General features: G+C 63.7%; 55 protein-coding genes, 1 tRNA gene and 2 riboswitches (2 of these 58 running past the window's edge). Of the genes, 34 read left to right on the forward strand and 22 right to left on the reverse strand.

Features of this window, described 5'->3' with window-relative positions:
• The 3 genes from HHL25_RS15580 to acnA all read right to left on the reverse strand — a co-directional run.
• On the reverse strand, positions 1–1,290 hold the 5' portion of the coding sequence (locus HHL25_RS15580) for an ATP-dependent helicase (RefSeq protein ID WP_169593227.1). Its footprint begins 780 nt before the window's first position; 1,290 of the gene's 2,070 nt are visible here — the first part of the coding sequence; its start codon is at positions 1,288–1,290; the stop codon falls past the left edge of the window.
• Positions 1,291–1,607: 317 nt separating this feature from the next.
• On the reverse strand, positions 1,608–2,357 hold the full coding sequence (locus HHL25_RS15585; protein WP_169593229.1) for a DUF1223 domain-containing protein: 750 nt from the start codon (positions 2,355–2,357) through the stop codon (positions 1,608–1,610).
• Positions 2,358–2,567: 210 nt separating this feature from the next.
• Positions 2,568–5,261 (reverse strand): aconitate hydratase AcnA, encoded by a 2,694-nt coding sequence (acnA, locus tag HHL25_RS15590; protein ID WP_169593231.1) that lies wholly within the window; start codon positions 5,259–5,261, stop codon positions 2,568–2,570.
• 276 nt (positions 5,262–5,537) lie between these two features.
• Between acnA and ccmA the strand changes: the two genes are divergently transcribed.
• The 5 genes from ccmA to HHL25_RS15615 are packed head-to-tail and all read left to right on the forward strand — an operon-like array spanning position 5,538 to position 8,423.
• The gene (ccmA, locus tag HHL25_RS15595) at positions 5,538–6,185 is read left to right on the forward strand and encodes a heme ABC exporter ATP-binding protein CcmA (protein WP_169593233.1); all 648 of its coding nucleotides are present in this window, start codon (positions 5,538–5,540) and stop codon (positions 6,183–6,185) included.
• On the forward strand, positions 6,182–6,841 hold the full coding sequence (gene ccmB, locus HHL25_RS15600; RefSeq protein ID WP_169593235.1) for a heme exporter protein CcmB: 660 nt from the start codon (positions 6,182–6,184) through the stop codon (positions 6,839–6,841). Before ccmA ends, ccmB begins: the two co-directional genes overlap by 4 nt.
• Positions 6,842–6,886: 45 nt before the next feature.
• On the forward strand, positions 6,887–7,648 hold the full coding sequence (locus HHL25_RS15605; RefSeq protein ID WP_169593237.1) for a heme ABC transporter permease: 762 nt from the start codon (positions 6,887–6,889) through the stop codon (positions 7,646–7,648).
• Between the two features lie 2 nt (positions 7,649–7,650).
• On the forward strand, positions 7,651–7,827 hold the full coding sequence (ccmD, locus tag HHL25_RS15610; protein WP_169593240.1) for a heme exporter protein CcmD: 177 nt from the start codon (positions 7,651–7,653) through the stop codon (positions 7,825–7,827).
• Entirely contained in the window at positions 7,824–8,423 is a 600-nt protein-coding gene (locus HHL25_RS15615) for a DsbE family thiol:disulfide interchange protein (protein WP_169593243.1), read from the forward strand. The genes ccmD and HHL25_RS15615 overlap by 4 nt, the downstream gene beginning before the upstream one ends.
• Before the next feature lie 14 nt (positions 8,424–8,437).
• Here HHL25_RS15615 and HHL25_RS15620 read toward each other — a convergent pair whose 3' ends face one another.
• From HHL25_RS15620 to HHL25_RS15645, 6 genes are all read right to left on the reverse strand, one after another.
• Positions 8,438–9,031 (reverse strand): DUF2585 domain-containing protein, encoded by a 594-nt coding sequence (locus HHL25_RS15620; RefSeq protein WP_169593245.1) that lies wholly within the window; start codon positions 9,029–9,031, stop codon positions 8,438–8,440.
• The gene (locus HHL25_RS15625) at positions 9,028–9,678 is read right to left on the reverse strand and encodes a septation protein A (RefSeq protein ID WP_169593247.1); all 651 of its coding nucleotides are present in this window, start codon (positions 9,676–9,678) and stop codon (positions 9,028–9,030) included. Before HHL25_RS15625 ends, HHL25_RS15620 begins: the two co-directional genes overlap by 4 nt.
• Positions 9,679–9,721: 43 nt before the next feature.
• Positions 9,722–11,077: a signal recognition particle-docking protein FtsY gene (gene ftsY / locus HHL25_RS15630; RefSeq protein WP_169593249.1), complete on the reverse strand. Its 1,356-nt coding sequence runs from the start codon at positions 11,075–11,077 to the stop codon at positions 9,722–9,724.
• A 17-nt stretch (positions 11,078–11,094) separates the two neighbouring features.
• Positions 11,095–12,369, reverse strand: coding sequence for a tRNA (N(6)-L-threonylcarbamoyladenosine(37)-C(2))-methylthiotransferase MtaB (gene mtaB, locus HHL25_RS15635; RefSeq protein WP_169593251.1), 1,275 nt, complete (start codon positions 12,367–12,369; stop codon positions 11,095–11,097).
• Entirely contained in the window at positions 12,366–13,286 is a 921-nt protein-coding gene (gene dapF, locus HHL25_RS15640) for a diaminopimelate epimerase (RefSeq protein WP_169593253.1), read from the reverse strand. Before dapF ends, mtaB begins: the two co-directional genes overlap by 4 nt.
• A gap of 637 nt (positions 13,287–13,923) precedes the next feature.
• Entirely contained in the window at positions 13,924–14,928 is a 1,005-nt protein-coding gene (locus HHL25_RS15645; RefSeq protein WP_169593255.1) for an MBL fold metallo-hydrolase, read from the reverse strand.
• A 323-nt stretch (positions 14,929–15,251) separates the two neighbouring features.
• Here HHL25_RS15645 and ffh point away from each other — a divergent pair, with 323 nt between their 5' ends.
• The 5 genes from ffh (at position 15,252) to trmD (ending at position 19,059) form a co-directional block, all read left to right on the forward strand.
• Positions 15,252–16,826 (forward strand): signal recognition particle protein, encoded by a 1,575-nt coding sequence (gene ffh, locus HHL25_RS15650; protein WP_169593257.1) that lies wholly within the window; start codon positions 15,252–15,254, stop codon positions 16,824–16,826.
• Positions 16,827–16,839: 13 nt separating this feature from the next.
• Positions 16,840–17,160 carry a chorismate mutase gene (locus HHL25_RS15655; protein ID WP_169593259.1) on the forward strand — a complete coding sequence of 107 codons (321 nt, stop codon included), beginning with the start codon at positions 16,840–16,842 and terminating at the stop codon, positions 17,158–17,160.
• 129 nt (positions 17,161–17,289) lie between these two features.
• Entirely contained in the window at positions 17,290–17,664 is a 375-nt protein-coding gene (gene rpsP, locus HHL25_RS15660; RefSeq protein WP_169593261.1) for a 30S ribosomal protein S16, read from the forward strand.
• A gap of 130 nt (positions 17,665–17,794) precedes the next feature.
• Positions 17,795–18,373 (forward strand): ribosome maturation factor RimM, encoded by a 579-nt coding sequence (gene rimM, locus HHL25_RS15665; RefSeq protein ID WP_169593263.1) that lies wholly within the window; start codon positions 17,795–17,797, stop codon positions 18,371–18,373.
• An 11-nt stretch (positions 18,374–18,384) separates the two neighbouring features.
• Positions 18,385–19,059, forward strand: a complete 675-nt coding sequence (gene trmD, locus HHL25_RS15670) for a tRNA (guanosine(37)-N1)-methyltransferase TrmD (protein WP_169594011.1) — start codon at positions 18,385–18,387, stop codon at positions 19,057–19,059.
• A gap of 100 nt (positions 19,060–19,159) precedes the next feature.
• Here trmD and HHL25_RS15675 read toward each other — a convergent pair whose 3' ends face one another.
• On the reverse strand, positions 19,160–19,906 hold the full coding sequence (locus tag HHL25_RS15675) for a sulfite exporter TauE/SafE family protein (protein ID WP_169593265.1): 747 nt from the start codon (positions 19,904–19,906) through the stop codon (positions 19,160–19,162).
• Positions 19,907–20,162: 256 nt separating this feature from the next.
• On the opposite strand from HHL25_RS15675, the gene rplS reads away from it, so the two are divergent.
• The 6 genes from rplS to HHL25_RS15705 all read left to right on the forward strand — a co-directional run bounded on the left by rplS (position 20,163) and on the right by HHL25_RS15705 (position 25,245).
• Positions 20,163–20,699 (forward strand): 50S ribosomal protein L19, encoded by a 537-nt coding sequence (gene rplS, locus HHL25_RS15680; RefSeq protein ID WP_169593267.1) that lies wholly within the window; start codon positions 20,163–20,165, stop codon positions 20,697–20,699.
• Positions 20,700–20,830: 131 nt separating this feature from the next.
• On the forward strand, positions 20,831–21,229 hold the full coding sequence (locus HHL25_RS15685; RefSeq protein WP_169593269.1) for a DUF2946 family protein: 399 nt from the start codon (positions 20,831–20,833) through the stop codon (positions 21,227–21,229).
• 102 nt (positions 21,230–21,331) lie between these two features.
• A complete protein-coding gene (locus HHL25_RS15690) occupies positions 21,332–22,021 on the forward strand; it encodes a Crp/Fnr family transcriptional regulator (protein ID WP_169593271.1) in 690 nt (229 codons plus the stop codon).
• An 11-nt stretch (positions 22,022–22,032) separates the two neighbouring features.
• A complete protein-coding gene (locus HHL25_RS15695; protein ID WP_169593273.1) occupies positions 22,033–23,442 on the forward strand; it encodes a PepSY-associated TM helix domain-containing protein in 1,410 nt (469 codons plus the stop codon).
• Positions 23,443–23,588: 146 nt separating this feature from the next.
• The gene (locus HHL25_RS15700) at positions 23,589–24,389 is read left to right on the forward strand and encodes a transporter substrate-binding domain-containing protein (protein WP_169593275.1); all 801 of its coding nucleotides are present in this window, start codon (positions 23,589–23,591) and stop codon (positions 24,387–24,389) included.
• Positions 24,390–24,420: 31 nt separating this feature from the next.
• Positions 24,421–25,245, forward strand: a complete 825-nt coding sequence (locus HHL25_RS15705; protein ID WP_169593278.1) for an amino acid ABC transporter permease — start codon at positions 24,421–24,423, stop codon at positions 25,243–25,245.
• Positions 25,246–25,266: 21 nt separating this feature from the next.
• Here the strand turns inward: HHL25_RS15705 and ppk2 are convergent, their stop codons facing one another.
• Positions 25,267–26,172, reverse strand: coding sequence for a polyphosphate kinase 2 (ppk2, locus tag HHL25_RS15710; protein ID WP_169593280.1), 906 nt, complete (start codon positions 26,170–26,172; stop codon positions 25,267–25,269).
• Positions 26,173–26,491: 319 nt separating this feature from the next.
• On the opposite strand from ppk2, the gene leuC reads away from it, so the two are divergent.
• The 3 genes from leuC (at position 26,492) to HHL25_RS15725 (ending at position 29,945) form a co-directional block, all read left to right on the forward strand.
• Positions 26,492–27,901, forward strand: a complete 1,410-nt coding sequence (gene leuC / locus HHL25_RS15715; protein ID WP_169593282.1) for a 3-isopropylmalate dehydratase large subunit — start codon at positions 26,492–26,494, stop codon at positions 27,899–27,901.
• A 621-nt stretch (positions 27,902–28,522) separates the two neighbouring features.
• Positions 28,523–29,353 (forward strand): DMT family transporter, encoded by an 831-nt coding sequence (locus HHL25_RS15720; protein ID WP_169593284.1) that lies wholly within the window; start codon positions 28,523–28,525, stop codon positions 29,351–29,353.
• Between the two features lie 37 nt (positions 29,354–29,390).
• Positions 29,391–29,945, forward strand: coding sequence for a SixA phosphatase family protein (locus HHL25_RS15725; RefSeq protein WP_169593286.1), 555 nt, complete (start codon positions 29,391–29,393; stop codon positions 29,943–29,945).
• Here the strand turns inward: HHL25_RS15725 and HHL25_RS15730 are convergent.
• Together HHL25_RS15730 and HHL25_RS15735 are read right to left on the reverse strand one after the other, a co-directional pair.
• The gene (locus HHL25_RS15730; protein ID WP_169593288.1) at positions 29,938–30,327 is read right to left on the reverse strand and encodes an inorganic pyrophosphatase; all 390 of its coding nucleotides are present in this window, start codon (positions 30,325–30,327) and stop codon (positions 29,938–29,940) included. The two genes, HHL25_RS15725 and HHL25_RS15730, sit on opposite strands and share 8 nt — an antisense overlap.
• Positions 30,324–30,881 carry a L,D-transpeptidase family protein gene (locus HHL25_RS15735; RefSeq protein WP_315853082.1) on the reverse strand — a complete coding sequence of 186 codons (558 nt, stop codon included), beginning with the start codon at positions 30,879–30,881 and terminating at the stop codon, positions 30,324–30,326. The genes HHL25_RS15730 and HHL25_RS15735 overlap by 4 nt, the downstream gene beginning before the upstream one ends.
• 150 nt (positions 30,882–31,031) lie before the next feature.
• On the opposite strand from HHL25_RS15735, the gene HHL25_RS15740 reads away from it, so the two are divergent.
• Entirely contained in the window at positions 31,032–31,715 is a 684-nt protein-coding gene (locus tag HHL25_RS15740) for a response regulator transcription factor (protein WP_169593290.1), read from the forward strand.
• 16 nt (positions 31,716–31,731) lie between these two features.
• The gene (locus HHL25_RS15745; RefSeq protein ID WP_169593292.1) at positions 31,732–32,187 is read left to right on the forward strand and encodes a cyclic nucleotide-binding domain-containing protein; all 456 of its coding nucleotides are present in this window, start codon (positions 31,732–31,734) and stop codon (positions 32,185–32,187) included.
• A 15-nt stretch (positions 32,188–32,202) separates the two neighbouring features.
• Here the strand turns inward: HHL25_RS15745 and HHL25_RS15750 are convergent, their stop codons facing one another.
• The 6 genes from HHL25_RS15750 to tesB form a co-directional block, all read right to left on the reverse strand.
• Positions 32,203–33,006 (reverse strand): exodeoxyribonuclease III, encoded by an 804-nt coding sequence (locus HHL25_RS15750; protein ID WP_169593294.1) that lies wholly within the window; start codon positions 33,004–33,006, stop codon positions 32,203–32,205.
• 122 nt (positions 33,007–33,128) lie between these two features.
• Entirely contained in the window at positions 33,129–33,803 is a 675-nt protein-coding gene (locus tag HHL25_RS15755; protein WP_169593296.1) for an outer membrane lipoprotein carrier protein LolA, read from the reverse strand.
• 123 nt (positions 33,804–33,926) lie between these two features.
• Entirely contained in the window at positions 33,927–36,602 is a 2,676-nt protein-coding gene (locus tag HHL25_RS15760; RefSeq protein WP_169593298.1) for a DNA translocase FtsK, read from the reverse strand.
• Between the two features lie 246 nt (positions 36,603–36,848).
• Complete coding sequence (locus HHL25_RS15765; protein ID WP_169593300.1) at positions 36,849–38,279, reverse strand: ammonium transporter; 1,431 nt, start codon at positions 38,277–38,279, stop codon at positions 36,849–36,851.
• Between the two features lie 27 nt (positions 38,280–38,306).
• A complete protein-coding gene (locus HHL25_RS15770) occupies positions 38,307–38,657 on the reverse strand; it encodes a P-II family nitrogen regulator (RefSeq protein WP_169593302.1) in 351 nt (116 codons plus the stop codon).
• Positions 38,658–38,872: 215 nt separating this feature from the next.
• On the reverse strand, positions 38,873–39,757 hold the full coding sequence (gene tesB / locus HHL25_RS15775) for an acyl-CoA thioesterase II (protein WP_169593304.1): 885 nt from the start codon (positions 39,755–39,757) through the stop codon (positions 38,873–38,875).
• 84 nt (positions 39,758–39,841) lie between these two features.
• Between tesB and HHL25_RS15780 the strand changes: the two genes are divergently transcribed.
• The 6 genes from HHL25_RS15780 (at position 39,842) to HHL25_RS15805 (ending at position 45,858) form a co-directional block, all read left to right on the forward strand.
• Entirely contained in the window at positions 39,842–41,056 is a 1,215-nt protein-coding gene (locus tag HHL25_RS15780) for a ubiquinone biosynthesis hydroxylase (RefSeq protein ID WP_169593305.1), read from the forward strand.
• Positions 41,057–41,177: 121 nt separating this feature from the next.
• Complete coding sequence (locus HHL25_RS15785) at positions 41,178–42,026, forward strand: AAA family ATPase (RefSeq protein ID WP_169593307.1); 849 nt, start codon at positions 41,178–41,180, stop codon at positions 42,024–42,026.
• A gap of 69 nt (positions 42,027–42,095) precedes the next feature.
• A riboswitch (SAM riboswitch) is annotated at positions 42,096–42,174 on the forward strand.
• A 76-nt stretch (positions 42,175–42,250) separates the two neighbouring features.
• Complete coding sequence (gene metA / locus HHL25_RS15790; RefSeq protein WP_169593310.1) at positions 42,251–43,174, forward strand: homoserine O-acetyltransferase MetA; 924 nt, start codon at positions 42,251–42,253, stop codon at positions 43,172–43,174.
• Position 43,175: 1 nt separating this feature from the next.
• Positions 43,176–43,628, forward strand: coding sequence for a GNAT family N-acetyltransferase (locus tag HHL25_RS15795; protein ID WP_169593312.1), 453 nt, complete (start codon positions 43,176–43,178; stop codon positions 43,626–43,628).
• 5 nt (positions 43,629–43,633) lie between these two features.
• Complete coding sequence (locus HHL25_RS15800) at positions 43,634–44,818, forward strand: vWA domain-containing protein (protein WP_169593314.1); 1,185 nt, start codon at positions 43,634–43,636, stop codon at positions 44,816–44,818.
• A 26-nt stretch (positions 44,819–44,844) separates the two neighbouring features.
• A complete protein-coding gene (locus HHL25_RS15805; RefSeq protein WP_169593316.1) occupies positions 44,845–45,858 on the forward strand; it encodes an aldose epimerase family protein in 1,014 nt (337 codons plus the stop codon).
• An 8-nt stretch (positions 45,859–45,866) separates the two neighbouring features.
• On the opposite strand, the gene HHL25_RS15810 is transcribed toward HHL25_RS15805, so the two are convergent.
• Both HHL25_RS15810 and HHL25_RS15815 read right to left on the reverse strand, forming a co-directional pair.
• Positions 45,867–46,634, reverse strand: coding sequence for an SDR family NAD(P)-dependent oxidoreductase (locus HHL25_RS15810; protein WP_169593319.1), 768 nt, complete (start codon positions 46,632–46,634; stop codon positions 45,867–45,869).
• Between the two features lie 141 nt (positions 46,635–46,775).
• Positions 46,776–46,850, reverse strand: a tRNA-Gly gene (locus HHL25_RS15815).
• A 274-nt stretch (positions 46,851–47,124) separates the two neighbouring features.
• On the opposite strand from HHL25_RS15815, the gene HHL25_RS15820 reads away from it, so the two are divergent.
• The 6 genes from HHL25_RS15820 (at position 47,125) to HHL25_RS15845 (ending at position 52,248) form a co-directional block, all read left to right on the forward strand.
• Positions 47,125–47,631: a prolyl-tRNA synthetase associated domain-containing protein gene (locus HHL25_RS15820; RefSeq protein WP_169593321.1), complete on the forward strand. Its 507-nt coding sequence runs from the start codon at positions 47,125–47,127 to the stop codon at positions 47,629–47,631.
• Between the two features lie 60 nt (positions 47,632–47,691).
• Positions 47,692–48,669: a thioredoxin gene (trxA, locus tag HHL25_RS15825; protein WP_169593323.1), complete on the forward strand. Its 978-nt coding sequence runs from the start codon at positions 47,692–47,694 to the stop codon at positions 48,667–48,669.
• 110 nt (positions 48,670–48,779) lie between these two features.
• Positions 48,780–49,463 carry an LON peptidase substrate-binding domain-containing protein gene (locus HHL25_RS15830; protein ID WP_169593325.1) on the forward strand — a complete coding sequence of 228 codons (684 nt, stop codon included), beginning with the start codon at positions 48,780–48,782 and terminating at the stop codon, positions 49,461–49,463.
• Positions 49,464–49,475: 12 nt separating this feature from the next.
• Complete coding sequence (locus tag HHL25_RS15835) at positions 49,476–49,667, forward strand: Trm112 family protein (protein WP_169593327.1); 192 nt, start codon at positions 49,476–49,478, stop codon at positions 49,665–49,667.
• Positions 49,668–49,765: 98 nt separating this feature from the next.
• The gene (locus tag HHL25_RS15840) at positions 49,766–50,416 is read left to right on the forward strand and encodes a thiamine diphosphokinase (protein ID WP_169593329.1); all 651 of its coding nucleotides are present in this window, start codon (positions 49,766–49,768) and stop codon (positions 50,414–50,416) included.
• Positions 50,417–50,418: 2 nt separating this feature from the next.
• Positions 50,419–52,248, forward strand: a complete 1,830-nt coding sequence (locus HHL25_RS15845) for an ABC-F family ATP-binding cassette domain-containing protein (RefSeq protein WP_169593331.1) — start codon at positions 50,419–50,421, stop codon at positions 52,246–52,248.
• Between the two features lie 52 nt (positions 52,249–52,300).
• On the opposite strand, the gene HHL25_RS15850 is transcribed toward HHL25_RS15845, so the two are convergent.
• Positions 52,301–54,100, reverse strand: coding sequence for an ABC transporter ATP-binding protein/permease (locus tag HHL25_RS15850; RefSeq protein WP_169593333.1), 1,800 nt, complete (start codon positions 54,098–54,100; stop codon positions 52,301–52,303).
• 195 nt (positions 54,101–54,295) lie between these two features.
• Positions 54,296–54,411: riboswitch (TPP riboswitch) on the forward strand.
• A gap of 45 nt (positions 54,412–54,456) precedes the next feature.
• On the opposite strand from HHL25_RS15850, the gene thiB reads away from it, so the two are divergent.
• Positions 54,457–55,067 carry the 5' portion of a thiamine ABC transporter substrate binding subunit gene (gene thiB, locus HHL25_RS15855; protein ID WP_169593335.1) on the forward strand. It continues 415 nt past the right edge of the window, so the window shows 611 of its 1,026 coding nt (coding positions 1–611); it begins with the start codon at positions 54,457–54,459; the stop codon falls past the right edge of the window.

Here is a 55,067-nt window from a genome sequence, read left to right on the forward strand (position 1 = left end):
GAAGCCCGCCACCTTGTCGCGTGGGTTCTGGGCGAAGCGCAGCGCCGCCAGCAGATCCTTGACGTGTGCTGCGTCGAGAAACTTCAGCCCGCCGAACTTCACGAAGGGAATGTTGCGGCGGGTCAATTCGATCTCGAGCGGTCCGGAATGGTGCGAGGCGCGAAACAGCACCGCCTGGTCCTTCAGCGTCTGGCCCCGTTCGCGGTTCTCCAGGATCTGCTCGACGATATAGTTCGCCTGCTCGGCCTCGTCACGCACGGTCACCAGCCGCGGCCGGTCCTCGGACTGCCGCTCGGTCCAGAGATTCTTGGTGAAACGCTCGCGGGCAAGGTCGATCACACCGTTGGCGGCGGCCAGGATCGGTTGCGTGGAGCGATAGTTGCGGTCAAGGGTGACGATGTCGGCCGGCGGATCGAAGCTTGCCGGGAAATCGAGAATGTTGCGGATCGTCGCGGCGCGGAACGAATAGATCGACTGGGCGTCGTCCCCAACGACCGTCAGCCCCCGGCCGTCCGGCTTCATGGCCTTCAGGATCGACGACTGCAGGCGGTTGGTGTCCTGATACTCGTCGACCAGCATATGATCGAAGCGGCCGCCGATATCTGCGGCAAGATCCGGATCGCTGACCGTCTGGGCCCAGTAGAGCAGCAGGTCGTCGTAGTCGAGCACGTTCTGCGCCTGCTTGGCCTCGACATAGGCGGCGAAGAGGTCGCGCAGTTCCTTCTCCCAGGTCGCACACCACGGATAGGCGCTGCGCAGCACTTCGGCCAGCGGCGTTTCCGAATTGACGGCGCGGGAGTAGATGGCAAGGCAGGTACCCTTGGTCGGAAAGCGACTTTCCGTCTTCGACAGGCCGAGGTCGTGCCGGATCAGGTTCATCAGATCTGCCGAATCTTCCCGATCATGGATGGTGAAGCCGGGGTCGAGGCCGATCTCGTAGGCATAGTCGCGAAGGATCCGCGCGCCGATGCCGTGGAATGTTCCGGCCCAGGTCAATGCGTCGGTCAGCACGCCGGCATTGGTCCCGAGCACCTTCCTGCAGATGCGCTCGACGCGGCGTGCCATCTCGTTTGCCGCCCTGCGCGAGAAGGTCATCAGCAGGATGCGGCGCGGATCGGCGCCGTTGACGATCAGATGGGCGACGCGATGGGCGAGCGTGTTGGTCTTTCCGGAGCCCGCGCCTGCGATGATCAGCAGCGGCCCTTCGGCCTTTGCACCCTCCGGACCGATGCCATGCACGACGGCGCTTTTCTGCCTGTCGTTCAGCGTCTCCAGATGTGCTGCCGTCATGCGGGTCTTCGTCCTTGCTGCGATCGCCTATCCGGTTTGCCCGACATTCGCCGATTTGGCAAGAACAGAAAGGGAACTGTAAGTGCGCCTATGCGCCTATTGTCCGGTCATCTGACGGACCGGGTGGACCCGATGCCCGCCGGTTACGGTGTGCAGGGGCACAATTTTTCGCAGCGCCCCATTTTGAACAAAACAGCGCCCAATTTGGACTTGAGATTAATCAAACTTGGTTGGCGCCTCGCGCCAAGAGGGTCCGGTCTGGCGCATTGACCCCTTACCCCCAGCCCCCCAATGCTTCCGGGCCGGACCTGCCAAGATCACGACTTCGTCGTATCAACCCACATGGTCGCACCGAGAATGGCTGCCGGTTCGCCGTGCGGTCCCGTCGATTGCAGGAGGATGGCGCAGCCGTCCGTGCCGTCCTGGCCGATCATCTTGGCCGGCAGCACGAGTTCGAGCGCCGGGCCTTCCCACATGCCGACGGTCTGCACGTCGGTCACGCTGTTCACGTAGTCGATGGTCTTGCCCATGTTCTCGCCGTTTAACACGTCGACCGACTGCCGCTTGCGGAAGTAGACGACCACGACGTCGGCCTTGCCCGCGCCGGCACCGATGCGGATGGCGAGCTCGTCACCCTTGCGCCTGGCCTCGATCGGGACGTTCAGGCCCTCTCCCCTGGCGCGGAGCGCTTCCAGCCGGCCGTCGAGCGTTTCCGCATCCGTGCCCTTCAGGTGATCGCGGCCGTTGATAATCGCCTGGGGCGTATAGACGCCGCTGCGGCCGAGGCTGCGCGCATAGGCATACTGGCGGGCGGTGTTTTCCGGGGAGGCCAGCGTGTCGGCCCAGCCCCGATAGTTCCAGTAGTCCACGTGATAGGACAGCGCCACGATGCCGCCCTGCTCGACCAGTGTCGCAAGCGCGCGGTCGGCCGGCGGGCAGGAACTGCAGCCTTGCGAGGTGAAGAGCTCGATCACCCCTTTCGGCGTCGCCGCGTCGCCGGCGCGCACGGCTCCGGACAGCGCGATCACGCCGCAGAATGCCAGGCCGGAAACGATCCTCGAGATCATGGCTGCAAAACCTGTTCAGTGCTTTCCGACACGGGCCGCGAGGCGGTCGATGGTGGTTCGGCTTTCGGTTGACGACAGAAATAGCCCTTCATCGTGTTCCGTCAAAGTCACGATGGGGTGAAACCTCCGAGAGGACAAGAGCGGCCCGCCCCGGACGAGAAAAAGGGCCGCCGGGAATGCCCGGCGGCCCTTTTCAGGATGCGTCTATGCTCAGGCGGCGAGATCGCGCAGAACGGTCTGCAGGATACCGCCGTTGTTGACGTAGGTGACTTCGTCCAGCGTATCGATGCGGCAGACCAGCGGGATCTCCTTCACCGAACCGTCGGCATAGGTGATCTTGGCGATCTTCTTCTCGCGCGGCTTGATCTCGCCGTCGAGGCCTTCGATGGTGACGGTCTCGTCGCCCTTCAGGTTGAGCGAGGCCCAGGTGGTGCCTTCCTCGAAGCAGAAGGGGATGACGCCCATGCCGACCAGGTTCGAGCGGTGAATACGCTCGAAGGACTGGGCGACGACGGCGCGAACGCCCAGGAGGTTGGTGCCCTTGGCGGCCCAGTCACGCGAGGAACCGTTGCCGTATTCGACGCCGGCGAAGATGACCAGCGGCGTGCCTTCGGCCTTGTACTTCATGGCCGCGTCGTAGATCGACATCTCTTCCTTCGACGGATAGTGGATGGTGTAGCCACCTTCCTTGCCGTTCGGGCCGAGCATGTGGTTACGGATGCGGATGTTGGCGAACGTGCCCCGCATCATGACTTCATGGTTGCCGCGGCGCGTGCCGTACTGGTTGAAGTCGGCGACACCGACGCCGTTTTCCATGAGGTAGGCACCAGCCGGCGAGGCGGCCTTGATCGAACCGGCCGGAGAAATGTGGTCGGTGGTGATCTTGTCGCCGAAGAGGCCGAGAACGCGGGCGTTGACGATGTTCGACACGCCGGAACCGGTCTTGCCCATGCCGACGAAGTAAGGCGGGTTCTGAACGTAGGTCGACTTGTCATCCCAGGCATAGGTCTGGCCAGCCGGAACCTGGACGGCCTGCCAGTTCTCGTCGCCCTTGAAGACGTCGGCGTACTTCGATTCGAAGAGTTCGCGGGTGACGTATTTGGCGATGAATTCCTGGATCTCGTGCGAGGTCGGCCAGATGTCCTTGAGGTAGACCGGGTTGCCGTTCTGGTCTTCGCCGAGCGGTTCCGTGGTCAGGTCCTTCTGCACCGTGCCGGCGAGCGCGTAGGCGACGACGAGCGGCGGCGAGGCAAGGTAGTTGGCCTGGACGTCCGGCGAGATGCGGCCTTCGAAGTTACGGTTGCCCGACAGAACGCCTGCGGTGATCAGGCCCTTGTCATTGATCGTCTTCGAGATCGGCGCCGGCAGCGGGCCGGAATTGCCGATGCAGGTCGTGCAGCCATAGCCGACGAGGTTGAAGCCGAGCTTGTCGAGATCAGCCTGCAGGCCGGACTTGGCGAGGTATTCGCCGACAACCTGGCTTCCCGGTGCCAGCGAGGTCTTGACCCACGGCTTGGACTTCAGGCCCTTGGCAACGGCGTTGCGGGCGAGAAGGCCGGCGGCGATCAGCACGCTCGGGTTCGAGGTGTTGGTGCAGGACGTGATGGCGGCGATGCAGACGTCGCCATGGCCGAGATCGAAGGCTTCGCCTTCGACGGCATAACGCGTGTCGAGCTGCCCCGGCTTCTTGTAGTCGTTCTCGAGAGCGGTCGCGAAGTTCGGTGCGATCGTTTCGAGCGGCAGGCGGCCTTCCGGACGCTTCGGGCCGGCCATCGAGGGAACGACGTCGCCGAGGTCGAGTTCCAGCGTGTCGGTGAAGACGAGCTGCGAGCCGTCGTTGTCACGCCACATGCCCTGGGCCTTGGAATAGGCTTCGACCAGCGCGATGCGGTCCTTGGAGCGGCCGGACATGTTGAGGTAGTTGACGGTTTCGGCGTCGACCGGGAAGAAGCCGCAGGTCGCGCCGTATTCGGGACCCATGTTGCCGATGGTGGCGCGGTCCGAAACCGGCATGTTGTCCATGCCCGGGCCGAAGAATTCGACGAACTTCGAAACGACGCCCTTCTTGCGCAGCATCTGCACGACGGTGAGCACGAGGTCGGTCGCGGTGACGCCTTCCTTGAGCTTGCCGGTCAGCTTGAAGCCGATGACTTCCGGCAGGAGCATGGAGACTGGCTGGCCGAGCATGGCTGCTTCGGCTTCGATACCGCCCACGCCCCAGCCGAGAACGCCGAGACCGTTGATCATCGTGGTGTGGCTGTCGGTGCCGACGCAGGTGTCCGGATAGGCGATCGTTTCGCCGTCCTCTTCCTTCGTCCAGACGGTCTGGCCGAGATATTCGAAGTTCACCTGGTGACAGATGCCGGTGCCGGGCGGAACCACGCGGAAGTTCTTGAATGCCTGCTGGCCCCACTTCAGGAAGCGGTAGCGTTCGCCGTTGCGCTGGTATTCCAGCTCGACGTTCTTGGCGAATGCCTGCGGGGTACCGAATTCATCGACGATGACCGAGTGGTCGATGACGAGGTCGACAGGAACGAGCGGGTTGATCTTTTCCGGATCACCGCCGAGGGCCTTAATGCCGTCGCGCATGGCTGCGAGGTCGACGACGGCGGGAACGCCGGTGAAGTCCTGCATCAGCACGCGGGCCGGGCGGTAGGCGATTTCGGCTTCGGCCGTGCCCTTGTCGACGAGCCAGGCGGCGATCGCTTCGATGTCCTTCTTGGTGACCGAACGGCCGTCTTCGTTGCGGAGCAGGTTCTCGAGCAGAACCTTCATCGAGTAGGGAAGCTTCGATACGCCGGTCAGGCCGTTGGCCTCGGCCTTGGGAAGGCTGTAATAGACATAATCCTTGCCGTTGACGGAAAGCGTCGAACGACAATTGAAGCTGTCGATGGATTTGGACACGGATAAAACCCCGCTTATTCTGATAGCCTACACATTCGTGCGGACGCCTATGCACTTCATGCACATCAGGATGCGGGTACGGCCATTTCCGCTGTCCGCACGTGAAAATTGCCCGTAAGCAACTCCAAGTTCGGCACAAGGATGAACTTCACGCCGACCGCTGGCGTGGTTGCAGGTCTTATAGATAATTTCTAAGAAAGGTGCCAGACCAACGAATGGCGAATTCGGACAATTTTTTGGAAGGGCGATGGACCCATCGCCGGAAGGTACAAACCGATGCGGCTGATAGCCGAAGACCTCGCCGCCCGGCGTGGCGAAGACCTGATTTTTGTTAATGTTTCCTTTCAGTTGACGCCTGGAGAGGCGATGGTTCTCACGGGGCGGAACGGCTCCGGGAAGTCGACCTTGCTGCGCGTGCTCGCCGGTCTCTTGAGGCCCGAGAAAGGAAGCGTCGAAGCGGTGTTCCGTGACGGTCGGGAAAGTCGTCCCGCACGCGAGGTGAGCCACTATCTCGGTCATCGAAACGCGATGAAACAGGAGCTAACCGTCATCGAGAACCTCGGCTTCTGGCAGTCCTTCCTCGGCGACGTCGAAGGGGGCGAGGGCCGCTCCATCGAAGAGGCCGCGGACATGGTCGGGCTCGGCGGCATCACGCATCTTCCCTTCGGCTATCTTTCCGCCGGACAGCAGCGGCGTTTCGCCATGGCCAAGCTGCTGGTCGCACATCGCCCGGTCTGGATTCTCGACGAGCCCACCGCTGCACTCGACGCCAGCGCCGATGAGATGTTCGCCGGACTGGTGCATGAGCATCTCGCGAATGGCGGTATCGCAATTGCCGCGACCCATCAGCCGCTGGGGCTCAAGGACGCCAAGGCGCTGGTCATGAAGGGTTTCGCGTATCACGAGACGGAGGAAATGGCATGATCGCCCTCTTCCTTCGCGACCTCAAGCTTTCGGTCCGTGCCGGCGGTGGGGCGCTGATCGGCGTGCTGTTCTTCATGACCGTGGTGGCGGTCATTCCCTTCGGCGTGGGACCGGATCTCAATCTGCTGTCGCGAATCGGGCCGGCGATCGTCTGGATCGGTGCGCTTCTCGCCGCTCTTCTCGGGCTCGACCGGCTGTTCCAGGCCGACCGCGACGATGGGTCGCTGGACCTCGTCCTGATGCAGGAGACGCCGCTGGTGCTCACCGTGTTCGTCAAGTGCCTGGCCCATTGGGTCGCCACCAGCCTGCCGCTGGTGATCGCTTCGCCGCTGCTCGGCCTCTTCATGAACATGAATGAAGTGGCGATCGGCGCCGTGATGCTGACGCTTCTCGTCGGATCACCGGCGATCACGTTTATCGGAGCGGCGGGCGCGGCCGTTGCCGTCGCCTTGCCACGCGGCGGGCTTCTGGTATCCATCCTGGTGTTGCCGCTGGCGATACCGGTGCTGATCTTCGGGGTCAGCGCCTCCTACGCCGCCGTCGAGGATCCCGCGCCCTTCATGCCCCCGTTCCTGTTCCTGATCGCCATCACCCTGTTCTTCGCCGTCATCGGACCGCTTGCCGCGGCGCTGGCACTGCGCAGCTCCTCGGATTGACCGGGATCAATTGCAGAGGAAGGGCACTCAGGTTAGAAGCATTCCATGAACACCACGAGCCTTGTCATCTCGAAGTTTAGCGAACTCGCCAATCCAACGCGGTTCCTGGCCCTGTCGGGCCGGATCCTGCCTTGGCTCGGCGGCTTGACCGCGCTTCTTCTCGTCCTCGGGCTCTATATGAGCTTCACCACCGAGGGCGACTACCAGCAGGGCGAGACCGTGCGCATCATGTATGTCCATGTGCCGGCGGCCTGGCTGTCGATGATGTGCTATTCGGTCATGGCGATCTCGGCGATCGGCACGCTTGTCTGGCGCCATCCGCTCGCCGATGTGAGCCACAAGGCTGCTGCGCCGCTCGGGGCTGCCTTCACGCTGATCGCGCTCGTCACAGGCTCCCTCTGGGGCAAGCCGATGTGGGGCACCTGGTGGGTCTGGGACGCACGGCTGACGTCCGTCTTCGTGCTCTTCCTGATGTATCTCGGCCTGATCGCGCTCAATCGTGCCATGGATGATGCGCCCAGGGCCGCCCGCCTGAGTGCGGTGCTGATCCTCGTCGGTTTCGTCAACATCCCGATCATCAAGTTCTCGGTCGAGTGGTGGAACACGCTGCACCAGCCCGCGAGCGTCATCCGGCTCGACGGCCCGACGATCGACCCGGAATTCCTCTGGCCGCTGCTGGTGATGGCGATCGCTTTCACGCTTCTGTTCTTCACGCTGCACCTGATGGCGATGCGCAACGAGATCTGGCGGCGGCGGATCGCGACCCAGCGCCGCATGGCCGCCCGCATGGCTGGCCGGGAGGGTTGAAGATGAGCCACGCCTTCTACATCTATCTATCCTACGGCATCAGCGGGGCAATCGTATTCGCCCTGATCGGCTGGACTTGGCTCGACGGCCGGGCGCGCCAGGCCGAACTCCGGGCCCTGGAGGCCGCCGGTATCCGCCGCCGGTCCAGTGCCGCTGCAACCGAGACTTCGCCGCAATGAGTGACGATCAACAGAACACCGCGCCCGGCAAGGGTGTCGGCCGCTATCTGCTTGCCGCGGTTCCGCTTCTCGTTTTTGCGGTTATTGCCGGAACGGCCGGCAAGATGCTCTATGACCAGGATTTCAACGGCAAGAACGTATCCGAAATCCCCTCGGCGCTGATCGGCACAAAGGCTCCGACCCTCGATCTTCCCGCTCTCGACGGCTCCAACACCCCGCCGCTCACCAGCCCGGCCATTGCCGGCAAGCTGACGCTGGTCAACGTGTTTGCGTCCTGGTGCGTGCCCTGCCGCCAGGAACACCCGATCCTGAAAGAGCTGTCCAAGGATGCCCGGCTCAACGTCGTCGGCATCAACTACAAGGACAAGAACGACAACGCGCTGCGCTTCCTCGGCGAACTCGGCAATCCCTACCGTGCAATCGGCGTCGACCCGAACGGCCAGGCCGCGATCGACTGGGGTGTCTACGGCATTCCGGAAAGCTACCTGGTCGCCGCCGATGGGACTATCCTCTACAAGAAGGTCGGCCCCTTCGACCCGCAGTCGCTGCAAACGGGCCTTTATCCCGCGATCGAGAAGGCGCTGGCCGGTTCATAATCGGCTTAGAGTCGTCAGAGCGCTGCCTGCCATTCTCGGACGATGTCGAGTGGCCAGACCAGCATCAGGACGTTGAGGGTCAGGTTGTCGCGGATCAGCCAGCCGGTGAAGAGCTCGAAGAAGACTGCGATCACGATGGTCAACCAGACGGGCGCGCGGGCGGCGAAGAGGAAGCCGAGCGCCATGAAGACCGTGTCCATCGCGGAGTTCAGCACGCTGTCGCCGGTATAGCCGATCGCCATGGTGGCGGTGCGGTAGCGGTCGATGATGATCGGCGAGTTTTCCAGGATCTCCCAGGCACCCTCAATGATGATGGCAAGCGACAACTTGGCGCCGACGGTGGCGCGGCGCATCATGAGCGTGGCAAGCCCGTAGAACAGAAAGCCGTGGATGATGTGCGAGGGCGTGTACCAGTCACCGATGTGCTGCGAATTGCCGGCAGTGTTGACGCCCGGCTCGAACAGCTTGACGTAACCGCATTCGCAGATCGGGATGCGTCCCATCGCGAAGAGGATCACGATCTGCGCGGCAAGCAGTCCGGCGGCGAGACCGAGCCAAAGGCGCGCGGCGCGCGTGTCGACCGTCGTTGCGATCGGGCCGCCGGTCATTGCACTTTTTCCTCGGCGGTATCTTCGACCGAGTGACGCATGATCAGCGGCATCTGGGCGAGGGTGAACAGGATAGTGATCGGCATCGTGCCCCAGACCTTGAAGTTCACCCAGGCGGCGTCGGAGAAGTTGCGCCAGACAACTTCGTTAAGGACCGCGAGGAACAGGAAAAACACACCCCAGCGAAGCGTCAGCTTGCGCCAGCCTTCCTCATCGAGGCGGAAGGCAGCATTGAAAACGTAGCCGAGCAAGGATTTTCCGAAGACGAGCCCGCCGAGCAGGACGATGCCGAACAGCGAGTTGACGATGGTGGGCTTCATCTTGATGAACGTTTCGTCCTGCAGCCAGATCGATAGCGATCCGAAGACCATGACCACGACGCCCGAAACGAAAGGCATGATCGGCAGATGGCGGAAGACGATCTTCGAAACGACCAGCGAGGCGACGGTCGCGACCATGAAGAGGGCGGTCGCGATGAACAGCGGGCCGCCGACGGCGGACAGGGCCGGAAACGTCCTGGCCAGCCACTCGCCACGCAGGTTGCCGAAGAAGAAGACGAGCAGCGGCCCGATCTCCAACGCCATCTTGAGCAGCGGATGATGGCGCTCCTCGGGGGTCGGCTTGGTGTCGCTCTCGAAATTGCTCATCGTTTCGTCTTTCAAATCCGTTTTGCTTTACCGCGGTCGCCGTTCAATGCGGCAGTCCGGCGATGGCGCTGGCGAAATCTGCCGCCTCGAAGGGCTCGAGATCGTCGATCCCTTCGCCTACGCCGATGAAATAGACCGGAAGCTTGTGCTTGGCGGCGATGGCGACGAGGATGCCGCCGCGCGCGGTGCCGTCGAGCTTGGTCATGATCAGCCCGTTGACGCCCGCGATATTGCGGAAGATCTCGACCTGGTTCATGGCGTTCTGCCCGGTCGTGGCGTCGAGCGTCTGGAGGACGGTGTGCGGGGCGTCGGGGTCGAGCTTGCCCAGAACGCGGACGATCTTTTCGAGTTCGGCCATCAGTTCGGTCTTGTTCTGCAGCCGGCCAGCCGTGTCGATGATCAGCACGTCGCTCTTTTCGGCCCGCGCCTTTTCGAAGGCATCATAGGCAAGGCCGGCGGCATCGGCGCCAAGCCGGGTGCCGATGAAGGTCGAGCCGGTGCGGTCGGCCCATATCTTCAACTGTTCGATCGCCGCGGCGCGGAAGGTGTCGCCGGCGGCGAGCATGACCTTCAGGCCGGAGCCGGAGAGCTTGGCGGCCAGCTTGCCGATCGTCGTCGTCTTGCCGGTTCCGTTGACGCCGACGACCAGGATGACATGCGGCTTGTGGGAGAGGTCGAGCTCCAGCGGCCTTGCGACCGGTTTCAGCACCTTGGTGATCTCGGCGGCCATGATGCCGGCGACGTCCTCGCCGCTGACGTCCTTGCCGTAGCGCTCGGACGACAGCGCGCCGGTGATGCGCATCGCGGTTTCGACGCCGAGGTCGGCCTGGATCAGCAGGTCCTCGAGTTCGTCGAGGGTGTCCTCGTCGAGCTTGCGCTTGGTGAAGAGCGCCGCGATCTGGCCGGTGAGCTGGGACGAGGTCCGCAAGAGACCCCGGCGCAGCCGCTGGAACCAGGTCAGGCGTTCCTTCGGTGCTGCCAGTTCCGGCTCCGGGGCTTTTGCCGCGGTGGCAAAACCCTTCGGCAGCGCGATGCCGGTCTCGTCGTCGGAGCGCAGGTCGCCATGGGGGAGATCGGCGGGCTGTTCGGGCTGCGGCCGGAGTTCTTCTTCCTCCAGATCGGCGCTGTTCGCCGCCGGAGAGGGCTCGAAGGTTTCGGACGCTGCCTCTGCCAGGTCTTCGCCGGCCTCGACTTCGTCGGTCGCCGGGCCGCCGGCGGTATCCACGACCTCAGGAGCAACAGGGTCCGCCGCCTCCGGCAAGGTTTCCAGCGTTTCGTCGCGGTCGAGCTGCTCGGCCTTTTCGACGAGTTCGGCGAAGTCTTCCTTCGGTGCGGTCGCGTCGGCCGCCGGCTTTTCCTTGCCGAAGGTGAAGACTTTCTTGATGAAGCCGAGCGCCATGGAAGCTGTCCGTTCTGTCAGGCGGCCGAAGCGGCCGCCGGTTGCATGTCGAGATGGCGGCCGTTGTGGCCGGTGATCGTCACCGTCGCAAGGCTGCGGGGTGCAAGGCCCGGCGCTGCGACCAGCGTGAAGTTCTCCGTATGGGCCATCCCGGTCATTTCGACAAGGATGGTCTGGCGCGTCCCGACCATCGAGGCGAGATGCCGCGCCTGCAGGCGCTCCGCCGTCGCTCGGAGAGAGGCGGCCCGCTCCTTGACCAGGCGGCGGTCGAGCTGAGGCATTCGGGCGGCCGGTGTGCCGGGGCGAGGGCTGTAAGGAAAGACGTGCAGCTGGGCGATGCCGATCTCCTCCGCAAGGCTTGCGGAGTTGGCGGCCATATCTTCCGTTTCCGTCGGGAAGCCGGCGATCATGTCGGCGCCGAAGCTCATGGCGGGGCGCAGCCGGCGGACCTGTTCGGCAAAGGCGATCGCATCGGCGCGCGAATGCCGGCGCTTCATGCGCTTCAGGATCATGTCGTCGCCGTGCTGCAGCGACAGATGCAGGTGCGGCATGAATCGGGGTTCATCGGCGATGAGATCGAAGAGATGCCGATCGGCCTCGATGCCGTCGATCGACGAGAGGCGCAGCCGGGCGATCTCCGGCACCTGCTTCAGGAGTGTTCGGGCCAGCAGCCCGAGCGTCGGGCTGCCCGGCAGGTCCGCGCCGTAGCTGGTGGCGTCGACGCCGGTCAGCACCACCTCGCGATAACCGTTCGCCACCAGCTTGCGGGCCTGGTCGACGATCGCCCCCATGGGGACGGAACGGGAATTGCCGCGGCCGAAGGGGATGATGCAGAAGGTGCAGCGATGATCGCAGCCGTTCTGGACCTGAATGAAGGCACGGACATGTCCGTCGATGTGGCCGACCAGCTGGGGAGCTGTTTCGGTCACGCTCATGATGTCGTTTACGCGCAGCTTTTCCTCGGCCGCGACGCCGAAATCGGGCAGTGCCCGATAATGTTCGGCCTTCAGCTTCTCCTCGTTGCCCAGGACGGCGTCGACCTCGGGCATGGCGGCAAAGCCGGCCGCGTCGGTTTGCGCGGCACAGCCGGTGACGATGATGCGGGCTTTGGGATTGTCACGGCGGGCGCGGCGGATCGCCTGGCGGGCCTGGCGCACGGCCTCGCCGGTCACGGCGCAGGTGTTGATCAGAACGGCATTGTCGAGCCCGGCTTTCGCCGCCTCGGCCTTCATCACTTCGGATTCGTAGGTGTTCAGCCGGCATCCGAAGGTGATGACGTCGACGCCGCTCACGTCGCCAAGGCTCCGGCTGCATCGGCGCCGGTGTCGGGGTCCCGTTGCCAGCTTCCTGTCTGGGGATCGAGATGGCCGGACCATTCCCATTCGGCCGGGCCGGTCATGACGACGCGATCATTGTGATCGCGCCATTCAATGATCAGCGGCTGGCCGCTCGGGCTGGAGGCCACATCGATGGTGACCTTGCGGCCCGTGCGGCCGGTTCGGGCGGCGGAGACGCCTGCGGCGCAGGCGGCGGATCCGCAGGCCAGCGTGAGCCCGGCGCCGCGCTCCCAGGTCCGGGTGCGAAGGGTGTCCTTGCCCGTCACCTGGGCCAGCGTGATGTTGGCCTTTTCCGGAAACATCGGGTGGTTTTCGAGAAGCGGGCCGAAGCGCTCGAGCTCGAAGCTCATCGGGTCGCGATCGACCCAGAAGATCGCGTGCGGATTGCCCATGGAGGCGACCGAGGGGGAGTGGAGGATCGGTGCGTCGATCGGGCCGATCTGAAGCTCGATCCGGCTGGTGTCATGGAATTCTTCCGACAGCGGGATGCGGTCCCATTCGAAGACGGGCTTGCCCATGTCGACGGAGATCATACCGTCCTCGTGCTCGACGGCATTGAGGATCCCGGCCAGCGTGTGGAAGGTGAAGGTCTTGCGGCCGGTCTCGGCGGAGAGCGCCTGGACGACGCAACGCGTGCCGTTGCCGCAGGCCTGGGCGCGCGTGCCGTCGCAATTGATGATGTCGATCCAGGCGTCGGTGCCTTCGATCTTCGGATCGTGGATCGCCATGATCTGGTCGAAGCTGGTCTGCGGATCGGCGGCCAGCGCAATCGCAGCCTCGGGCGTCACGGTGTCCTTGCAGCCGCGCATGTCGACGACCAGAATCTTGTTGCCAAGTCCGTTCATCTTCGCGAATTCGACCATCGATGCCATCTGCTCATTCCCCAGTGTCTTCGGGCTTATATGGCGGAAACCGCCGGAAATTACCAGTGTCGGGGGCAAGGGAGGCTGCCGCGATGTGCGTGGCAGGGCGGTGATTTTCGGGAATGCATGCCAAAACCCCCGGCCGGCCCTCACGCCCCCCGGTTTTGCCATCGTTTCCTTCTTGCCCCAGTCGAACTTGAGCGGACGGGGCGCCTTTGGCTGCCGCGTAAGACAAAAATTCTAGATGGAGCCCGAAGGTGCCCCGTTCTGCGGTTTTGCCCCGCGACTTAGGTCGCTCTGCGAACGACCGGCGTTCTTGAGAATTTCCGGGCGGTGCCCGGCACTTGCCGGCGGACGGGGATATTTGCGCGGGCGTAGATACGGGGCGTTTGCGAACTTGGTTGTGGATCCTCGGGCTTGACCCGAGGATCCATGCACGAACCCCACCTCTGCCCTGGCCTTCTTGCGCGATAACCAGTGAACCCGGAGGTTGACCTTGAGCTTGGGGTCGCGTCGCATGGATCTTCCGCGAGATCGGGGCGTCCGGCGCCGAACATGCCCGCACGACCGACAAGCCCGGGCGCCAGGTCGCCCGGGCTTGAAAGTAAGGCGGTCGGGATGAATGGCGAAACGTCGCCGACGGAAATCACACCGCGGGCACGTCGAAGATCTCACCGGCGCGCAAAGGGCGGAAGCGGGCGGGGGAGACGGCGTGGGCGGTGAGTGCGTCGGCCAAGTGCTCGACCGGGGCTTCGATTGCCTCGTCGGTCAGCTGGAAGGTGCCGAAGTGGTGGCCGACGGCAAAGGCCGCGTTGGCGAGGCGCATGCCGATTACGGCTTCCTCCGGATTCTGGTGCTGACCTTTCATGAACCAACGCGGCTCATAGGCGCCGATCGGCAGGATGGCGAGACGGAAGGCGCCGTGCTTTTCGGCCGCGGCGCGATAGTTGATGCCATCGTGGAAGCCGGTGTCGCCGATGTGATAGATCCGGCCCGCAGGGGTCTCGAGCACAAAGGCGGCCCAGAGCGCCATGCGGCGATCGCCGATGCCGCGCGCCGACCAGTGGTGGCAGGGCTCGGCATGAAGGGTGACGCCGTCAGCGATCACGAGGTTGTCGCCCCAGTCCATCGTGTCGATCCGTGCCTCGGCAAGGCGCGGGCGCATGATGACGTCGTTGCCAAGCGGCGTGACGATGCGGGGGCGGTGGACCTTCTGGAGGCGGGCGAGCGTCTCGAGGTCGAGATGGTCGTAGTGGTTGTGGGTCACGAGCACGAGATCGATCGGCGGCAGGGCATCGAAGGCGATGCCCGGCTCGATCACGCGTTTCGGTCCGGCGAAGGAAAAAGGACTGGCGCGCGGCGACCAGACCGGATCGGTCAGGATGTTGAGGCCGGCAACCTGGATCAGCAGGGAGGCATGGCCGATCATCGTGACGCGAAGATCCTCGCCATCGACCCGTTCGCACGACGGGGCTTGCTCGCGCCTCAAGGGTATGCGCTTGGGCCAGCGGGCGCGCTGGCCGTTGGTCTTCCATTTCCACAGATCGGCCAGATTACCGGGTTCCACCCCTTCCGGGTTGAAGAAACGGGTACCGTCGAAATGATCGGTCACGGGACCTTGGTAATAGGGATTTGCGGATCTGCTCGCCATGGTCCACCGTGATGGTTGTCTGAAGCCCAAGATCTGGGGTGCGGGGAGCCGCTTGCAAAGGGTCACGCGGGCGGCAAGGCCGATTTTCCCGTGAAGCCTTGACTTTCTGGGGCTTTTCCTGTTTATCGCCCTCAATCTGCGACGAGACATGCACTCCGAGCCGCCGACCGGGACCCGAAAAGGTATAAAGAGATCCCGGAGGTCAACACCCGACAGCGCGATGCGCCCTCGGGTGGTTTTTGGCTTTGCGTCTTGTTTTCAGCGCGGAAAAGACCAACGTTTCGGGAACCCGTGACGCAACCCGAAACGACAAGGAAGAGCCGATGTTCGAAAACCTCCAGGACCGCCTTGGTTCCATTTTGAATGGACTGACCGGCCGTGGCGCATTGTCGGAAGCCGATGTTTCCGCGGCGCTGCGCGAGGTGCGCCGTGCGCTTCTGGAAGCCGACGTGGCGCTCGAAGTCGTGCGCTCCTTCACGGATCGCGTCCGTGATAAGGCCGTCGGCGCGGCCGTCGTGAAATCGATCAAGCCCGGCCAGATGGTCGTCAAGATCGTCCATGACGAACTCGTCGAGATGCTCGGCAACGACGGCGTCGGCGTCGATCTCGCCGCCGCCGCCCCGGTCGTCATCATGATGGTCGGCCTGCAGGGCTCGGGCAAGACGACCACGTCTGCCAAGGTCGCCAAGCGGCTGACCGACCGCGAGAAGAAGAAGGTCCTTCTCGCATCGCTCGACACGCGGCGTCCGGCAGCCCAGGAACAGCTTCGCCAGCTCGGGCAGCAGACCGGCATCGACGTCCTGCCGATTATCGCCGGCCAGTCCCCGACCGACATCGCCAGCCGCGCCGTGCAGGCTGCCAAGCTCGGCGGTCACGACGTCGTCATCCTCGACACCGCGGGCCGTACGCATATCGACGAGCCCTTGATGGTCGAGATGGCCGACATCAAGAAGAATTCGCGGCCGCATGAAATCCTGCTGGTCGCCGATGCGCTGACCGGTCAGGACGCCGTCAACCTGGCGCGCAACTTCGACGAACGCGTCGGCATAACCGGCCTTGTGCTCACCCGCATGGACGGCGACGGTCGTGGCGGTGCGGCGCTATCGATGCGCGCCGTCACCGGCAAGCCGATCAAGCTGATCGGCGTCGGCGAGAAGATGACGGAGCTCGAGGAGTTCCATCCGCGGCGCATCGCCGACCGCATCCTCGGCATGGGCGACATCGTCTCGCTGGTCGAGAAGGCGGCTGAGAATATCGACGCCGAAAAGGCGGCCGCCATGGCCGCCAAGATGGCCAAGGGCAAGTTCGACCTCAACGACCTCGCCGACCAGTTGAGCCAGATGCAGAAGATGGGCGGCATGGGCGGCATCATGGGGCTGATGCCCGGCATGGCCGGCATGAAGGACAAGATGGCCGCCGCCGGCCTGGACGACAAGCTGTTCAAGCGGCAGATGGCGATCATCTCCTCGATGACCAAGGCCGAACGCTCCAATCCGGACCTGCTCAAGCATTCCCGCAAGAAGCGCATCGCTGCCGGTTCCGGCACCGATGCCGCCGAGATCAACAAGCTTCTCAAGATGCACCGCCAGATGGCCGACATGATGAAGATGATGGGCGGCAAGGGCAAAGGCGGCATGATGAAGCAGATGATGGGCGGCCTTGCCTCGAAGATGGGCCTTGGCGGGCTCGGTGGCATGGGCGGCATGCCCGATCTGTCCAGCATGGATCCGAAGCAGCTCGAGGCGCTTGCCAAACAGGCCGAGGCGGCAGGCCTCAAGCCGCCGCCGGGTCTTGGCGGCATGGGCGGTCTGCCAGGTCTCGGTGGTGGCCTGCCGGGCCTCGGCGGCGCGAAACTTCCCGGACTGGGCGGCCTGCCGGGCCTGCCGAAGAAGAAGTGAGGAAGCCAGACCGATGACCGAACAGACCGTCAAGGAACAGCTTTCCGGCTATCGCCAGTCGATCGACAACATCGACGCGGCGCTGGTCCACATGCTGGCCGAACGCTTTCGCTGCACCAAGGCAGTCGGCGTGCTCAAGGCCAAATACGATCTGCCGCCGGCCGACCCGGCGCGCGAGGAATACCAGATCGCCCGACTGCGCCGGCTGGCCCAGGACGCCAATCTGGATCCGGATTTCGCCGAGAAGTTTCTGAACTTCATCATCACGGAAGTCATCCGGCATCATGAAGCCATTGCCGCCGATCTCGGCGGCGTCACCGAAAAGGCCGTCTGAGACGGTCTCGTCAGAACGGGGCCGTCGCAAGACGGTCGCAACAGCATGCCCGGGACCACCGCAAGGCAGTCCCGACAAGAACCCCGGACCGCCGGAAGGCGGCCCTAACAAGAACCAAGGAGTAAACCCATGTCCCTCAAGATTCGTCTCGCCCGTGGCGGTTCCAAGAAGCGTCCCTACTACCAGATCGTCGTTGCCGACGCCCGCTCGCCGCGTGACGGCCGTTTCCTCGAGAAGGTCGGTTCGTGGAACCCGATGCTCGGCAAGGACAACGAAAAGCGCGTCGAGCTGAACGTCGATCGCATCAAGGATTGGCTGGCCAAGGGCGCACAGCCGACCGACCGCGTCCTGCGCTTCCTCGCTGAAGCCGGCATCGCAACGCGCGACGCCCGCAGCAACCCGGAAAAGGCAAAGCCGGGCAAGAAGGCGATCGAGCGCGTCAAGGAAAAGGAAATGAAGGCTGCCGAAGCCGCTGCTGCCGCTGCCGAAGCCGCTGCAGAATAAGTTACGGCGCTTTCCGTAATTTCCGACGGGCGGCAGGCTTCCTGCCGCCCGTTTTCTGTTTCCCATTCTTCCCGCTTCGCCGTAAAAGGAGCGAGGATCCCAATTTTTCCGACCGGAACAGACCGAAACGATGACGAAGCTCGAAAACCCCGTATTGATGGCCGTAATTGGCGCGGCGCAGGGTCTGCGCGGCGAGGTGCGGGTCAAGACCTTCACTGCTGATCCCATGGCGCTCGGCGAGTATGGCAACCTGCGCAGCGCGGACGGACGGGTCTTCGAGATCCTCGACCTGCGGGAAGCCAAGAATGTCGTCGTCGTGCGGTTCCGGGGCGTCAACGACCGCAATGCCGCCGAGGCGTTGAACGGTCTCGAACTCTTCATCGAGCGCGACGCTCTGCCGGACGAGGAACTCGACGAGGACGAGTTCTACTATGCCGATCTCGAAGGTCTCGAGGTGCATGACGGCGAGGGCAATCACTACGGCGCGGTGACCGGCGTCTACGATTTCGGTGCCGGCGATCTGCTCGAACTCAAGGGGCCGGGCAAGCGACCCGTGCTGATCCCGTTCTCCGAGGCCGCAGTCCTCGAAATCGACCTTGAGGGTGGCAAGATCCTGATCGATCCGATCGCGGCGGGCCTCAAGGACGAAGATGACGCGAAGCCTTATGGCGCGGGGCCCAAGGGCAAGCCGCCGCGGGACGATTCGTGAGCGATCGCCCGATGCCCTTCAAGGCGAGTGTGCTGACGCTTTATCCGGACATGTTTCCCGGCCATCTCGGCCAGGCACTCGCGGGCCGCGCACTGGACCGCGGTGACTGGTCGATCGAAGCCGTACAGATCCGCGACTTTGCCCTCGACAAGCACCGGAGCGTCGACGACACCCCGTCGGGCGGCGGAGCCGGCATGGTGCTGAAGCCGGATGTGCTGGCGCGTGCGATCGATTCGATCGCCGACGATAGCCGCCCGCGGCTGCTGATGAGCCCGCGCGGACGGCCGCTGACCCAGGAACGGGTCCGGGCGATTGCCGAGGGCGAAGGCGTGGTCATCGTCTGCGGACGCTTCGAGGGCGTCGACCAGCGGGTCATCGAGGCACGCGGGCTCGAAGAGGTATCCATCGGCGACTATATTCTTTCCGGTGGCGAGCCGGCGGCTCTGACCCTGCTCGATGCGGTGGTAAGGATCCTGCCGGGCGTCATGGGCAACCAGTTGTCCGGCGTACATGAAAGCTTCGAGGGCGGGCTGCTCGAGCACCCGCACTATACCCGGCCGCAGGTCTTCGAAGGACGCGAGATCCCCGAGGTACTGACGTCGGGCAATCACGCCGCCATCGAGGCCTGGCGCCGCGAGGAAGCGTTGAAGCTGACGGCCGAACGACGGCCGGACCTCCTCAAGTAATGACTGCGTCGAGCCTGCGGTTACCCAGCCCTGCCCTTCGCGTGGGCTCAGGGCGTTCATCATTCGAAACGATTCGCTGGATCATTTCGTCGACCATTCCTCACCCCGTGACGAAGTAATAGATCGCAAGGCCGAGGCCTGCCGCCACGACAATCCATCGCAGAACGGCCTGCGGCACCTTCCGTGCGAGGGCGACGCCGGCATAACCGCCGATCGCGACGGCCGGGACCATCACGGCGGCATGGGTCCACGAGACTGCGCCGGCGCTGGTGAAGACCAAGATCGCCACCGCGGCGATGACGATCGACAGGAAGTTCTTGAGTGCGTTCAGCCGATGATAGTCGCCGCCGCTGGCAAGCCCGAGCGATGCAAGCATCATGATGCCCATGCCGGCGCCGAAAAAGCCGCCATAAAATGAGGTGAGCCCCTGCAGGGCAAGTCCGAGCGGCGTTGCCGGGTGGCTCTCGCCGGCCTGTTTCGGGCGGAGTTTGGGCCCGGCCGCAAAGACGATCGTCGCGGCGATCAGCAGCCACGGCACCATGGCGCGGAAGGCCGGATTGGAGAGCGAGATCAGGAACAGCGCACCGCCGAGCGCGCCGACCGCGGAGACGAGAGCGAGGATCAGGGCGCTCTTCCTCAAAGAGGCGAATTCGCTTCGATAGGCGAGCGTCGAGGTGATATAGCCTGGAAACTGGGTGATCGAGGACGTGGCATTGGCCGCGATCGGCGGCAGGCCGGCGAGCGTCATCGCGCCGAAGGTCAGAAAGGTGCCGCCCCCGGCGATCGCATTGACGACGCCCGAGAGAAAGCCGGCGGCAAACAGCAGGACAAGGGTGGCGATCGACATATGCGGCTTCCTCCGTGGTCGCGCACGGTTATTCGTTCAGCGTCGGGACCGCAATGGTGCGTCGGCGAGAAAAATGCGCCGAAGGGGTGACAAACCGGGATGTTTGGTGTATTGGCCCGCTTCGGAAATGGGCTTAGCCCGTCTGCCACAAACAAAGAGCATGCGTAACCGCTCCCGTCCGCGAGGACAACATCCGGAGGCAAGGACCGAAGGATCGACGAGCGCTCTGGCTGTTTCAGAAGAACCGAGGTTAGACATGAACATCATTCAGCAGCTGGAAGCCGAACAGGCCGCCAAGATCGAAGCCAAGCGCAAGCTTCCGGAATTCTCTGCCGGCGACACGCTCCGCGTCAACGTCACCGTCAAGGAAGGCAACCGTACCCGCGTGCAGGCCTATGAAGGCGTTTGCATCGGCCGTTCGGGCGCCGGCATCAACGAGAGCTTCACCGTTCGCAAGATCTCCTACGGCGAAGGCGTCGAGCGCGTATTCCCGGTCTATTCGCCGATGGTCGAAAGCGTCGAAGTCGTTCGTCGCGGTAAGGTCCGTCGCGCCAAGCTCTACTACCTGCGCGATCGTCGCGGTAAGTCGGCTCGTATCGTCGAAAACACCGGCTCGCGCGCACGCAAGCTGAACGACGCCGAGCGCGCTGCCGTTGCCGAGGAAAAGGCACGCATCGAAGCTGAAAAGATTGCAGCAGCACAGGCTCTCGCCGCCGAAAAGGCAGCAGCAGAAGCGGCTGAAGCAAAGGCTGCCGCTGAAGCTGCAGCTGCAGCCGAAGGCTCCGCAGAATAAGACTTTCCCCTTCGGGAATTGGAAAAGGCGGTCTTCGGGCCGCCTTTTTTTGTTGCCTTGGTGCGGCAGCGCGTCTCGCTTGCATCTTCCCGCGTCCATTGCTAACCCTGTGGGCGGACCGGGGACAATCGATGCGAACCAGGATGGGCACATGGCAGCTCTTGACGCGCGCGCTTTGCGTGATCGCGCTTGTTGCTGTCGGCTTTGCCCATCGGGCCCCAACTGCCGCGGCGTCCAAACTGTCATCGGCCGAGGTCGCCGCGCTCACGCTGCCCGATGGTAGCCTGCCCGAACTCTGCCTTCCCGGACAAGATGATGACGGTGCGCAGAAAGACCACCTCGGATCAGGTACCTGCGAAGCCTGCCTGATCTCCGCCTCCGTCCTGCTGCCGTCGCCCACCGACCTCACCGGCGCTCGGATTGTTGTCGTCGCCGAAACGCTGCTGCCGCCGCGTTTCGAGGCTTTCCACCGTCTTATCTTCCCTCCCAATGCCGCGCCCCGTGCGCCTCCCCATCCGGCCCTTGTCTGAGCCCGGTTCCGCGAGCGGCGAAACGCTCGTGTCCGGAATCCTTCATCGAGGCCGGTAGGACGCATCGAGCATGCGCATCCGGCCTGAACGCCGGATATCGTCATGCTGCATTTCACCCTAGACAAGGCGGACACCCGTCCGCTGCCAGCCCATGCGCTTGTTGAAAGGCGAGCGCCACGCCACGACGCCACCGCCCTCAGGCTGCCCCCGCGCAGCACCCTCTTTCTCGAGGGCCATGATCGCGCCCCGCAATACCGCGTGATCGAGGGCTGTGTTGCGCTCTCTCAATCGCTGCCGGATGGCCGGCGACAGATCATCGACATGATTGGTCCCGGCCGCCTGCTCGGCATCGGCGGCGGCGACCACAGCCGATGCTCGGCGGAAACGCTGAGTTACGTCTCTCTCGAAACGATCGAACGCATCGAGCATGCCGATCTGGAAATCGACCTGAAGGAGATGCTCCTGCGTGCTCAATCGCATGCGATCCTCCTCGGGCGCAAGACGGCGAACGAAAGGGTCGCCTCCGCCATCCTCGACCTCGCCGATCAGTTCGTGCGCCCATCCCGGGGCCGAAAGCGCAATACCATCTGCTTCAACCTCTACCCGACCCGCGGCGATCTGGCGGACTGGCTCGGCCTGACCATCGAGACGGTCAGCCGCTGCTTCACCCGCATCAAGAAAGCGGGCCTGATCGACTTCACCCATCCCGAAATCGTCACCCTGCTGCATCGGGAAACGCTCGCCGAGATCGCATCCGGCAGCCGGGCCCTTGACGCTTGCAACACCCTTTGAGGAGAGAATTCATGACCCTTGCAACAGACAGCCCGGCGACGCCGGCAACTGCCGCGTTTTCCCGACGCTTCTATTTCACCGCCTGGCGCTGGCATTTCTACGCCGGGCTCTATGTGGCGCCCTTCCTCGCAATGCTGGCCGTCACGGGGCTGATCATGCTGTGGTCAGCGGTTCTGGTCGGGCGCGACGGGGAAAAGGCCTTCACGGTCACCCCCGCGGCGAGCCAGGTCCTCGTTTCGAAACAGGCCGATGCGGCTGTTGCCGCCGTGCCGGGCGGCAGCCTCGTGCAGTATATCGCACCACGGACGCCCGAGGGGGCGGCCGTTTTCCGCGTCAACGCCGGCGAGGCGTCGAGCATGGTGGCGGTCGATCCGTATACGGGTCAGGTTCTCGGCAGCTGGGAGCGCCGTAATGCGCTCTACGACCTTGCCGACACCATCCATGGCACGCTGCTCATCGGCGACATCGGCGACCGGTTGATCGAGATCGCCGCCGGCTTCGGTGTGGTGCTGATCGTGACCGGGCTTTATCTGTGGTGGCCGCGCGACGGCAAGGGCTTTTCCAGCGTCCTCGTTCCCCAGCTCTCTGCCCGGGGACGCATGCTGTGGAAGTCCCTGCATCTGACGGTCGGCTTCTATGCCTCGCTGATCCTTCTCGTCTTCCTTCTGTCCGGGCTCACCTGGGCCGGGATCTGGGGCGAGAAGTTCACCCAGGCCTGGAGCACCTTTCCCGCCGAGAAGTGGGACAATGTTCCGGTTTCGGATGCGACCCATGCGGCGATGAACCATGGCGGCATCAAGGAAGTGCCGTGGACCCTCGAACAGACGCCGATGCCGATGTCAGGCTCCGATGCCGGCGCAAGCGGCCTGCCGGACGGCCAGCCTGTCGACATCGACACCGTCATTGCCTTTGCCCGATCGCTCGGCTTCGACCAGCGTTTCCAGCTCGCCGTTCCCGCCGACGACAAGGGGGTCTGGACGATCTCCCGCGATACGATGAGCAATGACAGCGGCAATCCGGTCTCCGACCGCACCGTCCACATCGACCGCTATACCGGCAAGGTTCTGGCCGATGTCGGTTTTGCCGAATATGGCCCGGCCGGCAAGGCCATGGCGGTCGGCATTGCGTTTCACGAAGGAGACATGGGGGCGTGGAATGTCGCGCTCGTCACCCTCTTCTGCCTCTCGGTGATCTTCCTGTCGGTGAGCGGCATCGTGATGTGGTGGAAGCGCAGGCCGCAGGGCGCGGGCCGCCTTGTGGCTCCTGTGCGTGAGCCGGGTCCGCTGTGGAAGACCGGCGCGGTCATCATGGTGGCCTTGTCCCTGCTCTTCCCGCTGACCGGCGCGGTGCTCGTCTCGGTGCTCGTCATCGATCTCCTGGTGCTCCGCCATGTCGCCCCGCTGAAACGGATGTTGAGCTGAATTCGCGGAGTTGAACACTCTTTGCGCATTTACCGAAACCAAGGGGGGCGCCATTGCCTGCGCCCCCGCTTCTTTGGAACGACGTACCCTTGCAAGACCGTGAGACTTCATGACAATTTGGCTCGCCACATTTTCAGGAGACCAAAATGTTTTCTCGCCGCGCCCTTATAGCCGCCGGTCTTTCGACTCTCGTCCTTTCCCCGCTTTCCAGCTTCGCGGCCGAACTGCCCGACCTCGGCGGCAAGACGGTGGTCGTCGTCACCGAAAACGCCTATCCCCCGCTGCAGTTCGTCGACCCGAAATCCGGCCAGGCCATCGGCTGGGAATATGACGCGATGAACGAGATCGCCAAGCGGCTGAACTTCAAGGTCGAATACCAGAATACGTCCTGGGACGCGATGATCCAGGCGGTGTCCGACGGCCAGTACCAGATCGGCATGACCGGCATCACCATCAAGGACGACCGAAAGGAGAAGGTCGACTTCTCCGATCCTTACATGCGCTCGGAGCAGTTCATGCTGGTGCGCGGCGACGAGACCCGCTTCACAGACGGCAAGAGCTTCGGCGCGTTCAACGACGGCCTGGTCGGCGCGCAGCCGGGCACGACGCCGTTCTACACGGCCGTCTACGAAATCCTCGACGGCAATGAATCCAATCCGCGCATTAAGCTGTTCGAGACCTTCGGTGCCACGGTGCAGGCCCTCAAGACCGGTGACGTGGACGTGGTGCTGACCGACGGCACCGCCGGCAAGGGTTATGTCGACGCCTCGAACGGCGGCCTGAAACTCATCGGCGGACCGCTCGGCTCGGAGGATTTCGGCTTCATCTTCCCGAAGGGCTCCGACCTGGTGGCGCCGGTCAATGCGGCGATCGCTGTACTCAAGGCCGACGGTACGCTGGACGGGCTGAACAAGAAGTGGTTCCTCGACTACAAGATGGGCGAGTGAGCGTGACCTGTAGCGAGGCCGGGGCCGGCTGATGGGCTTCCAGACGCTTCCCGGCGCAAACGGCAAGGACGACTATCCCTGGTGGCTGGTCGCCCTTGGCCTCGTTGCGGCGGCGATCGCCGCCGTGATCATCTTCAACGGCCTCTATGCTCAGGTCTTCATCACCGTGGCGCGTGGCATCGGGGTCACCGTCTTCGTGACGGTGATGGGCTTTTCGTTCGCGACCGCACTCGGGCTTCTGATTGCGCTCGCCGGCTTGGCCGACAGCCTGGTGCTCCGGCAGGCGGCGCGCTTCTACATCGAGGTGGTGCGCGGCATTCCGGTGCTCGTGCTCCTGTTCTACGTCGCCTTCGTCGGCGCGCCGGGTTTTGTCAGCCTCTACAATTTCGTGATCGGCCCGCTCGTCGAGCGCGGCTGGACGGCGCCGCTGCAGGTTAGGGACGTCTCGCTGATGTGGCGCGCCATCATCGCGCTGACGATCGGCTATTCGGCCTTCATCGCCGAGATCTTCCGCGCCGGCTTCCAGTCCGTCGACAAGGGACAGATCGAGGCGGCAATGGCGCTCGGCCTTTCCCGCTTCCAGCGTTTCCGGCTGATCGTGCTGCCGCAGGCGATCCGGGTGATCTTCCCGCCGCTCTCCAACGACTTCGTCGCCATGGTGAAGGACAGTTCGCTGGTCTCGGTGCTCGGCGTCGCCGACATCAGCCAGGCCGGCAAGATTTATGCCTCCGGCTCCTTCCGCTTCTTCGAGACCTATTCGATCGTCGCCTATATCTACCTGATCCTGACGATCGGCCTGTCACTGCTGCTCAGGCAGTTGGAAAAGCGGATGCGGCAAAAGGGTCAGGCGCGATAGGCCGCGCCCGACCGCAGCGCCTCAGAACACTTCCGGCACGTACATTTCTTCGGGCACCGGTCGACGGATGTAGTCTTCGTTGCGGACGCGCTCCGGCAGCACGATGTGCTCCTTCGGCACGTTCTCATAGGGGATCTGCGACAGGAGATGGGCGATCATGTTGAGGCGCGCCCTTTTCTTGTCGACGGCCTGCACCACCCACCACGGCGCCTCGGCGATGTGGGTGCGATCGAGCATCTCTTCCTTCGCCTTGGTGTATTCCTCCCAGTGGATGCGGCTCTCGAGGTCCATGGGCGAGAGCTTCCACTGCTTCAGCGGATCATGGATGCGCATGCGGAATCGGAATTCCTGTTCCTCGTCGGTGATGGAGAACCAGTATTTGAGCAGGATGATGCCGGAGCGGACCAGCATGCGCTCGAATTCCGGCACGTCGCGGAAAAATTCCTCGACCTGGTCGGGCGTGCAGAAGCCCATGACGCGTTCGACGCCGGCGCGGTTGTACCAGGAGCGGTCGAACAGCACCATTTCGCCGCCGGACGGCAGGTGCGGCGTGTAGCGCTGGAAATACCACTGGTCGCGTTCGCGCTCGGTCGGAGCGGGAAGGGCGACGACGCGGCAGATGCGCGGATTGAGCCTCTGGGTCACGCGCTTGATCGCACCGCCCTTGCCGGCGGAATCGCGACCTTCGAACAGGACGACCACCTTGAGTTTCTTGTACTGCACCCAGTCCTGCAGACGAACCAGCTCGTGTTGAAGCCTGAACAGCTCGCGGAAATAGACCTTCCGGTCGAGGCTCGGTTCGGACAGCCCCTCCGTGACCAGATCCTCCAGCCGCTCTTCCTCCATCTGCTGTTCGAGCTCCTCGTCGAAACTGTCGACGATCTCGTTCTTGATCCGGTTCAGCAGTTCTTCGGTCGGCTCGGACATCGCGGCATCCTCCAGTTTCGCCCAAGCAGATCAAGCATGTTTGCAAGAACGCCGTATGACAGTCGTGTGTCAGGGGGCGGACGATGCAAAGCGATTGCCGGTCCTGTGGAAAACTGTTATGAGGCGGGCCATGGGATCGAAATTCGGATGTCTCGCGCCTGATATCTTTGTGCTGCAGGACCACAAGCGTCTTCCGGCACGCTTCTTCGCGCGCGTCTCCGGGGCGCTCAACAGCCGACTCGCCTGAGGCGACCGTTCCGCCGGCCCACGCGGCCACTGACCTATTTCCCGAAATCGACATTTCCGACGGATCAAAGCCATGAGTGCACCCCGTACCCTCTACGACAAGATTTTCGACGATCACCTGGTTGACCGCCAGGACGACGGCACCTGTCTTCTCTACATCGACCGCCACCTCGTCCATGAAGTGACGAGCCCGCAGGCGTTCGAAGGCCTTCGCATGAGCCACCGTCCGGTTCGCGCGCCGCAGAAGACGCTCGCCGTCGTCGACCACAACGTGCCGACCACGCCGGACCGCCACACCGGCATCAAGAACGAGGAAAGCCGCATCCAGGTCGAGGCGCTCGCCCACAATGCGGCCGAGTTCGGCGTCGAATATTACTCCGAGAACGACAAGCGCCAGGGCATCGTGCACATCGTCGGCCCCGAACAGGGCTTCACCCTGCCGGGCATGACGATCGTCTGCGGCGACAGCCACACCTCGACGCATGGTGCCTTCGGCGCGCTGGCGCACGGCATCGGCACGTCGGAAGTCGAGCACGTGCTCGCCACCCAGACGCTGATCCAGTCGAAGGCCAAGAACATGCTGGTGCGCGTCGACGGGAAGCTCCCGGACGGCGTCACCGCCAAGGACATCATCCTTGCGATCATCGGCGAGATCGGCACGGCCGGCGGTACTGGCCACGTCATCGAATTCGCCGGCGAGGCGATCCGGTCGCTCTCCATGGAAGGCCGCATGACCGTCTGCAACATGACGATCGAAGGCGGCGCCCGCGCCGGCCTGATCGCGCCGGACGAAAAGACCTTCGAATACATCAAGGACAAGCCGCGTGCGCCGAAGGGCGAGGCCTGGGATCAGGCCGTCGCCTACTGGAAGACGCTGCACACGGATGAAGGTGCGCATTTCGACAAGGTCGTCGTGCTCGACGCCGCCAACCTGCCGCCGATCGTCTCCTGGGGCTCGTCGCCTGAAGACGTCGTTTCGATCGAGGGCGTCGTTCCGAATCCGGACGAGATCGCCGACGAGAACAAGCGTGCCTCCAAGTGGCGTGCGCTCGACTACATGGGCCTGAAGCCGGGCACCAAGATGACCGACATCACCATCGACCGCGTGTTCATCGGCTCCTGCACCAACGGCCGTATCGAGGACCTGCGCGCTGCCGCCAAGGTGCTGGAAGGCAAGAAGGTGGCGTCGACGGTTTCGGCCATGGTCGTTCCGGGCTCCGGCCTGGTCAAAGAACAGGCGGAAGCCGAAGGTCTCGACAAGATCTTCAAGGATGCCGGGTTCGAATGGCGTGAGCCGGGCTGCTCGATGTGCCTGGCGATGAACGACGACCGGCTGAAGCCGGGCGAGCGCTGCGCCTCGACTTCGAACCGCAACTTCGAAGGCCGCCAGGGCTACAAGGGCCGCACGCATCTCGTGTCGCCGGCCATGGCCGCCGCCGCTGCCATTGCCGGCCATTTCGTCGACATCCGCCACTTCGGCTAAATCCCGGCCGGAAATTCCGTCCACAATCCGAAAGGCCGCCGTCAGCCATGCCGGCGGCCTTTTGGCATCAAGCGTGAAGGTGCCGGCCTGTGCTCCCGGGGGCAACCGCCGCACACTTCATCAGCCGACCGGGTGTGGATCCTCGGGGCAAGCCCGAGGATGATGCCCCCCCCATTTGGGCCTTGCCTGTGTTCTGCCTCTCAGCAAGCGTAAGCTTGGCCCTTCATCACCGACGCCACCCCATACATTCCGTTATTCTCGGCCCTGAGCCGAGGATCCACACGGCACCGCGTAATAGAGGGTCGCCGGCTCAGCCTACATGTGTATCGCCCGAACGTCCGGATCAGAGGTGTGCTTGTGCGTGGACTTCAGGTCATCGGTTTTGCCCGAGGACGGAAATGACGGCCTCGTTTGTGGCGGCTATGACCGCCTCCTCAATTCTGCAAGCGAAGACCCGTCATTCGCAGTCAGCCGGTGTTGCGATCGATGATTGCAAAGCGGCGGAAAGTGGCTATCGTCCGACCGTCATAAAACTGTCATAAAAGCAGCAAGCCCGATGTTTCCTCAGCCCGAAATCGTGCCTCCCGCGCCCCGTGCTTCCCGTTTGCAGGCGAACGCATCGTGAGCACGATTGCCGTTGTGCTTGCCCTCGTCGCGGCCATCCTGCATGCGAGCTGGAATGCTTTCCTCCGAAACGGGACCGACCGGCTTTGGTCGGTGACGGTCATGAGCCTCGCGGGCTCGGTCATCGCGCTGCCCTTCGTCGTCTACTTTCCGCTGCCGGGTGCGGGCGCCTGGCCCTATGTCCTGCTCTCCGCCTCGCTGCAGGTGGGCTACAGCCTGTTTCTCGTCGCGGCTTATCGGCATGGCGAACTCGGGCAGGTCTATCCCATCGTTCGCGGCACGGTGCCGCTGCTCGTTACGCTGGGCGGCTTCCTGATCTTCGGCGAAATCCTCGGCACGTTTCAGACCATCGGGGTCGTGCTGGTGGCGGCCGGGATCATGAGTCTGTCGTTCGGCCGCTCGCGAGCGGCCACCTCGTCGCTTCTCTTCGCCTTCGCCACCGCCCTCATCATTGCCTGTTATTCAACGGTTGATTCGATAGGCGTGCGCCAGGTCGAAAACCCAACGGCCTATGCGATGTGGGTGCTCTTCCTGTACGGATTGCTGCTTGCGTTGACCTACGCCATCGTCCGGCGCGGTCTCGTCATCGATTTCCGGGCGCCCGCCACGTGGAAGGCCTTCGGCGGCGGAGTGGTTGCGCTCACGGCATACGGCATGGTGGTCGTCGCCTATTCGTTTGCGCCTGCCGGCCTGGTGACAGCGGTGCGCGAGACGAGCGTCGTCTTCGCGGTTATCATCGGTGCGCTTTTCCTGGGCGAGCGGCTGACCGTCCGGCGGGTCGCAGCCTGCGTCGTCGTGGCCATTGGCGCGATCTCGGTCAGCCTCTAGACTGCGACAGAGCAGTTCACACCGGGAGGAGGCCGTCATGGCGCAGGACGAGACCGCAGAGAAACCGCTTGCCCCTTCGACCCTGCGGCTGATCCTGCTTCGGCACGCCAAATCGGACTGGCCCGAGGGTGTCGCCGACGAGGAGCGGCCGCTGGCCGAGCGCGGGCGGAAGGCGGCGGCATTGATGGGCGACTACCTGACGCGCGAAGCGCTGACCCCCGAACTGGCGCTGGTCTCCACGGCACGGCGGACGCGGGAAACCTGGGCGCTGGTGGCGGAGCGTCTTCCTGCAGTTCCCCCGATGCGGCACGAAGCCGATCTCTATGCGGCGAGCGCCGAGGGTATCCTTCGCGTGCTGCGTTCGGTCGATCCCGGCTGTCGTTCGGTGCTGGTGCTCGGCCACAATCCGGGCATGGAGGATCTGGCGCTGATGCTGGCGAGCCATGGTGACGCGGCGGCGCGAAAACGAATGTCGGAGAAATACCCGACGGGCGGTCTTGCGGTGATCGATCTTCCGGTCGGGCGATGGGCGGATATCAAGGCCGGTGGAGGCGTGCTCGAGCGCTTCGTGACGCCGCGATCGCTCACGTGAGGGCTGGCGTGGAAACCGGCACGGCTCGACGCCTGAGCAGGAGCGCCTTCATCGCGGCGCTGTCGTTGTAGAAGCCGGCGACGATCTCCATCTCGGCGGACGTGCAGCCGATCAGCAGCTTGAGTTCGGTATCCTTCTTGGTGAGGTCGACGGTGCAGACGGCGCCGACGATGGCCCCGGCATCCAATGAGCCGCGCCAGAGATCGACGCCCTGGCCGTCGATCGCGGTGGTGCCGTCGAGATAGCCGTAGTCCAGCGGATAGACGATTGCGGGATAGCGCGGGTGGGTCGATCCCTTCGGGCGGTCGATGATAGGACGGGCGCCGGCGACCAGTGCGTCCAGCGCCTGCCAGAAGGCGGCTTCGTCGTCCGGCCGCGTCACAGCACGCTCATCACGGTGCGGGTCCCCAGATAGGGCATGAGGCGGCGCATGTCGGCGGCCGAAAGCGCCACGCAGCCTTCTGTCGGCGTGTAGCCGGGGCGGGCGAGGTGGAAGAAGATCGCCGAGCCGCAGCCCCGGCGGCGCATGGTCACGTTCCAGTCCATGACGATGCAGACGTCGTAGAGAGTGTCGTCGCGCAGCAGCTTCTCGTGGCTTGCGGAAAACGGTGCCTTGACCGGCCGGTTGTATGCCGGATGCCCCGGCGCATCGCACCACAGCATGTCCCTGCGGAGACGGCGGATCGGCAGCGTCGTCGGCATGGCGCCCATGCGGTCGCCGCGGCGATAACCGGACAGGAGGCGCATTGAAGCACGGGGTGTCGCGCCGTCTCCCTCCCTCTTGAGGCTGGTTATGCCCGAGCGGCCAAGGGCGGCGCGCATGCGCAGCGGGCCATATTGCAGGATGGCCTCAGCCGACTTTCCGGGGGCACGGCGCACGAGGATTGTCCGCTTCGGCTTCTGCGTTTGTTTCTGCGGCCTTGCCTGCGTGGTCACGAGATTTTGCCTTGTCTGTGAAGATCGGTGTATTCATAGCACTTCGAACACGAGTACAGGCAAGCAGCAAGCGTCTCCCGGTTTGCGAAAACGTGATTCTGGCTTAAGCAGGATCAGGGCACCGGCGGGCACGAGCGGGAGTAGAACAGCATGACGGCGCGGACCATTCTCCTGGTGGATGACGACAACGACCTTCGCGAAACCCTGGTCGAGCAATTGTCGCTCTACGAGGAATTCTCGATCGCCGAGGCGGACAATGCCACCAAGGGCATCCAGGCCGCCCGGAGCGGCCAGGTCGACCTTATGATCATGGATGTCGGCCTGCCGGACATGGACGGTCGCGAGGCGGTGAAGCTGCTGCGCAAGGGCGGCTTCAAGGCGCCTGTCATCATGCTGACCGGCCACGATACCGATTCGGATACGATTCTCGGCCTCGAAGCCGGCGCCAACGACTATGTGACGAAGCCTTTCCGATTCGCCGTGCTGCTTGCCCGCATGCGGGCCCAGCTTCGCCAGCACGAGCAGAGCGAGGATGCGACCTTCGGCGTCGGCCCCTATCTGTTCAAGCCGAGCCAGAAGCTGCTGACGACGGAAGACGGCAAGAAGATCCGCCTTACCGAGAAGGAAGCGGCAATCATCCGCTATCTCTATCGGGCCGGCCAGCAGGTCGTCACACGCGACGTGTTGCTCGAAGAGGTCTGGGGCTATAACTCGGGCGTCACGACGCATACGCTCGAAACGCATGTCTACCGCCTGCGCCAGAAGATCGAGCGTGATCCGTCGAACGCTGAAATCCTGGTCACCGAAAACGGTGGCTACAAGATCATTCCCTGACTGAGCGGAGACCGCCATGGCGCTTGCCGACGATATCGACCTGCTTGGCAAGGTGCCGCTGTTTGCGGACCTTTCTCCCGACCAGCTGCGGCTGATCGCGTTCGGCGCCGAGCACCGGACGATCTCCAAGGGGCAGGCGCTGTTTCGTGAAAAGTCGCCGGCGGAATGCGCCTATGTCGTGTCGCGGGGGAGAATCGAGCTTTCGACCATCGGCCGCGGTGGAAAGCAGGAGGTCGAGGCGACCGTCGGTCCGGGCGTGATGCTGTCGGAGCTCGCGCTGGTAACTATGGTCGAGCGCAAATTCACCGCGACCGCCCTCGAGGATGGCGACGTGATCCGCATCACCCGTGCGCTCTTTCATCGCCTGCTGGAGGAGTATCCGGATATGGCGAGGGTGGTCGAAGGCCGTATCCGCGCGGCGATCGGCTCGCTGATCGACGGGGCATCGGCGATGGCCGGACGTTTCGAATAGTCCGGCCCTTCGGCTTCAGAGCGAAAAACGCGCCGTGACCGGCACGTGGTCGGACGGCTTTTCCCAGCCGCGCGCCTCCTTCAGGATCTCGATGCCGCGGAGGTTGGCCTTCAGGTCCTCAGAAGACCAGATGTGGTCGAGCCTTCGGCCGCGATCGGCGGCGGCCCAGTCCTTGGCGCGGTAGCTCCACCACGTATAGAGTTTCTGGTCGGCCGGAACATGCTCTCGCATCAGGTCGACCCAGGCCCCCTCGCGCATGATGTCGAGCAGGCCTTCAGTCTCGACGGGGGTATGGCTGACGATCTTCAGCATCTGCTTGTGCGACCAGACGTCGTTTTCGAGCGGCGCGATGTTGAGGTCGCCGACGAGGATCGCCGACACACCAGGCTCGGCGCCGGCCTTCAGTTCACGCATTTCGCGGATGAAATCCAGCTTGTGGCCGAACTTCGGATTGACGGTACGGTCGGGCTCGTCGCCGCCGGCCGGTACGTAGAAGTTATGGATGCGGATGCGGCGGCCGCCCCATTCGAAGATCGCCGAGATGTGGCGGGCGTCGCCCACGCCGCAATAGTCCTGCCGATGGTCCTCGGTCAGCGGAAGACGCGAGGCGATCGCGACACCGTGATAGCCCTTTTGCCCATGGATGATGATGTTGCCGTAGCCCAGCGCCTTCAGCGCATCGGCGGGGAACTCGTCGTTCTGGCACTTGATCTCCTGCAGGCACAGGATGTCGGGCGCGACGGTCTTCAGCACATCCTCGACGATCGGCAGGCGAAGCCGGACGGAGTTGATGTTCCAGGTGGTGATCGAAAGGTTCATCGGCGTTCGCTTCCCTGCGGTCTTTGACCGCAAGGTCTAGGCAATTTTGCCGGGGCTGAACAGCGAAAGGCGACCCGGCCGCGAGGCGGGTTGCCTTTTCTCCACAGGGGATAGAGCGCGGTTCAGCGCTTCTGGCCGTGAACGTCGGCGTAGGGGATCTCGAAGACGCTTGGATCGAGAGCGACGCCGTTCTGGACGTTGAAGATCATCACCGAGGTGTCCTTGGCCTGGACGTCGGTGATCGTCCACTGGCGCAGGTCGAAGGTTTTCGGATCGAACATCAGGGTGATGGTCGAATCGCCGAAGATGGTCTTGTCGCCGAGGACGATGGTGGTGAGGTCGGCCTCCTGCTTGACGTCGCGGACCATCTTGTTGCCGAGGTCGATCTTGTCGGCCAGCAAAAGGCTGAGCGGCGTCTTCGACAGCGGATAGAGATCCCAGGTCTTCAGCTTCATGTTGCCGATGACGACGTTCTTGCCGTCGGCTATGACGCGCATCGGTGACGGCTTCTCGTAGTTGAACCGCAGCTTGCCCGGGCGCTGGATGAAGAACTTGCCGCCGGTCTGCTCGCCGCGCGGGCCGAACTGGACGAATTCGCCCATCATGGTCTTCACCGAGGAGAAATGGTCGGCAATCTTCTGGGCGGCTTCGGGGCTTGCGGCGGCCAGCGCGGAGACGGGCAGCGCTGCGAGCGCGAAGCAGGCGGTCGCGCCAAGGACGAACTGGCGGCGGGTGCTCGGTGCGGAGAGGGCCGCCAAACGCTCGGAATTGTCTTCAATCATCCGTAACTCCTTCATTTCTTTCCTGCATCGCCGAAGAAGACGGCGTCTTCATGGCCGTGCAGGCGGCGGCCGCAATCCCGGTGAGGCGTCGCCAAGGCAAACGCCGATCCTCGGTTCAAAGTTCACCGCTCGATGATGTCACTCTTCGGTTGGCACGAGGATCTCGCGCTTGCCGGCATGGTTGGCCGGCCCGATGATGCCTTCCTTCTCCATCCGTTCGATCAGCGAGGCGGCACGGTTGTAGCCGATGCCAAGGCGCCGCTGGACGTAGGAGGTCGAGGCCTTGCCATCGCGCAGTACGATCGCCACGGCCTGGTCGTAAGGGTCGTCCGATTCGGAGAGATTGGACGTGCCGGCCGGGCCTGCGCCGCCCTCGTCGTCATCCTCGTCGATGGTGATCGCTTCGAGATATTGGGGCGCGCCTTGCGTTTTCAAGTAGGCGACGATCTCCTCCACCTCGTTGTCCGAGACGAAGGGGCCGTGGACACGCTGGATGCGGCCACCGCCGGCCATGTAGAGCATGTCGCCCATGCCCAGCAGCTGCTCGGCGCCCTGCTCACCGAGGATGGTGCGGCTGTCGATCTTCGAGGTGACCTGGAAGGAGATGCGGGTCGGGAAGTTGGCCTTGATCGTGCCGGTGATGACGTCGACCGAGGGGCGCTGGGTTGCCATGATGACGTGAATGCCGGCGGCACGGGCCATCTGGGCCAGCCGCTGCACGGCGCCTTCGATATCCTTGCCGGCGACCATCATCAGGTCGGCCATTTCGTCGATGATGACGACGATATAGGGGATCGGCTGGAGATCGAACTCCTCCGTCTCATAGACGGCCTCGCCTGTCTGGCGGTCGAAGCCGGTCTGGACAGTGCGGGTCAGTACCTCGCCCTTGGCGAGCGCCTGCTCGACGCGGCTGTTGAAGCCGTCGATGTTGCGGACGCCGATCTTCGACATCTTCTTGTAGCGCTCCTCCATCTCGCGGACGGTCCACTTGAGCGCGACGACCGCCTTTTTCGGGTCGGTGACAACCGGCGAGAGAAGGTGCGGGATGCCGTCATAGACGGAGAGTTCGAGCATCTTGGGGTCGATCATGATCAGGCGGCACTTCTCCGGCGACAGCCGGTAGACGAGCGACAGGATCATCGTGTTGATGGCGACCGACTTGCCGGAACCGGTGGTCCCGGCGACGAGCAAGTGGGGCATCTTGGCAAGGTCGGCGATCACCGGCTCGCCGCCGATGGTCTTGCCCAGCGCCATGGCGAGCTTCGCCTTGTTGCCGTCGAAGTCGCGGCTGCCGATCAGCTCGCGCAGATAGACGGTCTCGCGGGTCTGGTTCGGCAGTTCGATGCCGATCGCATTTCGGCCTGGCACGACGGCGACGCGGGCGGCGATCGCACTCATGGAGCGGGCGATGTCGTCGGCAAGGCCGATGACGCGCGACGACTTGATACCCGGTGCAGGTTCCAGTTCGTAGAGCGTGACGACCGGACCCGGGCGGACATGGATGATCTCGCCCTTGACGCCGAAATCCTCGAGCACGCCTTCCAGCATGCGGGCATTCTGTTCGAGCGCGTCCGCCGAAAGGGTTGCGTCGCGGGCGACGGCCTTGGGTTCGGCGAGCAGGTGAACCGAAGGGAGCTGAAAGCCGTCGGGCTTCAGCAGCGAGCCCTGGGCATCGCGATCGACGCGGGCGCCGACCTTCGGCCGGGGCGCGGGTGCGGAAACACGCGCGGAGGCCGCCGGTGCGCCACGATGCGTACCGGAAACCGGCGAGGGCGCCCAGTGATCGTCGTCCGGCAGGATGCCGGCCGGGCGCGGCATGTCGTCGAGATCGAAGGGGGCGTCGTCATCGTCGTCGATGTCGCTGCTGATCGGCGGCGGCGAGACGACATGCCGCGACGGCGGAGCGACGCGCGAGGAGACAAGCGGGCCTCCGTCGAGCGACGGCTCGCGGCGGTCGAAGGTGGCGGGAGCCTTGGGACGTACCGGTTCGTTCAGCGTGCCGAACTCGTCGTCGTTGAAGTCGTAGGGTTGTTCGAAGCGACGGGCGCGATCGACGGGTTTGAGGCCGAGCACACGCCGGAACCGGGCGCGCAGGGTGTACCAGTTATGGGTGACGGCGCCGAGCGCGAGCGCAATCGGTCCCTCTTTGTCATCGTCCTCCTCGTCCTCGGCGTTCCGGGTGATGGCCTTGGCGCGTGAGGGGGCCACCAGCTGCTCGAATTCGAGGTCGTCGAGAGCTTCCCGGCCGATGATGCCGGAGGCGAAAAGCACCAGCCAGGCCGCCGGGACGGAGAGGATCCCGCCCAGCACCATGGATACGGTGCCGGTCGGATAGGCACCGATGAAAAGGCTCGGGAAACGCAGGATCATGTCGCCGAAGACGCCGCCGATGCCGTTCGGGATCGGCCAGGTCGTAGGCGGCGGAAAGCAGCCGATGACGGCAGACGAGACGATCGAGCCGACCGCCCAGGCGGCGATCCGGGCCGGAATGCGGTTGAGCGGGCGGCCGCTGATCAAGGCAAGCGACCAGGCCAGGACCGGCAGCAAAGCGAGCAGGCTGGCGAGACCAAAGAACTGCAGCATGATGTCGGCGAAGATGGCGCCACCGTGGCCGAGGATGTTGGTTGGTTCGTTGGCGGTCGCGTAGGACAGGCTGGGGTCGGCGACATTCCACGTGGCGAGCGCGGCGACCGCCAGAACGAGGCCGAGGAAGAGTGCGAAGCCGACAAGCGACAGGAGCTGCCGCAACACGAAAGCGCTGAGCGCAAAGCGGCTGGACTGATCCCCGATCGCGCTCGAATTGCCTCTGCTCATCTGTCCGTCCGCCGTTTCGTAACCGTGTGACCCAAGGGTTCGGGCCAGGCGGCGCGCATGGAGCGGCCACCATCAAGGCACCTTACATGCGCGACAGTTAATGGTGCATTAACCATGAGCGCCTGGGTGCTGTGGAATTCGGGCACAAAAAAGCCCGGACCGCTGGTCCGGGCAAAGCACGACTCGCCTTTCGACGGCCGTGACGGGAGGATAAGCCGCGCCGGCGAATCGGCGCGGCGATAGCGCTTAGTTGTGGTAGGCGGCTTCGCCGTGCGAAGCGAGGTCGAGACCTTCGCGTTCGGCTTCGACCGGTACGCGCAGGCCGACGATGACATCGACGATCTTGTAGAGGACCGCAGAGCCAATACCCGACCACAGGACCGTGACGATGACGCCCTTGAGCTGTGCCCAGACCTGGGTTGCCGTGCCGGCATAACCGGCGGCGAAGTCGGCCGTCGAGTAGTCGACGATGCCGGCGCCGCCGAGAGCGGGGTTGACGAACACGCCGGTCAGGATGGCACCGATGATGCCGCCGATGCCGTGCACGCCGAAGACGTCGGCGGTGTCGTCATAGCCGAACTTGTTCTTCACGGTGGAAACGAAGAAGTAGCAGATCGGGGAAACGACGAGACCCATGATGATGGCGCCCATCGGACCGGCGAAACCGGCGGCAGGCGTGATCACGACGAGGCCGGCAACTGCACCGGATGCGGCACCCAGCATGGAGGCCTTGCCGCGGGCAAAGGTCTCGACGATCGACCAGGAGACGATCGCAGCTGCGGTGGCGACGAAGGTGTTGATCATGGCGAGCGCGGCATAGGCGTTCGATTCCAGGTTGGAACCGGCGTTGAAACCGAACCAGCCGACCCACAGCAGTGCGGCGCCGACCATGGTGAGGGTCATCGAGTGCGGGGCCATCATGTCCTTGCCGAAGCCGGTGCGCTTGCCGACCATAATGGCGCCGACGAGACCAGCGATACCAGCATTGATGTGAACGACGGTACCGCCGGCGAAGTCGATGGCGCCGAAGCCGAAGATCAGGCCGGTCGGGCCGTCATAGGCGCTCGGGCCACCCCAGAACCATACCATGTGGGCCATCGGGAAATAGATGAAGGTGAGCCACAGGATGGTGAAAAGGATGACGGCCGAGAACTTGATGCGTTCCGCAAAGGCGCCAATGATGAGGCCGGGCGTGATGGCGGCGAAGGTCATCTGGAAGATGACGAAGGTCAGTTCGGGAATGGCGACGCCCTTGGAGAAGCTCTCCGCCATCGTCGTGACGTCGACGCCGGCTAGGAACATCTTGGAGAAACCGCCGACGAAGCTGTTCAGCGAACCGCCGTCGGTGAACGCCAGCGAGTAGCCGTAGGCAACCCAGATGAGCATCGCGACAGCGGCGATCATCAGAACCTGCATTGCGACCGAAAGCATGTTCTTGGTGCGTACGAGGCCGCCGTAGAACAATGCGAGGCCCGGGACGGTCATGAGAAGAACCAGCGCCGACGAAACGAGCATCCAGGTGGTGTCGCCCTTGTCGACGGTCATGGCCGGAGCGGCGGCTGCAGCTTCCGCGACGGCGGGTGCGGCTTCCTGCGCAAAGGCGATCGCCGGCGCAAGAAGCGCGGCAGCGGCCACGCCTGCACGGCCGAAGTTGGAAGAAAACTTGGAAAATGACATCAGAAAAAACTCCCCTAACGGCCGTTCTTACAGAGCTTCGGAATTGGTTTCGCCGGTGCGGATGCGCACGGCCTGGTCGATCGAGTAGACAAAGATCTTGCCGTCGCCGATCTGACCGGTCTTGGCAGCGGAAGCGATCGCTTCGACGGCCTTGTCGGCTAGCTCGGAGGCAACGGCGATCTCGATCTTCAACTTCGGCAGAAAGCTGACGGCATATTCGGTGCCGCGGTAGATTTCGGTGTGCCCCTTCTGGCGGCCGTAACCCTTCACTTCGGTCACGGTCAGGCCCTGAATGCCAACAGCGGTGAGGGCTTCGCGCACCTCATCCAGCTTGAACGGCTTGATGATGGCCATCACAATCTTCATCTGGTTTCCCATCCTTTGCTTGTCCTCGGCCCCGAGCCGACTCTCCTTGCCGTCGGCAAAAACATTCGCCGAGCGACTGGAGGGAGACATTCAAAGTATGTGCCAGTTTGAAAGAGGCTAAAAAGTTATTGAATTATAAACACTTAAGAATCGGCATCCAATAAAGGAGCATTTGGTCGGCCCATGTGCGCCTAAAATATGGGCAAAACCTCTATTTTGCTCTCGGTTTAGGCATCTGCCCTTTTCCGGATCAAACCTTCCTGGGCGACCGAAGCGACGAGCACGCCGTCGCGGCTGTAGATGCTGCCGCGCGTCATGCCGCGGGCGCCGGACGCACTCGGACTGTCCTGGGTATAGAGCAGCCAGTCGTCGAGCCGGCAGGGGCGATGGAACCACATGGCGTGATCGAGGCTGGCGGGCTGGATTTCCGGATTGAAGATCGACGTTCCGTGCGGATAGAGCGAGGTGTCGAGCAGGGTCATGTCGGACAGATAGGCGAGCATGGCATACTGATAATGGTGATCGTCCGGCACCGGCCCCGTGGTGCGAACCCAGATATGCGCGGTCGGGTCGAGCTTTTCGTTTGAGATGTAGTGGGTGAGCGACACCGGGCGGATCTCGATCGGTCGCTCACGGCCCCAGTAGCGCTTGACGGTGTCGGGAGCCTGGGCGAGGAAGACCTCGCGGAATTCCTTCTCGCCCATCAGGCTGCCGGGTTGCGGTACCTCCGGAATGGACATCTGGTGATCGTAGCCGGGTTCTTCGATCTGGAACGAACAGGACATCGCGAAGATGGTCTTGCCATGCTGGACGGCGACGACGCGGCGGGTGGTGAAGCTCGTGCCGTCGCGGGTGCGCTCGACCTCGAAGATGATCGGCACGGACGGATCGCCGGGGCGGACAAAATAGGCGTGCAGCGAGTGGACGTGCCGGTCAAGGTCGACGCAGCGCTGGGCCGCCATCAGCGCCTGGGCGATGACCTGGCCGCCGAACACCCGCTGCCAGCCGTTCTGCGGGCTCTTGCCGCGGAACAGGTTTTCCTCGAGCTTTTCGAGATCCAGCGTCTCGATCAGCCGGTCCATGGCAGTGGGATTTTCGCTCGAATTCGGCATAATAGCGCGCCCCGCTTGTAGGAACTAGTTCAACGCTGATCTATATAGGAGCGCGGGCGTGCACAAGGGCAAAGGAATTTCGTCATGCTGGATTTGCTGATCGTCGGCGGTGGTTATGTGGGGCTCTCGGTCGCGGTCGCGGTCAAGCAGGCGGCACCGCATCTGGCCGTCGAGGTGATCGAGGCGGCGCCCGAAGACGCCTGGAAGAAGGATCCGCGCGCCTCGGCGATCATTGCCGCCGCCACCAAAATGCTCGATGTCTTCGGCATCTGGGACCTGATCGAGCCCGAGGCGCAGCCGATCACGAGGATGATCGTCACCGATTCGAAGACGTCCGATCCGGTCCGCCCGGTTTTCCTCACCTTCGACGGCGCGGTGGAAGAGGGGCGCCCGTTCGCCCACATGATCCCCAATGTCGCGATGGTCGGCGCGTTGCGCGAGGCCTGCAGCAAGGCCGGGATTACGATTCGCCATGGCGTGCGCGCGGTCGGTTTCCGCAATGCCGGTCCGGCGGCCGAGCTTTCGCTCTCCGACGGTTCCGTCGTTTCGGCACGGCTGGTCGTCGCCTGCGACGGCGTGCGTTCCAAGCTTCGTGATCTCGCCGGCATCAAGACCGTCAGCTGGAATTATGGCCAGTCCGGCATCGTGACGACTGTCGAGCACGAACGTCCCCACGAGGGAGCGGCGGAAGAACATTTCCTGCCGGCCGGCCCCTTCGCCATCCTGCCGCTCAAGGGCAACCGTTCGTCTCTGGTCTGGACCGAGCGCACGGAGGATGCCGACCGGCTAGTCGCATCCGACGACCTCGTTTTCGAGGAGGAGCTGGAGCGTCGCTTCGGCCACAAGCTGGGAACGATCCGCGCCACCGGCGACCGCCGCGCCTTTCCGCTCGGTCTGACGCTGGCGCGCGAATTCGTGGCGCCGCGGCTGGCGCTGGCGGGCGACGCCGCGCACGGGATCCATCCGATTTCGGGCCAAGGCCTCAATCTCGGCTTCAAAGATGTCGCGGCGCTTGCCGAGACGATCGTCGACGCGGACCGCCTCGGCCTCGACATCGGCGATCTCAACGTGCTGGAGCGCTACCAGACGTGGCGCCGTTTCGACACGTTCCGCATGGGTGTGACGACCGACGTGCTGAACCGGATGTTCTCGAACGACATCACGCCGCTTCGTGTCCTGCGGGACGTCGGGCTCGGCATGGTCGACCGCCTGCCGGGGCTTAAATCCTATTTCATCCGCGAAGCCGCCGGGACCGCCGGCGGGGGTCGGCCGAAGCTTCTGGCCGGCGAGGCGATCTGAGTTTCGCCGTCTGGCAACGCCATCGCCGGGGTGTGCCGGTCCTCCCGCCGAAAGCCCATCTTGCGGCGCCGCGTCACCGTCACTAGGTTCACCGCGATCCGAGAATTCAGGAACAAGACCCATGCAGTTTACCGGCACCGCCGACTATATCGCCGACAAGGATCTGATGGTCGCCGTCAACGCGGCGATCGCGCTGGAGCGTCCGCTGCTGGTGAAGGGCGAACCCGGCACGGGCAAGACCGAGCTTGCCCGCCAGGTGGCCGCGGCGCTTGGCCTCGACATGATCGAGTGGAGCATCAAATCGACGACGAAGGCGCAGCAGGGCCTTTACGAGTATGACGCGGTGTCGCGGCTGCGCGACAGCCAGCTTGGCGACGAGCGGGTCAACGATGTTCGCAACTATATCCGCCAGGGCAAGCTGTGGCAGGCCTTTGCCGCGGGTCGCAAGACCGTTCTGCTGATCGATGAGATCGACAAGGCCGACATCGAGTTCCCGAACGACCTCCTGCAGGAACTCGACCGAATGGAGTTCCATGTCTACGAGACCGGAGAGACGGTGAAGGCGGCGGTCCGGCCGATCGTCATCATCACCTCGAACAACGAGAAGGAACTGCCGGACGCGTTTCTGCGCCGCTGCTTCTTCCACTACATCCGCTTCCCCGACGCGGATACACTCACGCGTATCGTCGAGGTGCACTATCCCGGCATCAAACAGGCACTGATCCGCTCGGCGCTCACCCAGTTCTACGAGATCCGCGAGACGCCGGGGCTCAGGAAGAAGCCCTCGACCTCGGAGGCCCTCGACTGGATCCGGCTTCTGGTGGCCGAGGATGTCGATCCTGCCGACCTGCGCGCCGATCCGAAGCAGGCCCTGCCCAAGCTGCACGGCGCGCTCCTGAAAAACGAGCAGGATGTGCATCTCTTCGAACGGCTGGCTTTCATGGCGCGTCGCGAGGGGCGCCAGGGCTGACGTTCCGTTCCTGCCGGCCGCGGCGCAATATCCTTTTTCGTTGACCCGCCGCGGCGGGAAAGCTATCTAGGAGCGTCCCGTGGTGATTTGGCCGGCCGGCTTGCAGCCACGTTAAAGAAGTCGCTAAAGGGGCCGAGGAAAGTCGTATTTTCCCGTGCACCGGTCGCGATTTCTCGCCGCCGGTTTTATTTTGCGGTTTTGCCGCCGATGCTGGGAATGAAACGATGCCGATCAGGATACCCGATACACTGCCCGCCTTCGAAACCCTCGTCCACGAGGGTGTGCGGGTGATGACCGAGACGGTGGCCGTCCGCCAGGACATCCGCCCGCTGCAGATCGGCCTGCTCAACCTCATGCCGAACAAGATCAAGACCGAGGTGCAGTTCGCCCGGCTGATCGGCGCCTCGCCGCTGCAGGTCGAGCTCAGCCTCGTGAGGGTCGGCGGCCACAAGGCCAAGAACACCTCGGAAGAACACCTGCTTTCCTTCTACCAGACCTGGGAAGAGGTGAAGGACCGCAAGTTCGACGGTTTCATCATCACCGGCGCCCCGGTCGAGACGCTCGACTACGAGGACGTCACCTACTGGAGCGAGATGGAGCAGATCTTCGACTGGACCGAGACCAACGTCCATTCGACGATGAATGTCTGCTGGGGGGCGATGGCCGCCATCTACCATTTCCACAAGGTGCCCAAGCATGCGCTGAAGCAGAAGGCGTTCGGCGTCTATCGCCATCGCAACCTCGCGCCATCCTCGGTCTACCTCAATGGCTTTTCCGACGACTTCCAGGTGCCGGTGTCGCGCTGGACCGAGGTGCGCCGCGCCGACATCGCAAAAGTGCCGTCGCTCGAGATCCTGATGGAATCCGACGAGATGGGCGTCTGCCTGGTGCACGAGAAGCGCGGTAACCGGCTCTACATGTTCAATCACGTCGAATATGATTCCACCTCGCTCGCCGACGAGTATTTCCGTGACGTGAACGCCGGTCAGCCGATCAAGATGCCGCACGACTACTTCCCGCACAACGATCCGACGATCCCGCCGCTCAACCGCTGGCGCAGCCACGCGCACCTGCTGTTCGGCAACTGGATCAACGAAATTTACCAGATGACGCCGTATGATCTGCAGGACATCGGGCTGGAGCGCTGACATGGCTGGCAATGTGGAGATACGGTCGCTTCGCGCCGAGGACGAAACCGCCTGGCGTCGCCTGTGGAGGGACTATCTCGCCTTCTACGAGACGGAACTGCCGGAAGAGATCTATGCCACGACGTTTGCGCGGCTGACCGGAAACGAGGCCGGAGACTATCGCGGCCTCGTGGCCCTCGTTGATGGCCGGCCCGCGGGCCTTGCGCATTATCTCTTCCATCGGTCCTGCTGGCATATCGACAACATCTGCTATCTTCAGGATCTCTATGCCGATCCGGAGATCCGCGGCAGCGGCGTCGGTCGTGCGCTGATCGAGGCGGTCTACGAGCGGGCACGCGCCGAGGGTTCGAAGGAGGTCTGCTGGATGACGCAGGAATTCAACGCGACCGCGCGCCGGCTCTACGATCGGATCGCGGAGAAGACGCCCTTCATCATCTACCAGAAGAATTTCTGACGGCGATGTTCGTTCCCTTCTTCCTCAAGCTCAAGGAAGCGCGAGTTCCGGTCACGCTCCGGGAATTCCTGGTGCTTCTCGAGGGCATGGAGAAGGGGCTGGCAGCGTTCGATACCGAGGCCTTCTATTTCCTGGCGCGGACGGCGCTGGTGAAGGACGAACGGCATATCGACCGGTTCGACCGGGTCTTTGCCGAGATCTTCGGCGGGCTGGAGACGGCTTCGGGTGGCGACGGCGTGGAAAGCGCGGCGATCCCGGAGGAATGGCTGAGGAAACTCGCCGAAAAACACCTGTCGGACGAAGACAAGAAACTGGTCGAGGCGCTCGGCGGCTTCGAAAAGCTGATGGAGACGCTCCGGCAGCGGCTGGCCGAGCAGAAGGAGCGCCACCAAGGCGGCTCGAAATGGATCGGCACGGCCGGCACCTCGCCCTTCGGCGCCTATGGCTACAATCCAGAAGGCGTGAGGATCGGCCAGGACGAGAGCCGCCATCGCCGCGCGGTCAAGGTCTGGGATAAGCGCGAGTTCCGCAATCTCGACGACACGGTGGAGCTCGGCACCCGCAACATCAAGGTGGCGCTCAGGCGCCTTCGCCGCTTCATCCGCGAGGGGGCGGCAGAGGAGTTCGACCTTACCGGGACGATCCGCGCCACGGCCGAGCACGGCTATCTCGACGTCAAGACACAGCCCGAGCGGCGCAATGCAGTGAAGCTCCTGATGTTCTTCGACGTCGGCGGCTCGATGGACGACCACATCCGCACCGTCGAGGAGCTGTTTTCGGCGGCCCGGTCCGAGTTCAAGCACATGGATTATTTCTACTTCCACAACTGCCCCTATGAGTGGGTGTGGAAGGACAACAACCGCCGCATGGCCGAGGTCATCCCGACCGCCGACGTCATCCGCACCTACGGGTCCGACTACAGGCTGATCTTCGTCGGCGACGCGTCGATGAGCCCCTACGAGATCACCCATGCCGGCGGTTCAGTCGAGCATTGGAACACGGAGGCCGGTGCCGTCTGGGTCGACCGGCTGACCGGGCATTTCCGCCGCAGCCTGTGGATCAATCCGCTGCGGCAGGATCGCTGGAGCTACACGGCTTCGGTCGGGTTGATTCGGCGCCTGATGGGCGGGCGTATGTTTCCGCTGACGCTCGGCGGGCTGGAAGAAGCCGCGCGCGAGCTCGCACGATAAACAGCCGAAAGGCGGAGGAGAACGGAATGGCAGGGCGCGAAGTGTTCGGCACCACCGAGGCCGGCGAAACGGTAGAGCGCGTGACGCTTTCCGGCGGCGGCATGACCGCCAGGATCATCACCCTCGGTGCCGCGATCCAGGATCTGCGTCTCGACGGTCATGCCGCGCCGCTGGTGCTCGGCTTCGAGCGCCTTGAGGACTATGAGCGCCATTCGCCCTATTTCGGCGCGACGCCCGGCCGGTGCGCCAACCGGATCGCGCATGGACGTTTTTCGATCGACGGCGTCGACTACCAGCTCGAATGCAACGAGCGCGGCCTCACCCATCTGCACGGCGGCTCCACGGGCATGGCGCAACAGAACTGGTCGATCGTCGATCGGGGTAGCGACCATGTCACGCTTGAGGTGATCGATCCGGACGGCCGGGCCGGCTATCCGGGAAATTGCGTGATCCGCGCCACCTACGCGCTGAAGGCGGAGGGCGTGCTTTCCGTCGGTTACGAGAGCTCGACGGACCGAGCAACCATCGCCAATGTCTGCCAGCATTCCTACTTCAATCTCGACGGCCGCGACGACATTCTCGGCCATGACCTGATGATCGCCGCCGACCATTATCTGCCGGTCGATCAGGACCTGATCCCGACCGGCGAAGTCCGTGCAGTCGCGGGAACCGCCTTCGATTTCCGCAGTGCCGCTCCGATCGCCCGTGAGGAGGACGGCAAGCAGGTTCCCTTCGACCACAATTTCTGCCTGGCGCGGGAACGCGGAGCCAAGCATTCGGTGGCGCTGGTGCGCAGCATCAATTCCGGCGTCGCCATGGAAATGCGCACGACAGAGCCGGGCGTACAATTCTATGCCGGCGTCTATCTCGACGTGCCGGTGCCGGGACTGGAAGGCCGGAACTACGGTCCCTATGCCGGCTTCTGCCTGGAGACGCAGATCTGGCCGGATGCCGTCAACCATCCCGGCTTTCCGGCCGCGATCCTCCGGCCCGGCAAGGTTTTGCGCCAGGAAACGGACTACGTGTTCACGAAAAGCTGAGTCGGGCCTCAGATCGCCGTGAAGCCGTTGTCGACGAAGAGGTGCACACCGTTGACGAAAGCCGACTCGTCGCTTGCCAGATAAAGCGCCGCGCGGGCCACGTCCTCGGGCTCGCCGATGCGGCCCTGCTGGGCGGCGATCGCGGCTTCCGAGACGTCGACGCCGTGGGCGGTGAGTTCGGCCACCTCGCGAAGCCCGTGCGGCGTGCGGATGAAGCCGGGGCAAACCGCGTTGCAGCGGATGTTGCGGTCGCGGAACTCCACGGCGATCGCGCGGGCGAACATGTGCACGGCGCCCTTCGTCGTATCGTAGAGAACTTCCATCGGCGTCGCCGCCACGGCAGAGATTGAGGAGGTGCAGACGATCGAGCCGCCGCCGGCAGCGATCATGCCCGGCAGGACCGCCTTCGTCATCAGGAACATGGAGCGTACGTTGACCGCATGCAGCCAGTCCCATTCCTGGAGCGTGGTTTCGAGGAACGGCTTGATGACGATCGTGCCGGCGTGGTTGAAGAGCACGGTCACTGCGCCGAAACGCGCCTCGACGCCGCGCACAGCGGCATTTACGGCCTCTTCGTCCGAGACGTCCGCGACGAAGCTCTCGGCCTCGCCGCCAGCATCGCGAATCGCGGCGACCGTCTTTGCGGCTTCCTCGCCGTTACGGTCGATGATGGCGACCTTCGCGCCCTCGGCCGCGAAGAGCTTCGATGCCGCTCCTCCCATGCCGGTCGCACCGCCCGAAACGATCGCGATCTTACCCTGAAGCCTGCCAGCCATGTTTTGTTTCCCCCTGAAAGGCGAGGGAACTATAGGACAAAAAACGGAGTCGGATAGACGGGGGGTGAAAAACAGCAGACGTAATTGAGAGTGCCAAGCCGGAAACCGGCGCCTGTACTGATTTCTTCCGGGAGAAGAAACTGGAGCGGGTGAGGCGATTCGAACGCCCGACCCCAACCTTGGCAAGGTTGTGCTCTACCCCTGAGCTACACCCGCTCATATCGACGATCCGGGGGTAGTCGGTGGATCGAAGGCCGTCCGTCTTGCGGCGACGGGCGCTATATGGCCCAACCATTTTTCAAATGCAACAGGGAAATGACGAAATTTTCGAGAAAAAGTGCGGCGGGTCGGTGCGGCTTCCGCAAAGCCCTGCAAACGCGGCATTTCGCCGATCCGCGACGATTGCCAAGTTCGGGGGGCGGACGTATCACTCCTTCGCCGGTCCGCTTGCGGCCCGTCCATTGCCCGTTTCAACGAGAAGAGACCATCGATGACCACCGCGCCCAAGACCGCAGAAGACCTCTACCGCTTCCTCGACGACCTGAAGATCGAGCACAAGACGAAGCATCACGAGCCGGTCTTCACCGTCGCCGAGTCGGTGGCGTTGCGCGACGAGATCCCGGGGGGCCATACCAAGAACCTGTTCGTCAAAGACAAGAAGGACCAGTTCTTCCTGTTGACCGTCGAGGAGAACGCCGTGGTCGATCTCAAGACCGTGCACACGCTGATCGGTGCCGCGAGCAAGGTCTCGTTCGGCAAGCCGGAAAAGCTGATGGAGTATCTCGGCGTTATTCCGGGCGCGGTGACCGCCTTCGGCGCGATCAACGACACCGGCCACAACGTGACCTTCGTCCTCGACAAGGATCTGATGGAGAACGACATCATCAACGGCCATCCGCTTTCCAACGATGCCACGACCTCGATCGGGCGGGATGACCTGATCCGTTTCATGGAGGCGACGGGTCACACGCCGCTTGTCTTGAAAGTCACGGCCTGACATACGATCTTAGCGGCAAAAGCGGCCCGTTCGGGCTCGAAAAGGTGCGGGAGACAATCGATGAGCGACAACAGCAATCCCTATGGCGGTTTCGGCGGGCAGATGACGGGACAGGCGCATTTCGGCGGCGTCGCTGCGCCTCAGGCGGGCGCTTCCGCGGCGGCCGCGATCAAGGACACCACGACCGCAGGCTTTGCCAAGGATGTTCTCGAGGAGAGCCGCAACCAGCCGGTTCTGGTCGATTTCTGGGCGCCGTGGTGCGGTCCCTGCAAGCAGCTCGCGCCGGTCATCGAGAAGGTCGTCAATGAAGCGCAGGGCCGGGTGAAGCTGGTCAAGCTCAACATCGACGATCATCCGGCTATCCCCGGCCAGCTCGGCATCCAGTCGATCCCGGCCGTGGTCGCCTTTGTCGGCGGCCGCCCAGTCGATGGCTTCATGGGTGCGGTGCCGGAAAGCCAGATCCGCCAGTTCATTGACAAGATCGCAGGTCCCGCCGGCGCCGACGAAGCCGCAGAAATCGAAGCCGTGCTTGAGGAGGCCGCGACGCTTCTGGCGAACGGCGATCTCCAGGGCGCCGCGCAGCTTTACGGCGCCGTTCTGCAGGCGACCCCCGACAATTCCAAGGCGGCTGCCGGCATGGCCGAGTGCATGATCGCTGCCGGCCAGCACGACCGCGCCAAGCAGTTGATCGCCGGCATGCCCGAAGAACAGCGCAACGCGCCAGAGATTCAGGCGATCGTCAAGAAGATCGAACAGATCGAGGAAGCCCGCAAGCTCGGCGATCCCGTGGCGCTCGAACACGCGCTGGCACTGAACCCCGACGATCACGAGGCGCGCATGAAGCTCGCCAAGATCCGCAACGTCGAGGGCCGGCGCGAAGAGGCGGCGGAACACCTGCTCCTGATAATGAAGCGCGACCGCAGCTTCGACGACGACGGCGCACGACGCCAGCTCCTGCAGTTCTTCGATGTCTGGGGGCCCAAGGATCCGGCAACCGCGATGGCACGCCGCAAGCTGTCGTCGATCCTGTTTTCGTGAGGATCGTGTTTCGTGGGACCCAAGGGCGGCTTCGCCCTTGAGTTTTGCGCACAAAGATCCACATTAAGCTTAGGTTACGGCCCAGTCCGGGCCGGACAGGGTGACGATCCATGCAAGTGGGCAATGCCAGATACCTGACCGAGAACGATCTGCCGGACGTGCTTCCGGTCTTTCCGATTGCCGGGGTGCTCCTGCTCCCCGGTGGACAACTCCCCCTCAACATCTTCGAGCCACGCTATCTCGCCATGTTCGATGCGGCCATGGCCGGCAATCGGCTGATCGGCATGATTCAGCCCGCCCTCAACGAGGGGCTGACGGACAACATTCTTCCGGAACGGCCTCCGCTCTGCCAGGTCGGCTGCATCGGGCGGATCACCTCGCTCACCGAGACCGGTGACGGGCGATACATCGCCTCGCTCGGTGGCATCTGTCGCTTCCGCCTGATGGAGGAGGTCCATTTGGCTGGAAAACCCTATCGCAGCTTCAACATCGCCCCCTTCATCGCCGATCTCGCGAGCGCCGAGGAAGAATCGACCGTCGACCGCGACGGTTTGCTCGCGGCCTTCCGCGCCTATCTCGATGCCAACAAGCTGGAAGCGGACTGGGAAAGCGTCGAGCGGGCCAGCAACATCACGCTGGTCAATTCGTTGTCGATGATGTCGCCCTTCGGCCCTGCCGAGAAGCAGGCGCTTCTTGAAGCGCCTGACCTGAAGAGCCGCGCCGAGACGCTGATCGCCATCACCGAATTCGTGCTCGCCCGATCCTTCGGCGATGCCGACACCGTCTTGCAATAGGCTCATCGACCGATGACGGATGAACGGCTCAGCAAGGTGGACGTCAAGCTTCTCGAACTGCTCGTCTGTCCGTTGACGCAGGGGCGGCTTTCCTATGATCGCGACCGCAACGAGCTCGTCTCCGCGCGCGCCGGCGTCGCCTATCCGATCCGTGACGGTATCCCCATCATGCTCGTTTCCGAAGCACGTAAGCTCGAGACCTGAACGGACTTCCCGTTTTCCGGGGCCGACTGCCCCTTCCCCCTCCCACTGGTGACGAACCGCTTTCCCTTTTGCCGCCAGATGGGTTAAGGGCTCTCTCCATGACGAAGACGACCTTCACCATCCTTCTGGGCGGCGCGCTCGACCCGACCGAACGGCTGAAAGCCGCGGTCGCGGGAAGCCGTGCGATCGCCGCGGACGGTGGCATGCGGCATGCGGGCGTGCTCGGGCTTTCACCTGAGCTCTGGGTCGGCGACTTCGACAGCTCGGCCGATCTTGCGATCGAGGATTTTGCCGGTGTGCCGCGCCTGCCCTATCCGGCCCAGAAGGCGGCGACCGACGGTGAGATCGCGGTCGAGGAAGCGCTTGCGCGCGGGGCAGAACGGCTGGTGCTGGCCGGTGCGCTCGGCGGCGAGCGATCCGACCATGCGCTGATGCATCTCCTGTCCGGAGTGGCGCTCGCCAAGGCCGGCGTCGACGTCATGATGAGCTCGGGCACGGAGGAGGCCTTTCCGCTGCTGCGCGATGCGCTGACGATCGACCTGCCGAAGGGCTCGCTGTTTTCGATCCTCGGGTTTTCGCCGCTTGCCGGCCTTTCCATCACCAATGCGCGCTATCCGCTCGACGACTTTGTCCTGCCGTTCGGTTCGTCGCGCACGATTTCCAACGTGGCCGAGGGGCCGGTGTCCTTTTCGCTGAAAAGCGGTGACGCCGTGATCCTCGCCCGCCCCTATGACCTTTCCGGAGCTTGATCTTGGCGCCTCCCATTCTCAAACTCGACGATATCTTCCTGTCCTTCGGGGGCACGCCGCTGCTTGCCGGCGCCAGCCTTCAGGTTGAACCCGGCGACCGAATCTGCCTGGTCGGACGCAACGGGTCCGGCAAGTCGACGCTGATGAAGATCGCCGCCGGAATGGTGGAGGCCCAGTCGGGCGAGGTGTTCCGCCATCCATCCTCGACGATCCGCTATCTCGAACAGGCGCCTGATTTTTCCGGTTATGCCACCGTTCAGGCCTACTGCGAGGCGGGGCTTGGGCCGGGCGATGATCCCTATCGCGTCACCTACATCCTCGACCATCTCGGCCTTTCCGGCCAGGAAGACCCGAAGAGCCTGTCGGGCGGCGAGGCGCGCCGGGCAGCACTCGCCCGCGTCATGGCGCCGGAACCAGACATCCTGATGCTCGACGAGCCGACCAACCACCTCGACCTGCCGACCATCGAATGGCTGGAAGGCGAGCTCGCCAAGTCGCGCAGCGCGCTGGTGCTGATCAGCCACGACCGCCGCTTCCTCGAAAAGGTGTCGACGGCGACCGTCTGGCTCGACCGCGGTCTTTCGCGTCGCCTCAACAAGGGTTTCGCCCATTTCGAGGAATGGCGCGACAAAGTGCTCGAGGAAGAAGAGATCGAGCAGCATAAGCTCGGCAAGGAGATCCAGCGCGAAGAGCATTGGCTGCGCTACGGCGTGACCGCAAGGCGCAAGCGCAACATGCGGCGCCTCGGCAACCTGCAGGCGCTGCGCGCCGAGTATCGCGGCCACAAGGGGCCGCAGGGCACGATCCAGGCCAACGTCACCGAAGGCAAGGAAAGCGGCAAGCTGGTCATCGAGGCGGACAAGATCACCAAGGCCTATGGTGAGCGGACGATCGTTTCGCCGTTCTCGATCCGGGTGCATCGCGGCGACTGCATCGGCTTGATCGGCCCGAACGGCGCCGGCAAGACGACGCTGCTCAAGATGCTGACGGGCCAGCTTGCGCCGGACACGGGAACCGTCAAGCTCGGCACCAATCTCGAGATCGCCGTGCTCGACCAGAAGCGCGAGGATCTCAACCCCGACGATACGCTGGCGCATTACCTGACCGACGGACGCGGCGAGAACCTGCTGGTCAACGGCGAGCAGAAGCATGTCACCGGTTACATGAAGGACTTCCTGTTCCAGCCGGAGCAGGCGCGCACGCCAATCCGCAACCTGTCGGGCGGTGAGCGGGCACGCCTGATGCTGGCGCGAATGATGGCCAGGCCGTCGAACCTTTTGATCCTCGACGAGCCGACCAACGACCTCGACATCGAGACGCTCGACCTGTTGCAGGAGATCGTCGCCGGCTATTCCGGCACCGTCATCCTGGTCAGCCATGACCGCGACTTCCTCGACCGCACCGTGACCTCGACGATCGCACCGGCCAATCCGGAGGCCCCGGACGGTCGCTGGATCGAATATGCCGGCGGCTATTCCGACATGCTGGCGCAGCGCAAGGGCGCCGAAGACGAGCGCAAGCGGGCGGAGAAGGCCGAGAAGGCGAAATCCGCCGAGACATCGGCCAAGCCGGCGGACGGTGGCGGAAGGGCCAAGGGCAAGCTCTCCTACAAGCAGAAGTTTGCGCTGGAGAACCTGCCGAAGGAGATGGAGAAGACGGAGAAGGAAATCGCCGCCCGCGAGGCGAAGATGGCCGACCCGAACCTCTTCACCAAGGATCCGGCAACGTTCAACAAGCTTGCCGCCGAGACCGAGAAGCTGCGCGCCGACCTTATTCGTATGGAAGAGGAATGGCTGGAGCTCGAAATGCTGCGCGAGGAACTGGAGGGCTGAGGTTCTTCTGTCCTCGACGCCGACGCTAGTACGCCGGGCGGACGGCGGGGTCTCAGCCCGCTTGCGGCGCCGACTCCTGCAGCGGCTCGCAATGGATCCGTTCCAGGTGCAGAAGGTTCGGCGAGAGCGTGTCGTAGAAGGCGGCAGAGCGGCCGATATAGACGAGTGTCGATCCGGATAGCTCGGCCAGCACGCCGGACAACCGAGTGACGGTATCCGGTTCGAGTCCTTCCAGAACATCGTTCAGCACGACCCAGCGCGGCCTGCGCAACAGGAGGCCGGCAAAGGCAATGGCCATCTGCTCATCCTTGTCGAGCAGTCGGTCCCAGCGAGCGCGTTCGTCGAGCCTGCCGACGAGACGTCCGAGGCCGACGCGCTGTAGCGATGCGATCATCGCTTCGTCCGTGAAGGCGGCTGAGGCGAGCGGGTAGGCGAGAACGCTCCTGAGCTTGCCCTCGGGCAGGTATTCCAGCTGGGGAACGAACAGGATGTCGTCTTCCCGGGGCAGGAGAATGCGGCCCTTGCCATAGGGCCAGAGGCCGGCGATGGCGTTGAACAGCAGTCTGCGGTTGACGCCCTGGTCGCCGTTGATCATCACGCGCTCGCCGAAGGCGATGGTCGGACTGCCTTCCTTGATCCGGAAGCCGTCCTGCTCGCAGTCGCCGTCGACATGGGAGGCGATCGATACCGCCTCGAGGGTCAGGCGTTCGGGCTCGCCGCGCAGGACGACGATCTGGCCTTCGCGCGGGCTGACATCCATGTCGATGAGCGCCGCGCGCAAGGTCGAGACGCGCAGCAGAGCTGCCTTCCAGTCGGCGATGGCGCCAAAATTGTCGACATACCAGCGCAGCGCCGAATGCACCTGGTTGAAGGCGGCCGCCGCCATCATCAGCCCGCCGAAAGTCATGGTTCCGGCGAAATAGGCGGGAGCCGCGATCAGAATCGGCACCAGGATGGCGAGCCAGCCGAAGCCGGCGGTGACCCAGGTCAGGTTGGTGAGCGCCGTGGCGAGCGCCCGGATGGAGCGCAGCACCGCATCGAGCTTGTCGTGGATATGGCGGCGCTCGGTCTCCTCGCCGCCGGCAAGTGCGATTGCCTCGAGGTTTTCGTTGGCACGCATCAGCGAGAAGCGCAGTTCGGCCTCGTTGGAGTAACGCTCGGCATTGAGGCGGGTCAGCTTCCATCCGACGACCTGGCTGAACAGCGAGGCAATGCCGGCATAGGCAACGGCGCCCCAGACCATGTAGCCGGGTATCGAGAAGCTGTAGTCCCGGAAATGGAAGACGAAGCCGCTCGACAGTTGCCACAAGACGCCGATGAAGCTCACAAGCAGGATAGTTGCCTGGACCAGGCCGATCGTCAGCGACGTGGTCATTTCGGCGAGCTTGCGGGCATCCTCGTGCAGGCGCTGGTCGGGATTGACGCCGAGCGGGCTCGTCATCATCAGGCGATAGGCCCGCCGATCCGTCAGCCATTCGTCGACCACGTTGCGCGCCAGGCCCTCGCGCATGTAGAGCGCGGTCATCTGGTTGAGCCAGGTCTGGATGACGTTCAGGAGCAGCAGGAAGCCCGCGATCTTGGCGAAATTGCCGAGCTCGGCGACGAAGGCATCGAGGTCGCGGCGTTCGAGCGAATTGTAGAACGGTGCGTTCCAGCTGTTCAGCAGGATCTGGCCGTAGGCCGTCAGGAGGATGATGGCCAGCAGCGCCGTGGCGAGAAGCATGATGCGGTTGCGAACCGGAGAGGCCCAGAAAGACGCCGTGGCTATGGTGAGTTGCCGTCGAAAACTGATCTCGATCGCCGCAGGGGCCGGTGCATCCGGCGCAGGAATATCGGGTACCGAATTGAACATGCAGTCAGTTTCTCGCCGTCTCGGCCCCATCAGATACCATGCCGGGACGGGATGTCCATGCGGGCTGTCAATATCGGGCCGTTCACGGGGCCATTCTAGACCAAAGAGGTTGGCAAAGGGTTTTCGCACGCGAAGTCCCGAGCGGCGAGGAGTGGCTGCGGCTTGCAAGCTGCGCGTCGGCACGTTATGTCTCTTCCTGCTCTAACGGGGTGCCCTTCTTCCGGCGACGGACGATTGGCTGAGAGGCGAACAGCCAACCCGCGGAACCTGATCCGGCTAACACCGGCGGAGGGATTAGACGCGTAGATCAAAGACGCCCTATCCCGATTTTTCAACATGCAGAGGAGGGGCGCATCATGCCGACCTGTCATCACTATCTTCGTCGCGGCCTTGCCGCAATTTTTGCGATCGCAGCGCTTTCGGCGCCGGCGGCCCATGCCGCCGACAAGAAGCTGACCATCTACACCTATGAAAGCTTCATCTCCGAATGGGGTCCAGGCCCGAAGGTCAAGGAGGCCTTCGAAAAGGGCTGCGCCTGCACCGTCGATTTCGTCGGCGTCGCCGATGGGGTGGCGCTTCTCACCCGCCTGAAGCTCGAGGGCGAGGGCAGCAAGGCCGACCTCGTGCTCGGCATCGACACCAACCTGGTCGCGGAAGCCAAGGCGACCGGTCTGTTCGAGGCCCACGGCATCGACACCGCTGCCGTCAAGGTGCCAGGTGGCTTCGCCGACGACACCTTCGTTCCCTATGACTACGGCCACTTCGCCGTCGTCTATGACAGCGAAACGCTCAAGAACCCGCCGAAGAGCCTGAAGGATCTGGTCGAGGGCAATCCCGCAGAGAAGATCGTCATTGAGGATCCGCGCACCTCGACGCCTGGCCTCGGCCTGCTGCTCTGGGTCAAGTCGGTCTATGGCGACAAGGCGCCGGAAGCCTGGACCAAGCTCAAGGACCGCGTGCTGACCGT

This window comes from Rhizobium terricola, assembly GCF_012927355.1.
GTDB lineage: Bacteria > Pseudomonadota > Alphaproteobacteria > Rhizobiales > Rhizobiaceae > Allorhizobium > Allorhizobium terricola.

Excerpts from the sequence above, each read along its gene's own strand:
- HHL25_RS15585 (WP_169593229.1), bottom strand. The coding sequence starts at position 2,357 with ATGATCTCGAGGATCGTTTCCGGCCTGGCATTCTGCGGCGTGATCGCG.
- ccmA (WP_169593233.1), top strand. The coding sequence starts at position 5,538 with ATGCGGCTGATAGCCGAAGACCTCGCCGCCCGGCGTGGCGAAGACCTG.
- ccmB (WP_169593235.1), top strand. The coding sequence starts at position 6,182 with ATGATCGCCCTCTTCCTTCGCGACCTCAAGCTTTCGGTCCGTGCCGGC.
- HHL25_RS15605 (WP_169593237.1), top strand. The coding sequence starts at position 6,887 with ATGAACACCACGAGCCTTGTCATCTCGAAGTTTAGCGAACTCGCCAAT.
- ccmD (WP_169593240.1), top strand. The coding sequence starts at position 7,651 with ATGAGCCACGCCTTCTACATCTATCTATCCTACGGCATCAGCGGGGCA.
- HHL25_RS15615 (WP_169593243.1), top strand. The coding sequence starts at position 7,824 with ATGAGTGACGATCAACAGAACACCGCGCCCGGCAAGGGTGTCGGCCGC.
- HHL25_RS15620 (WP_169593245.1), bottom strand. The coding sequence starts at position 9,031 with ATGACCGGCGGCCCGATCGCAACGACGGTCGACACGCGCGCCGCGCGC.
- HHL25_RS15625 (WP_169593247.1), bottom strand. The coding sequence starts at position 9,678 with ATGAGCAATTTCGAGAGCGACACCAAGCCGACCCCCGAGGAGCGCCAT.
- ftsY (WP_169593249.1), bottom strand. The coding sequence starts at position 11,077 with ATGGCGCTCGGCTTCATCAAGAAAGTCTTCACCTTCGGCAAGGAAAAG.
- dapF (WP_169593253.1), bottom strand. The coding sequence starts at position 13,286 with ATGGCATCGATGGTCGAATTCGCGAAGATGAACGGACTTGGCAACAAG.
- HHL25_RS15645 (WP_169593255.1), bottom strand. The coding sequence starts at position 14,928 with ATGGCGAGCAGATCCGCAAATCCCTATTACCAAGGTCCCGTGACCGAT.
- ffh (WP_169593257.1), top strand. The coding sequence starts at position 15,252 with ATGTTCGAAAACCTCCAGGACCGCCTTGGTTCCATTTTGAATGGACTG.
- HHL25_RS15655 (WP_169593259.1), top strand. The coding sequence starts at position 16,840 with ATGACCGAACAGACCGTCAAGGAACAGCTTTCCGGCTATCGCCAGTCG.
- rpsP (WP_169593261.1), top strand. The coding sequence starts at position 17,290 with ATGTCCCTCAAGATTCGTCTCGCCCGTGGCGGTTCCAAGAAGCGTCCC.
- rimM (WP_169593263.1), top strand. The coding sequence starts at position 17,795 with ATGACGAAGCTCGAAAACCCCGTATTGATGGCCGTAATTGGCGCGGCG.
- trmD (WP_169594011.1), top strand. The coding sequence starts at position 18,385 with ATGCCCTTCAAGGCGAGTGTGCTGACGCTTTATCCGGACATGTTTCCC.
- HHL25_RS15675 (WP_169593265.1), bottom strand. The coding sequence starts at position 19,906 with ATGTCGATCGCCACCCTTGTCCTGCTGTTTGCCGCCGGCTTTCTCTCG.
- rplS (WP_169593267.1), top strand. The coding sequence starts at position 20,163 with ATGAACATCATTCAGCAGCTGGAAGCCGAACAGGCCGCCAAGATCGAA.
- HHL25_RS15685 (WP_169593269.1), top strand. The coding sequence starts at position 20,831 with ATGCGAACCAGGATGGGCACATGGCAGCTCTTGACGCGCGCGCTTTGC.
- HHL25_RS15690 (WP_169593271.1), top strand. The coding sequence starts at position 21,332 with ATGCTGCATTTCACCCTAGACAAGGCGGACACCCGTCCGCTGCCAGCC.
- HHL25_RS15695 (WP_169593273.1), top strand. The coding sequence starts at position 22,033 with ATGACCCTTGCAACAGACAGCCCGGCGACGCCGGCAACTGCCGCGTTT.
- HHL25_RS15700 (WP_169593275.1), top strand. The coding sequence starts at position 23,589 with ATGTTTTCTCGCCGCGCCCTTATAGCCGCCGGTCTTTCGACTCTCGTC.
- HHL25_RS15705 (WP_169593278.1), top strand. The coding sequence starts at position 24,421 with ATGGGCTTCCAGACGCTTCCCGGCGCAAACGGCAAGGACGACTATCCC.
- ppk2 (WP_169593280.1), bottom strand. The coding sequence starts at position 26,172 with ATGTCCGAGCCGACCGAAGAACTGCTGAACCGGATCAAGAACGAGATC.
- leuC (WP_169593282.1), top strand. The coding sequence starts at position 26,492 with ATGAGTGCACCCCGTACCCTCTACGACAAGATTTTCGACGATCACCTG.
- HHL25_RS15725 (WP_169593286.1), top strand. The coding sequence starts at position 29,391 with ATGGCGCAGGACGAGACCGCAGAGAAACCGCTTGCCCCTTCGACCCTG.
- HHL25_RS15740 (WP_169593290.1), top strand. The coding sequence starts at position 31,032 with ATGACGGCGCGGACCATTCTCCTGGTGGATGACGACAACGACCTTCGC.
- HHL25_RS15745 (WP_169593292.1), top strand. The coding sequence starts at position 31,732 with ATGGCGCTTGCCGACGATATCGACCTGCTTGGCAAGGTGCCGCTGTTT.
- HHL25_RS15750 (WP_169593294.1), bottom strand. The coding sequence starts at position 33,006 with ATGAACCTTTCGATCACCACCTGGAACATCAACTCCGTCCGGCTTCGC.
- HHL25_RS15755 (WP_169593296.1), bottom strand. The coding sequence starts at position 33,803 with ATGAAGGAGTTACGGATGATTGAAGACAATTCCGAGCGTTTGGCGGCC.
- HHL25_RS15760 (WP_169593298.1), bottom strand. The coding sequence starts at position 36,602 with ATGAGCAGAGGCAATTCGAGCGCGATCGGGGATCAGTCCAGCCGCTTT.
- HHL25_RS15765 (WP_169593300.1), bottom strand. The coding sequence starts at position 38,279 with ATGTCATTTTCCAAGTTTTCTTCCAACTTCGGCCGTGCAGGCGTGGCC.
- HHL25_RS15770 (WP_169593302.1), bottom strand. The coding sequence starts at position 38,657 with ATGGGAAACCAGATGAAGATTGTGATGGCCATCATCAAGCCGTTCAAG.
- tesB (WP_169593304.1), bottom strand. The coding sequence starts at position 39,757 with ATGCCGAATTCGAGCGAAAATCCCACTGCCATGGACCGGCTGATCGAG.
- HHL25_RS15780 (WP_169593305.1), top strand. The coding sequence starts at position 39,842 with ATGCTGGATTTGCTGATCGTCGGCGGTGGTTATGTGGGGCTCTCGGTC.
- HHL25_RS15785 (WP_169593307.1), top strand. The coding sequence starts at position 41,178 with ATGCAGTTTACCGGCACCGCCGACTATATCGCCGACAAGGATCTGATG.
- metA (WP_169593310.1), top strand. The coding sequence starts at position 42,251 with ATGCCGATCAGGATACCCGATACACTGCCCGCCTTCGAAACCCTCGTC.
- HHL25_RS15795 (WP_169593312.1), top strand. The coding sequence starts at position 43,176 with ATGGCTGGCAATGTGGAGATACGGTCGCTTCGCGCCGAGGACGAAACC.
- HHL25_RS15800 (WP_169593314.1), top strand. The coding sequence starts at position 43,634 with ATGTTCGTTCCCTTCTTCCTCAAGCTCAAGGAAGCGCGAGTTCCGGTC.
- HHL25_RS15805 (WP_169593316.1), top strand. The coding sequence starts at position 44,845 with ATGGCAGGGCGCGAAGTGTTCGGCACCACCGAGGCCGGCGAAACGGTA.
- HHL25_RS15810 (WP_169593319.1), bottom strand. The coding sequence starts at position 46,634 with ATGGCTGGCAGGCTTCAGGGTAAGATCGCGATCGTTTCGGGCGGTGCG.
- HHL25_RS15820 (WP_169593321.1), top strand. The coding sequence starts at position 47,125 with ATGACCACCGCGCCCAAGACCGCAGAAGACCTCTACCGCTTCCTCGAC.
- trxA (WP_169593323.1), top strand. The coding sequence starts at position 47,692 with ATGAGCGACAACAGCAATCCCTATGGCGGTTTCGGCGGGCAGATGACG.
- HHL25_RS15830 (WP_169593325.1), top strand. The coding sequence starts at position 48,780 with ATGCAAGTGGGCAATGCCAGATACCTGACCGAGAACGATCTGCCGGAC.
- HHL25_RS15835 (WP_169593327.1), top strand. The coding sequence starts at position 49,476 with ATGACGGATGAACGGCTCAGCAAGGTGGACGTCAAGCTTCTCGAACTG.
- HHL25_RS15840 (WP_169593329.1), top strand. The coding sequence starts at position 49,766 with ATGACGAAGACGACCTTCACCATCCTTCTGGGCGGCGCGCTCGACCCG.
- HHL25_RS15850 (WP_169593333.1), bottom strand. The coding sequence starts at position 54,100 with ATGTTCAATTCGGTACCCGATATTCCTGCGCCGGATGCACCGGCCCCT.